Annotated in this window: 70 protein-coding genes and 2 pseudogenes (2 of these 72 only partly in view); 55 read left to right on the forward strand and 17 right to left on the reverse strand. The window is 34.6% G+C overall.

Annotated elements, in window-relative coordinates; all coding sequences use genetic code 11:
• From CHHT_RS00280 to CHHT_RS00305, 6 genes are all read left to right on the forward strand, one after another.
• Window positions 1–323, forward strand: the 3' end of a protein-coding gene (locus CHHT_RS00280) for a DegT/DnrJ/EryC1/StrS family aminotransferase (protein WP_034963021.1). The gene continues 679 nt to the left of window position 1, outside the view; only the last 323 of its 1,002 coding nucleotides appear in the window; its start codon lies beyond the left edge, outside the window; the stop codon is at window positions 321–323.
• Window positions 317–1,273, forward strand: a complete 957-nt coding sequence (locus CHHT_RS00285; RefSeq protein ID WP_034963022.1) for a lipid II:glycine glycyltransferase FemX — start codon at window positions 317–319, stop codon at window positions 1,271–1,273. The genes CHHT_RS00280 and CHHT_RS00285 overlap by 7 nt, the downstream gene beginning before the upstream one ends.
• On the forward strand, window positions 1,270–2,025 hold the full coding sequence (locus CHHT_RS00290; protein WP_034963023.1) for a polysaccharide deacetylase family protein: 756 nt from the start codon (window positions 1,270–1,272) through the stop codon (window positions 2,023–2,025). Before CHHT_RS00285 ends, CHHT_RS00290 begins: the two co-directional genes overlap by 4 nt.
• Entirely contained in the window at window positions 2,018–2,845 is an 828-nt protein-coding gene (locus CHHT_RS00295; RefSeq protein WP_034963025.1) for a glycosyltransferase family 2 protein, read from the forward strand. The genes CHHT_RS00290 and CHHT_RS00295 overlap by 8 nt, the downstream gene beginning before the upstream one ends.
• Window positions 2,846–2,856: 11 nt before the next feature.
• Complete coding sequence (locus tag CHHT_RS00300; RefSeq protein ID WP_051663773.1) at window positions 2,857–3,915, forward strand: glycosyltransferase; 1,059 nt, start codon at window positions 2,857–2,859, stop codon at window positions 3,913–3,915.
• Between the two features lie 440 nt (window positions 3,916–4,355).
• On the forward strand, window positions 4,356–4,655 hold the full coding sequence (locus tag CHHT_RS00305) for a hypothetical protein (RefSeq protein WP_141079412.1): 300 nt from the start codon (window positions 4,356–4,358) through the stop codon (window positions 4,653–4,655).
• A 94-nt stretch (window positions 4,656–4,749) separates the two neighbouring features.
• Here CHHT_RS00305 and CHHT_RS09270 read toward each other — a convergent pair whose 3' ends face one another.
• Window positions 4,750–4,998 carry a hypothetical protein gene (locus CHHT_RS09270; RefSeq protein WP_159428483.1) on the reverse strand — a complete coding sequence of 83 codons (249 nt, stop codon included), beginning with the start codon at window positions 4,996–4,998 and terminating at the stop codon, window positions 4,750–4,752.
• Window positions 4,999–5,215: 217 nt separating this feature from the next.
• Window positions 5,216–6,151: a sugar transferase gene (locus tag CHHT_RS00315; protein ID WP_034963031.1), complete on the reverse strand. Its 936-nt coding sequence runs from the start codon at window positions 6,149–6,151 to the stop codon at window positions 5,216–5,218.
• A 337-nt stretch (window positions 6,152–6,488) separates the two neighbouring features.
• Here CHHT_RS00315 and CHHT_RS00320 point away from each other — a divergent pair, with 337 nt between their 5' ends.
• From CHHT_RS00320 to CHHT_RS00335, 4 genes are all read left to right on the forward strand, one after another.
• A complete protein-coding gene (locus CHHT_RS00320) occupies window positions 6,489–8,558 on the forward strand; it encodes a ribonucleoside triphosphate reductase (RefSeq protein WP_034963033.1) in 2,070 nt (689 codons plus the stop codon).
• A 212-nt stretch (window positions 8,559–8,770) separates the two neighbouring features.
• Window positions 8,771–10,135, forward strand: coding sequence for a nicotinate phosphoribosyltransferase (locus CHHT_RS00325; protein ID WP_034963037.1), 1,365 nt, complete (start codon window positions 8,771–8,773; stop codon window positions 10,133–10,135).
• A gap of 10 nt (window positions 10,136–10,145) precedes the next feature.
• Window positions 10,146–10,307, forward strand: coding sequence for an anaerobic ribonucleoside-triphosphate reductase (gene nrdD / locus CHHT_RS00330; protein ID WP_034963039.1), 162 nt, complete (start codon window positions 10,146–10,148; stop codon window positions 10,305–10,307).
• The gene (locus CHHT_RS00335; protein ID WP_034963041.1) at window positions 10,301–10,972 is read left to right on the forward strand and encodes an anaerobic ribonucleoside-triphosphate reductase activating protein; all 672 of its coding nucleotides are present in this window, start codon (window positions 10,301–10,303) and stop codon (window positions 10,970–10,972) included. Before nrdD ends, CHHT_RS00335 begins: the two co-directional genes overlap by 7 nt.
• A gap of 159 nt (window positions 10,973–11,131) precedes the next feature.
• Here CHHT_RS00335 and CHHT_RS00340 read toward each other — a convergent pair whose 3' ends face one another.
• Window positions 11,132–11,620 carry a type II secretion system protein gene (locus CHHT_RS00340; RefSeq protein WP_034963042.1) on the reverse strand — a complete coding sequence of 163 codons (489 nt, stop codon included), beginning with the start codon at window positions 11,618–11,620 and terminating at the stop codon, window positions 11,132–11,134.
• A 163-nt stretch (window positions 11,621–11,783) separates the two neighbouring features.
• Between CHHT_RS00340 and CHHT_RS00345 the strand changes: the two genes are divergently transcribed.
• Together CHHT_RS00345 and CHHT_RS00350 are read left to right on the forward strand one after the other, a co-directional pair.
• Window positions 11,784–12,806 (forward strand): ribonucleotide-diphosphate reductase subunit beta, encoded by a 1,023-nt coding sequence (locus CHHT_RS00345; protein ID WP_034963045.1) that lies wholly within the window; start codon window positions 11,784–11,786, stop codon window positions 12,804–12,806.
• Window positions 12,796–13,458, forward strand: coding sequence for a carbon-nitrogen hydrolase family protein (locus tag CHHT_RS00350; protein ID WP_034963208.1), 663 nt, complete (start codon window positions 12,796–12,798; stop codon window positions 13,456–13,458). Before CHHT_RS00345 ends, CHHT_RS00350 begins: the two co-directional genes overlap by 11 nt.
• On the opposite strand, the gene hydF is transcribed toward CHHT_RS00350, so the two are convergent.
• Genes hydF through CHHT_RS00380 form a run of 6 tightly spaced genes read right to left on the reverse strand, consistent with a single transcriptional unit; the run spans window position 13,433 to window position 19,509 of the window.
• Entirely contained in the window at window positions 13,433–14,635 is a 1,203-nt protein-coding gene (gene hydF, locus CHHT_RS00355) for a [FeFe] hydrogenase H-cluster maturation GTPase HydF (protein ID WP_034963048.1), read from the reverse strand. The genes CHHT_RS00350 and hydF overlap by 26 nt on opposite strands.
• 9 nt (window positions 14,636–14,644) lie before the next feature.
• The gene (gene hydE, locus CHHT_RS00360; protein WP_034963051.1) at window positions 14,645–15,697 is read right to left on the reverse strand and encodes a [FeFe] hydrogenase H-cluster radical SAM maturase HydE; all 1,053 of its coding nucleotides are present in this window, start codon (window positions 15,695–15,697) and stop codon (window positions 14,645–14,647) included.
• Window positions 15,672–17,144 (reverse strand): [FeFe] hydrogenase H-cluster radical SAM maturase HydG, encoded by a 1,473-nt coding sequence (gene hydG, locus CHHT_RS00365; RefSeq protein WP_034963053.1) that lies wholly within the window; start codon window positions 17,142–17,144, stop codon window positions 15,672–15,674. Before hydG ends, hydE begins: the two co-directional genes overlap by 26 nt.
• Window positions 17,145–17,152: 8 nt before the next feature.
• Entirely contained in the window at window positions 17,153–17,809 is a 657-nt protein-coding gene (locus tag CHHT_RS00370) for a cytochrome b/b6 domain-containing protein (RefSeq protein ID WP_034963056.1), read from the reverse strand.
• The gene (locus tag CHHT_RS00375; protein ID WP_034963057.1) at window positions 17,802–18,143 is read right to left on the reverse strand and encodes an iron hydrogenase small subunit; all 342 of its coding nucleotides are present in this window, start codon (window positions 18,141–18,143) and stop codon (window positions 17,802–17,804) included. The genes CHHT_RS00370 and CHHT_RS00375 overlap by 8 nt, the downstream gene beginning before the upstream one ends.
• A 10-nt stretch (window positions 18,144–18,153) precedes the next feature.
• Window positions 18,154–19,509, reverse strand: coding sequence for a [Fe-Fe] hydrogenase large subunit C-terminal domain-containing protein (locus tag CHHT_RS00380; protein ID WP_034963059.1), 1,356 nt, complete (start codon window positions 19,507–19,509; stop codon window positions 18,154–18,156).
• Window positions 19,510–19,755: 246 nt separating this feature from the next.
• On the opposite strand from CHHT_RS00380, the gene CHHT_RS00385 reads away from it, so the two are divergent.
• From CHHT_RS00385 to tkt, 41 genes and pseudogenes are all read left to right on the forward strand, one after another.
• Window positions 19,756–20,385: a protein-L-isoaspartate(D-aspartate) O-methyltransferase gene (locus CHHT_RS00385; protein WP_034963061.1), complete on the forward strand. Its 630-nt coding sequence runs from the start codon at window positions 19,756–19,758 to the stop codon at window positions 20,383–20,385.
• A gap of 67 nt (window positions 20,386–20,452) precedes the next feature.
• Window positions 20,453–21,103: a superoxide dismutase gene (locus tag CHHT_RS00390; RefSeq protein ID WP_034963063.1), complete on the forward strand. Its 651-nt coding sequence runs from the start codon at window positions 20,453–20,455 to the stop codon at window positions 21,101–21,103.
• Between the two features lie 316 nt (window positions 21,104–21,419).
• Window positions 21,420–21,731 (forward strand): 30S ribosomal protein S10, encoded by a 312-nt coding sequence (rpsJ, locus tag CHHT_RS00395; protein ID WP_002847957.1) that lies wholly within the window; start codon window positions 21,420–21,422, stop codon window positions 21,729–21,731.
• A gap of 18 nt (window positions 21,732–21,749) precedes the next feature.
• Window positions 21,750–22,328, forward strand: coding sequence for a 50S ribosomal protein L3 (rplC, locus tag CHHT_RS00400; protein WP_034963065.1), 579 nt, complete (start codon window positions 21,750–21,752; stop codon window positions 22,326–22,328).
• On the forward strand, window positions 22,325–22,939 hold the full coding sequence (gene rplD / locus CHHT_RS00405) for a 50S ribosomal protein L4 (RefSeq protein ID WP_034963067.1): 615 nt from the start codon (window positions 22,325–22,327) through the stop codon (window positions 22,937–22,939). The genes rplC and rplD overlap by 4 nt, the downstream gene beginning before the upstream one ends.
• Window positions 22,940–22,941: 2 nt before the next feature.
• The gene (locus tag CHHT_RS00410; RefSeq protein ID WP_034963068.1) at window positions 22,942–23,223 is read left to right on the forward strand and encodes a 50S ribosomal protein L23; all 282 of its coding nucleotides are present in this window, start codon (window positions 22,942–22,944) and stop codon (window positions 23,221–23,223) included.
• 1 nt (window position 23,224) lies between these two features.
• Window positions 23,225–24,055 (forward strand): 50S ribosomal protein L2, encoded by an 831-nt coding sequence (gene rplB / locus CHHT_RS00415; RefSeq protein ID WP_034963070.1) that lies wholly within the window; start codon window positions 23,225–23,227, stop codon window positions 24,053–24,055.
• 2 nt (window positions 24,056–24,057) lie between these two features.
• A complete protein-coding gene (gene rpsS, locus CHHT_RS00420) occupies window positions 24,058–24,339 on the forward strand; it encodes a 30S ribosomal protein S19 (protein WP_034963072.1) in 282 nt (93 codons plus the stop codon).
• A gap of 9 nt (window positions 24,340–24,348) precedes the next feature.
• Window positions 24,349–24,672, forward strand: a pseudogene (gene rplV, locus CHHT_RS00425) (50S ribosomal protein L22); the annotation flags it as partial.
• A gap of 10 nt (window positions 24,673–24,682) precedes the next feature.
• Complete coding sequence (gene rpsC, locus CHHT_RS00430) at window positions 24,683–25,381, forward strand: 30S ribosomal protein S3 (protein ID WP_034963076.1); 699 nt, start codon at window positions 24,683–24,685, stop codon at window positions 25,379–25,381.
• A 2-nt stretch (window positions 25,382–25,383) separates the two neighbouring features.
• Window positions 25,384–25,809 carry a 50S ribosomal protein L16 gene (rplP, locus tag CHHT_RS00435; RefSeq protein ID WP_034963079.1) on the forward strand — a complete coding sequence of 142 codons (426 nt, stop codon included), beginning with the start codon at window positions 25,384–25,386 and terminating at the stop codon, window positions 25,807–25,809.
• The gene (gene rpmC / locus CHHT_RS00440; RefSeq protein ID WP_034963081.1) at window positions 25,796–25,981 is read left to right on the forward strand and encodes a 50S ribosomal protein L29; all 186 of its coding nucleotides are present in this window, start codon (window positions 25,796–25,798) and stop codon (window positions 25,979–25,981) included. Before rplP ends, rpmC begins: the two co-directional genes overlap by 14 nt.
• Before the next feature lie 22 nt (window positions 25,982–26,003).
• Window positions 26,004–26,249 carry a 30S ribosomal protein S17 gene (rpsQ, locus tag CHHT_RS00445; RefSeq protein ID WP_370510335.1) on the forward strand — a complete coding sequence of 82 codons (246 nt, stop codon included), beginning with the start codon at window positions 26,004–26,006 and terminating at the stop codon, window positions 26,247–26,249.
• Window positions 26,249–26,617 carry a 50S ribosomal protein L14 gene (gene rplN / locus CHHT_RS00450; RefSeq protein WP_059426544.1) on the forward strand — a complete coding sequence of 123 codons (369 nt, stop codon included), beginning with the start codon at window positions 26,249–26,251 and terminating at the stop codon, window positions 26,615–26,617. The genes rpsQ and rplN overlap by 1 nt, the downstream gene beginning before the upstream one ends.
• On the forward strand, window positions 26,617–26,850 hold the full coding sequence (rplX, locus tag CHHT_RS00455; protein ID WP_034963084.1) for a 50S ribosomal protein L24: 234 nt from the start codon (window positions 26,617–26,619) through the stop codon (window positions 26,848–26,850). Before rplN ends, rplX begins: the two co-directional genes overlap by 1 nt.
• 2 nt (window positions 26,851–26,852) lie before the next feature.
• Window positions 26,853–27,395, forward strand: coding sequence for a 50S ribosomal protein L5 (rplE, locus tag CHHT_RS00460; protein WP_034963086.1), 543 nt, complete (start codon window positions 26,853–26,855; stop codon window positions 27,393–27,395).
• Between the two features lies 1 nt (window position 27,396).
• Window positions 27,397–27,582 carry a type Z 30S ribosomal protein S14 gene (locus CHHT_RS00465; RefSeq protein WP_034963088.1) on the forward strand — a complete coding sequence of 62 codons (186 nt, stop codon included), beginning with the start codon at window positions 27,397–27,399 and terminating at the stop codon, window positions 27,580–27,582.
• 10 nt (window positions 27,583–27,592) lie between these two features.
• The gene (gene rpsH, locus CHHT_RS00470) at window positions 27,593–27,988 is read left to right on the forward strand and encodes a 30S ribosomal protein S8 (RefSeq protein WP_034963090.1); all 396 of its coding nucleotides are present in this window, start codon (window positions 27,593–27,595) and stop codon (window positions 27,986–27,988) included.
• Between the two features lie 111 nt (window positions 27,989–28,099).
• Window positions 28,100–28,636: a 50S ribosomal protein L6 gene (rplF, locus tag CHHT_RS00475; RefSeq protein WP_034963093.1), complete on the forward strand. Its 537-nt coding sequence runs from the start codon at window positions 28,100–28,102 to the stop codon at window positions 28,634–28,636.
• Between the two features lie 9 nt (window positions 28,637–28,645).
• A complete protein-coding gene (gene rplR, locus CHHT_RS00480) occupies window positions 28,646–29,002 on the forward strand; it encodes a 50S ribosomal protein L18 (RefSeq protein WP_034963094.1) in 357 nt (118 codons plus the stop codon).
• A gap of 14 nt (window positions 29,003–29,016) precedes the next feature.
• Window positions 29,017–29,460 carry a 30S ribosomal protein S5 gene (gene rpsE, locus CHHT_RS00485; RefSeq protein WP_034963095.1) on the forward strand — a complete coding sequence of 148 codons (444 nt, stop codon included), beginning with the start codon at window positions 29,017–29,019 and terminating at the stop codon, window positions 29,458–29,460.
• A gap of 9 nt (window positions 29,461–29,469) precedes the next feature.
• Window positions 29,470–29,871 carry a 50S ribosomal protein L15 gene (rplO, locus tag CHHT_RS00490; protein WP_034963097.1) on the forward strand — a complete coding sequence of 134 codons (402 nt, stop codon included), beginning with the start codon at window positions 29,470–29,472 and terminating at the stop codon, window positions 29,869–29,871.
• Window positions 29,871–31,133, forward strand: coding sequence for a preprotein translocase subunit SecY (secY, locus tag CHHT_RS00495; protein WP_034963099.1), 1,263 nt, complete (start codon window positions 29,871–29,873; stop codon window positions 31,131–31,133). The genes rplO and secY overlap by 1 nt, the downstream gene beginning before the upstream one ends.
• 2 nt (window positions 31,134–31,135) lie before the next feature.
• Complete coding sequence (map, locus tag CHHT_RS00500; RefSeq protein ID WP_034963100.1) at window positions 31,136–31,894, forward strand: type I methionyl aminopeptidase; 759 nt, start codon at window positions 31,136–31,138, stop codon at window positions 31,892–31,894.
• A 215-nt stretch (window positions 31,895–32,109) separates the two neighbouring features.
• Complete coding sequence (gene infA / locus CHHT_RS00505) at window positions 32,110–32,328, forward strand: translation initiation factor IF-1 (RefSeq protein ID WP_009649712.1); 219 nt, start codon at window positions 32,110–32,112, stop codon at window positions 32,326–32,328.
• 159 nt (window positions 32,329–32,487) lie between these two features.
• Window positions 32,488–32,601, forward strand: coding sequence for a 50S ribosomal protein L36 (gene rpmJ, locus CHHT_RS00510; RefSeq protein ID WP_002848032.1), 114 nt, complete (start codon window positions 32,488–32,490; stop codon window positions 32,599–32,601).
• A gap of 3 nt (window positions 32,602–32,604) precedes the next feature.
• Window positions 32,605–32,973, forward strand: coding sequence for a 30S ribosomal protein S13 (rpsM, locus tag CHHT_RS00515; RefSeq protein ID WP_034963104.1), 369 nt, complete (start codon window positions 32,605–32,607; stop codon window positions 32,971–32,973).
• Between the two features lie 9 nt (window positions 32,974–32,982).
• Window positions 32,983–33,375: a 30S ribosomal protein S11 gene (rpsK, locus tag CHHT_RS00520; RefSeq protein ID WP_034963106.1), complete on the forward strand. Its 393-nt coding sequence runs from the start codon at window positions 32,983–32,985 to the stop codon at window positions 33,373–33,375.
• Between the two features lie 27 nt (window positions 33,376–33,402).
• A complete protein-coding gene (gene rpsD / locus CHHT_RS00525) occupies window positions 33,403–34,029 on the forward strand; it encodes a 30S ribosomal protein S4 (RefSeq protein ID WP_034963107.1) in 627 nt (208 codons plus the stop codon).
• Window positions 34,030–34,041: 12 nt separating this feature from the next.
• Entirely contained in the window at window positions 34,042–35,040 is a 999-nt protein-coding gene (locus tag CHHT_RS00530; protein WP_034963109.1) for a DNA-directed RNA polymerase subunit alpha, read from the forward strand.
• Window positions 35,041–35,060: 20 nt separating this feature from the next.
• On the forward strand, window positions 35,061–35,417 hold the full coding sequence (gene rplQ, locus CHHT_RS00535; RefSeq protein ID WP_034963111.1) for a 50S ribosomal protein L17: 357 nt from the start codon (window positions 35,061–35,063) through the stop codon (window positions 35,415–35,417).
• Window positions 35,418–35,616: 199 nt separating this feature from the next.
• Entirely contained in the window at window positions 35,617–35,883 is a 267-nt protein-coding gene (locus CHHT_RS00540; RefSeq protein WP_059426550.1) for a NifU family protein, read from the forward strand.
• Complete coding sequence (locus tag CHHT_RS00545; protein WP_034963113.1) at window positions 35,873–36,424, forward strand: hypothetical protein; 552 nt, start codon at window positions 35,873–35,875, stop codon at window positions 36,422–36,424. Before CHHT_RS00540 ends, CHHT_RS00545 begins: the two co-directional genes overlap by 11 nt.
• Window positions 36,408–37,712, forward strand: coding sequence for a UDP-N-acetylmuramoyl-L-alanyl-D-glutamate--2,6-diaminopimelate ligase (locus CHHT_RS00550; RefSeq protein WP_034963115.1), 1,305 nt, complete (start codon window positions 36,408–36,410; stop codon window positions 37,710–37,712). The genes CHHT_RS00545 and CHHT_RS00550 overlap by 17 nt, the downstream gene beginning before the upstream one ends.
• Window positions 37,709–38,053: an aspartate 1-decarboxylase gene (panD, locus tag CHHT_RS00555; protein WP_034963117.1), complete on the forward strand. Its 345-nt coding sequence runs from the start codon at window positions 37,709–37,711 to the stop codon at window positions 38,051–38,053. Before CHHT_RS00550 ends, panD begins: the two co-directional genes overlap by 4 nt.
• Window positions 38,054–38,284: 231 nt before the next feature.
• Window positions 38,285–38,818: pseudogene (locus tag CHHT_RS09355) on the forward strand (MCP four helix bundle domain-containing protein); the annotation flags it as partial.
• A 525-nt stretch (window positions 38,819–39,343) separates the two neighbouring features.
• Window positions 39,344–39,931, forward strand: coding sequence for a methyl-accepting chemotaxis protein (locus tag CHHT_RS09360; protein WP_407712484.1), 588 nt, complete (start codon window positions 39,344–39,346; stop codon window positions 39,929–39,931).
• Window positions 39,932–39,988: 57 nt separating this feature from the next.
• On the forward strand, window positions 39,989–40,300 hold the full coding sequence (locus CHHT_RS00565) for a YbaB/EbfC family nucleoid-associated protein (protein WP_034963120.1): 312 nt from the start codon (window positions 39,989–39,991) through the stop codon (window positions 40,298–40,300).
• On the forward strand, window positions 40,301–41,395 hold the full coding sequence (locus CHHT_RS00570; protein ID WP_034963122.1) for a DUF7488 domain-containing protein: 1,095 nt from the start codon (window positions 40,301–40,303) through the stop codon (window positions 41,393–41,395).
• Complete coding sequence (locus tag CHHT_RS00575; protein WP_034963123.1) at window positions 41,392–42,225, forward strand: polyprenyl synthetase family protein; 834 nt, start codon at window positions 41,392–41,394, stop codon at window positions 42,223–42,225. Before CHHT_RS00570 ends, CHHT_RS00575 begins: the two co-directional genes overlap by 4 nt.
• 1 nt (window position 42,226) lies before the next feature.
• On the forward strand, window positions 42,227–44,128 hold the full coding sequence (gene tkt, locus CHHT_RS00580; RefSeq protein WP_034963125.1) for a transketolase: 1,902 nt from the start codon (window positions 42,227–42,229) through the stop codon (window positions 44,126–44,128).
• Window positions 44,129–44,298: 170 nt separating this feature from the next.
• Here the strand turns inward: tkt and ung are convergent, their stop codons facing one another.
• The 3 genes from ung to rpmI form a co-directional block, all read right to left on the reverse strand.
• Entirely contained in the window at window positions 44,299–44,994 is a 696-nt protein-coding gene (gene ung, locus CHHT_RS00585) for a uracil-DNA glycosylase (RefSeq protein ID WP_034963127.1), read from the reverse strand.
• A 39-nt stretch (window positions 44,995–45,033) separates the two neighbouring features.
• Window positions 45,034–45,387, reverse strand: a complete 354-nt coding sequence (rplT, locus tag CHHT_RS00590) for a 50S ribosomal protein L20 (protein ID WP_034963129.1) — start codon at window positions 45,385–45,387, stop codon at window positions 45,034–45,036.
• Window positions 45,388–45,471: 84 nt separating this feature from the next.
• Window positions 45,472–45,663, reverse strand: coding sequence for a 50S ribosomal protein L35 (gene rpmI / locus CHHT_RS00595; protein WP_023384088.1), 192 nt, complete (start codon window positions 45,661–45,663; stop codon window positions 45,472–45,474).
• 158 nt (window positions 45,664–45,821) lie between these two features.
• Here rpmI and CHHT_RS00600 point away from each other — a divergent pair, with 158 nt between their 5' ends.
• Window positions 45,822–46,829 carry a Fe(3+) ABC transporter substrate-binding protein gene (locus tag CHHT_RS00600; protein ID WP_034963131.1) on the forward strand — a complete coding sequence of 336 codons (1,008 nt, stop codon included), beginning with the start codon at window positions 45,822–45,824 and terminating at the stop codon, window positions 46,827–46,829.
• Window positions 46,830–48,377, forward strand: coding sequence for an ABC transporter permease (locus tag CHHT_RS00605; RefSeq protein ID WP_034963133.1), 1,548 nt, complete (start codon window positions 46,830–46,832; stop codon window positions 48,375–48,377).
• A 52-nt stretch (window positions 48,378–48,429) separates the two neighbouring features.
• On the opposite strand, the gene CHHT_RS00610 is transcribed toward CHHT_RS00605, so the two are convergent.
• From CHHT_RS00610 to ccoG, 5 genes are all read right to left on the reverse strand, one after another.
• On the reverse strand, window positions 48,430–49,842 hold the full coding sequence (locus tag CHHT_RS00610) for an efflux transporter outer membrane subunit (RefSeq protein WP_034963135.1): 1,413 nt from the start codon (window positions 49,840–49,842) through the stop codon (window positions 48,430–48,432).
• Window positions 49,835–52,984 (reverse strand): efflux RND transporter permease subunit, encoded by a 3,150-nt coding sequence (locus CHHT_RS00615; RefSeq protein ID WP_034963137.1) that lies wholly within the window; start codon window positions 52,982–52,984, stop codon window positions 49,835–49,837. The genes CHHT_RS00610 and CHHT_RS00615 overlap by 8 nt, the downstream gene beginning before the upstream one ends.
• Complete coding sequence (locus tag CHHT_RS00620; protein ID WP_034963139.1) at window positions 52,984–54,105, reverse strand: efflux RND transporter periplasmic adaptor subunit; 1,122 nt, start codon at window positions 54,103–54,105, stop codon at window positions 52,984–52,986. Before CHHT_RS00620 ends, CHHT_RS00615 begins: the two co-directional genes overlap by 1 nt.
• Before the next feature lie 99 nt (window positions 54,106–54,204).
• Complete coding sequence (locus CHHT_RS00625; protein WP_034963141.1) at window positions 54,205–54,846, reverse strand: TetR/AcrR family transcriptional regulator; 642 nt, start codon at window positions 54,844–54,846, stop codon at window positions 54,205–54,207.
• Window positions 54,846–55,267, reverse strand: the 3' portion of a protein-coding gene (gene ccoG, locus CHHT_RS00630; RefSeq protein ID WP_232051091.1) for a cytochrome c oxidase accessory protein CcoG. 970 nt of this gene lie beyond the right edge of the window; only the last 422 of its 1,392 coding nucleotides appear in the window; the start codon falls outside the window, past its right edge; the stop codon is at window positions 54,846–54,848. The genes CHHT_RS00625 and ccoG overlap by 1 nt, the downstream gene beginning before the upstream one ends.

Consider the following 55,267-nt stretch of genomic DNA (forward strand, 5'->3'; position numbering starts at 1 on the left):
CAAATCAATCAAATTTAACACCAAAACTAAAAGATATGAATATTGATATTGACATAATTTTTGAGATAAATAGAAGAAGAAATTTGTATTTTAAAGTTTGTAAATATGCTAAATTATTTGAAATAGAGCCAATTTATCAATTAAATGATTTTACTGTGCCTTTTGAATTTGCATTTATTGATAATGGTAGATATAGACAATTTCAAAGGTATTTATATTTAAAAGGCTTGTTTGTTTTGCCTTGGCCAGATTTACCAGATGAAATAACTGATAAATCCCCTAAATTTTATAAAAATGTAAAGGTGGTACCATTTTTATGGTAGAAATTAGAAAAATTTATGAGCCAAATTTGTGGAACGATTTACTTTATAAAACACAAAATGATAGTGTTTTCTCTACTTTTGAATGGGGAGAATATAAAAAAAATACTAATTGGAAAGTTGAACGTTTAGCATTTTTTAAAAGTGGCAATTTTTTAGGCATTGTGCAACTATTTTACAAGATTAAATTTGGAGTTTTTGTTGGCTGGAGTAATTCTGGAATAAATTATACGAATTTTTCAAATTTATCTTTAATTATTGATACGCTAAAAAAATATTTATCAAAATATCATTTTTTTTATAATAGATTTAGCTTTTTTGAGCATTTCGAAGATTTAAAATATTTCGAGTTTAATCAAGTTCTTTTTGAATCAAAAAAATATATAAATAGTAATTTTTCAATTATTCACCATTTAAGTTCTGATTTTTATACTAAATTTAGCTCAAATCATAGATATTATTTTAAACAATCTTGTAAAAATAATCTTACTTTTTCTGAAATTGGTTTACAAAGTTTTATAATATTACACAATGAAATGACGCAAGCAAAACAAATGCCTAAAATTACAATTTCACTAGATAAAATTAATTTATTAAAATCTGCATTTGGCGATAATTTGAAATTTTTCGGAATTTTTCGAAATTCAAATTTAATTTGTGGTTCGGCTATTTTATTTTATAAAAATAAAGCTTATTATTATCTAGCAGCGTCAAATGAAAGTGGTCGTAAAAATTATGCTGCATATTTTATGATATATAATATTTTTGATTTTTTAGTTCTAAAAGATATAAAAGAGTTTGATTTTATGGGTATTACTCCATTTGATAAGAATGCTTTTGGGGTTAATAAGTTTAAATTAGGTTTTGGTGGTGATGTGTGTTATTATTTGGGAGAATGGGAAATTTCAAATTCTAATTTACTGTCTTTTTTGATTAATAGGATATATCTATGAATATAAAACAAAAAATAAAGAGTATTATTGGAGTTGCTTATTACAATGCATATTACCGTTATACAAAGCCAATCGGTAACCGGATTTTGATATATCATGCATTTGGTAGCAAATTAAAGCATGATACTTATGGCATAAGTATTGATCCAAAAATATTTGAAAAACATTTAATATTTTTATATAATAATTATGATGTCTTGCCTTTAAATCACAATACGTTAGATAATGAATTGAGTAAAAATAGTGTTTCTATCACAATAGATGACGGTTATAAAGATAATTTAATTGGAATAGAAATTTTAGAAAAATATAAAATACCATATACAATTTATATAGCAACGGGATTTATTGACAAAAGTATGTATCTGTCAAAACAGGATTTAATAGATATATCAAAGTCCGCTTTGTGTACACTAGGAACGCATTCAATGAATCATGTCCATTTATCGACTCTACCTAAAAATAAACAGTTTAATGAGCTAAATGACTCAAAGAAGAAGTTAGAAGATATAATTCAAAAACAAGTAATTAATTTTTCATATCCATACGGCGATTATAATAACACAACTAGAGAAATCGCAAATAGTTTATATGAAATTATTACAACTAGTAATATAGGTATAAATAAAATAGGTTGTGACAAAAAAAAATTAAAACGAATTGAAATTATTGCAAGCGATACGGAAAATGAGTTAAATAAAAAAGTAAATGGATATTACGACTATTTAAATTTAAGGAGTATTTTTGATTGATGTTTCTGTTATAATGCCTATTTATAATAATATTATGATTATAGAGGAATTAAAGTTAAAAGTATTAAATTTGGCTAAATATTGCAAACAAGTTATTTTAATAGATGATTGTAGCATTGACGCTACGTATGATATACTATATAATTTTATTAAGCAAATAGAAATATCAAATATCGAGCTTTATCATAATGGTAAAAATATGGGACCTTCGTATTCAAGAAATATTGGGATAAAAAAATCCACTGGAGAATATATGGCATTTCTAGATAGTGATGATGATTGGCATCCACAAAAGTTAGAAATACAAATTAAATCTATGAAAAAATATAATGTAAAAATATCTGGCACGATACATCAAGTAATTGATAAAAAAATGCTAAAAGCAAATCAGGATAAAAAAATATTAAATTTAGATAATATACCCATAAAACGCATCAAATGGCCTGGAATTTTGTTTGTATCTCCTTTTGCGACGCCTAGTGTCGTATTACATAATAGCTTAAAAAACTATCTGTTTAATGAAAAAATGAGATATTCTGAAGATTATAATTTATGGCAAAGAATTACTTATGATAATCCTGGCATAAAAATTTTATTACCACTAACCTATACTTTTAAGCATGACTATATATCATCTGATAAAAATTGTTTAAGCATAAATTTAAAAAATATGCAGCGCGGCGTCGAATTTGGTTATAAAAATTTATTAAAATCAAGCAATATTAAAATAACTAGCAAAATAATGCTGATTTTAGCTTACGCGTTTTCTAAGCTAAAATATTTAAGGCGAATTATTTTAAATATGCTTATGAATAAATAAATGCGTTTGATATGAAAAATATTTTATTTATGGTAACAAAATCCGAAAATGGTGGTGCTCAGAAATGGACAAAAGAACAAATTGAGATATGCTCAAAAGACTTTAATGTTTTTTTAGCTACAGATGAAAATGGATGGCTTTCTAAAAACGTAAAAGTTAAAAATAAATTTTTAAATAATCTTATATTAAAAAGACTATCTTTTATATATTTGTTAAAGTTAAATAAATTTATTATAGATAACAACATTAACTTGGTGGTATCAAGCTCTGCTAATGCTGGTATATACTCAAGACTAATTAAATTATTAAATAAAAAAATAAAAGTTATATATGTAAGTCATGGTTGGTCTTCTATTTATAATGGTGGCAAATTAAAACTATTATATGTTTTTATAGAAAAACAACTTTCAAAAATTAGTGATTCAATTCTTTGTATTTCAAAAAAAGATTTTGAAAATGCTCAGTATATAATAGGTGTCGATAAGTCCAAATTGCAATTAATTACTAATAAAATTTATCCTATTAAGCTCATAAATAAGCCAATAAAAATAAATAATATTATAAGGATAGTAACGGTAGCTAGATTAGTTGCTCCTAAAAGAATTGATTTATTGATAGAGGCTACTAAAAATTTAAGCAATATTGAACTCCATATTATTGGAGATGGTGTTTTAAGAAAAGATTTGGAAAAAAATAAGTATAAAAATGTTTTTTTTCATGGAAATATAGATTCATTTGATGATTATGGTTCATATGATATTTTTGCTTTGATTTCAGATAGTGAAGGTATTCCATTAGCGGCCTTGGAAGCTATGTGTTGTTCGATGCCTATCATAGTTAGTAATGTTGGCGGATGTTCAGAACTTATAGACGATAATGGTTTTTTAGTAGAAAATAACGTAAAGAGTATCGCAGATGCAATTGCATTATCTATTAGAAATTTAGGTTTATTGGGAAAAAAATCCAAAGAAATATTTGATAGTAGGTTTAATCTAGAATTGGATAAAAATATTTATTTAGAATATTATAATAATATACTTAAGAAGTATAAAGTCAAGAATAATAGTTAATGAATAAAAAAGTTATTTTTTTGGCTTTGATAAATTTATCTATATTACAATGTAATCATTATTTATTGGAAGAAATATATGTATAGGAATATATGTTGGGCTATCATAAATAATTATAAAAAAATAATATTTTTTATAAAAAATATTAGTAGGGAGCTAAATGATAGTGCAAATCATAAACGTCTTAAATACATACGCTTTACTAAACCACATAATCCAAATCTTGCAAAACCAGATGACAGTCTAGAAGAATGCTACTTATAAATATGAAAGCATATATCTACTAAATACTGTTAAATCAACGATAAAAAAATCTTAAAAAGCGTGGTATTTATAATAATACAAAAATAGTTCTAGTAAGTGACTATGGATGGTTTATAGCTGAAAAACATAACAATTTTCATGATATAGTACCACAATTACCATTTTCAGAAAAAACTATGGATAAGGCTGGTTTGTCAGCTTTGCTTATGGTAAAAGATTTTGATGAAAGTCATAAATTTGAAATTTTGAATAAACTTATGTCAAATGCCGATCTTTCGGCAATAGTATGCTTGTCTTTAGATAGAGGATGCTCTACTAAAGAGATGGATCCAACCAAAACTAATAACGATAGATCCATGGTACTTAAAGCAATTTTTTATGCAAAATTAAGTAGGCTAAATAAGTTTTTTGGAACTGATGCTTATGAGATTAAGGGTAGTATATTTGATCTAGAAAATTATAAAAAAATAGATTAATTTTTTCTATTAATTAATCATAAATAAATTCTCATTAGAATACTATAAATAAGCTTTAAAAGAATCAATAATGAAATACATAATATATTAACCATTAGCAAAATATGGAGGATTCAACCGACACCGATCCACTAAGGCTTGGCTCAACACCAACAAAATCAACTAACCAAAGCATTCTAGCGCTTCTTCTTAATGAAAATAAATTTTTTAAGCAAAATTTGCCTACATTTAGAAACGCTACAAAGTGATCTAGTCCATGGTTCAAACAAACTAATCCATTTGATGATACAAAGGTTTTTACAACACTTCGCAGATATTTAAGTTCGTTTCTATTATACCTCACAATCCGCAACTTCAGCAGTAGATCAAGGCGTAACGATCTAAACGAATGCCTTAGCATAGGACCAAGTACTAGCAGAACGTCTTTTTTAAGGATGAGACTTAGAGGCTGTGAGATGGACGAGAAGTCAAATATCATCTTAGAAAATTTATTTGTCCTATCTGTGCCTATTTTGGATTCAAAATTAGTAAAGTAAGATTAAAAGTCGTTTTTAGACGGCTCAAATTCCCTTTTTTCCTAGCACGACGACAATAGTCTTGTAGATGACTTTAAGTTCTAGCCAAATCGACCAGTGTTTGATGTAGTAGAGATCATACATTAGTTTTTGTTTTGCATCATCAGTATTTGCGCCGTATGGGTACATGACTTGCGCCCAGCCTGTGATGCCAGGACGTACAAGGTGGCGTTCATTATAGTATGGAATGACTTGTTCAAATTTATCTGTCCATACTTTTCTCTCAGGTCTTGGACCAATTAGGTGCATATCTCCTTTAAATACATTTAATATTTGGGGTAATTCATCAATGCGAGTTTGTCTCATAATATTTCCCCATTTAAATATTCTATCATCATTTTTGCTTGCAAATTTAGCTCCATTAGCTTCGGCATCTAGTCTCATTGATCTAAATTTAATACAAAAGAATTCTTTATTATTTAAACCAACTCTAAGTTGTTTAAATATGCTAGCTCCAGGAGATTCATTTTTTATCTTATATCTAGCATATATCATTATTGGCCAAGAAAATGTAAAAAGTATAAAAATTCCAGCATAATCTACTATACGTTTCACATAATATTCAAATTTGTTAAACGGCTTGATTTTGCTTAAAAACGCAAGATCGCTATTATCATCAGGGATGTAGCATTTATAGAGATATTTCTCCATAAAATCTTCGATAGTTATGATCTTTAAAGGCTTTTTTCTTTTTTGAAATTGTAAAGTCGTTAGATATTTTATTATATTGCTACCAACAGTTGCAGTCGTATTTAAAACCAAAGTGTCAAAATACTCTTCTCCTGCTATGCTTTGTAGCTCTTCTAGAACCTCATCTTCTGATCTGTTGCGATACCTTACTATGTTGATAGTTTTAAATTTTTTACCTAGTTTTCTAAGTTCTTCATCCGTAAATTTGTATTTTCTACCAAGTACTATCAAAACTATACCTCAATTTTTGTTTAAATTTAAGTATAACAAAAACAATGTTAAACAAAAATATAATTTAAATTTTATAGCCCTATCGCTATGAGAATGTGAGTAGAAATTATATAAATAATTTAATTATATGATTTAAGTTTTTATTAAATAATATTTATAAATTCATCCTTAGGATTATGATTTTACCATTAAATTTGATAGCATAAATCTTAAAATATAACTACAAATTTATTTTTAATTGATATTAGATATCATTAGTAACATTTTTGTAATTGTATTTCTTAAGCTTTGTAAAACTTCAAAAGAGATATAATTCCAGACCACAAAAGGATTAAATTTGAAGATAATTAAACGTGATGGAAGTTTGCAAGATTACGAGAGCTATAAGATAGAAAGCGCGATAACAAAAGCTTATGAAAGTGTAAATAAAGAGCCGAATTTAGAGCTTATAAAATGTGTAACATCTTGTGTTAAAGATAAAATGAGCGTCGAAGAAATACAAGATATCATAGAAAAAGCACTCTTTGATAGTGGCGATTTTAGCGTGATGCGAAGCTTTATGCTTTATAGACATACTCATACTATGCAGCGTGGCGGAGAGCTTGATGAGCGCACAACTTATATAAACTCGACTCAAACCATAGAAGAGTATATCGGAAAATCTGATTGGCGTATTATGGCAAACTCAAATACGAGCTATTCAAATGCTGGACTTATAAACAACACAGCTGGAAAAGTCATCGCAAACTATTGGCTAGACGCTGTTTATAATGATCATGAGGGCGCAGCTCATAGAAATGGCGATTATCACATACACGACCTTGATTGTTTGACTGGATACTGCGCTGGTTGGAGTCTTAGAGCTTTGCTAAATGAAGGATTTAATGGTGTAAGAGGAAGAGTCGAGAGTAGGGCGCCAAATCATTTTAGAGAAGCTTTATATCAAATGGCGAATTTTCTAGGGATTTTACAAAGCGAATGGGCAGGAGCGCAAGCATTTAGCAGTTTTGACACATATCTTGCACCTTATGTTTTTAAAGATAAACTTAGCGATAAAGAGATCAAAAAAGCTCTTACTAGCTTTATATTTAACTTAAACGTTCCTGCTCGTTGGGGTCAAAGTCCATTTACGAACGTTACCATCGATATTGTTCCTCCAAGTGATTTAAAAGGACAAATTCCTACTAAAAACGACATTCATTTATTTGCAAATTTAAGCGATGAAGAGTTGGAAGCTGAGTGTAAAAAACGTGGTCGTTCAAATCTGAAAGATATGACTTACGGTGATTTTAAACCCGAAATGGATAGGATAAATATCGCTTTTTACGAGATACTCACGCAGGGTGATAAGTGTTCTCAGCCATTTACGTTTCCTATACCGACTGTAAATATCACCGAAGATTTTGACTGGGATAGTAAGGTCGCTACTAAGCTCTTTGAAAATACCGCTAAAATGGGCTCTAGCTATTTTCAAAATTTCATCGGATCTCAATACGTGAAAGATGAGTTTGGCAACCGCATTCCAAATGAAAAAGCCTATAAACCAGGCGCTGTTCGTTCTATGTGCTGTAGGCTGCAGCTTGACTTACGTGAGCTTTTAAAGCGCGGCGGAGGGCTTTTTGGAAGTGCCGAGATGACAGGAAGCATCGGCGTAGTGACGATAAACCTAGCGAGGCTTGGATATCTTTTTAAAAATGACAAAAAAGCTCTTTATGCAAGACTTGATGAGCTTTTAGAACTAGCAAAAAGCACACTTGAAAAGAAGCGCAAATTTATAAATGAGATGTATGAAAGAGGTCTTTATCCATACACCGCACGGTATCTTAAAACGTTCAATAACCATTTTAGCACTATCGGAATAAATGGTGCAAACGAGATGATACGAAATTTTACGAATGATAAGGAAAATATAACTACTAAATTTGGCATAGAGTTTGCAAAAGAGCTTATAGAGTATCTAAGAGCTAAGATGATAGAGTTTCAAGGAGCTACTGGAAATTTATATAACCTTGAGGCAACTCCGGCTGAGGGAACGACTTATCGCTTTGCTAAAGAAGATAAAAAACGCTACCCAGACATTATCCAAGCGGGATTTGATGAAAAAGTCTATTATACGAACTCGACTCAGCTTCCAGCAAATTTCAGCAACGATCCGTTTCATAGTTTAAATTTGCAAGATGAGCTTCAAAGCAGCTACACGGGCGGAACGGTTTTTCACTTGTATATGAATGAAAGACTAAGTAGCGTCTCGGCTTGCAAAAAACTTGTAAAAAATATAGTAGAAAACTATAAGCTTCCATATATCACGATAACCCCTGTATTTAGTGTATGTCCAAAACACGGATATATCGCAGGTGAGCATGAGTATTGTCCAAAATGTGATGAGGAGATTTTGAGTTTAGCTTGACTTATCTTTTTGGTGCTTTTTATAGAGATAAATCATTGCCCTAGCGCTTTAGTGCGTTTGGGTGATCAGGGTTTAGGTGTAAAACTCACCCTAAAATACGTTTTCGAGCTAGATCTGCTTTTAATGCGTTGCAAAAGCGTTTTTAAATTTAAATTATCAAATTTAAGCCCTTTTTTGATAAAATCGCCAGAAAATTTAAAGGTAAAATGTATATGAATTTGATCTTAAATACGGATAGCTACAAAATTTCGCACTATCTTCAGTACCCAAAAGACGTGAATTACGTAAGTTCTTACATAGAATCTCGCGGCGGTAGGTGGAATAGGGTGCTATTTTACGGCTTACAAATGTTTTTGATGGAGTATCTAATCAAAAAAATCACATATGAAGATATAGAAGAAGCAAAGGATTTTATAAAGGCTCACGGACTTTCGTTTAATGAAGATGGTTGGCGATACATCGTAGATGAGCACGGCGGCGCACTTCCGCTCGAGATAGAAGCGGTAAAAGAAGGCAGTATAGTACAAACTGATAATGTGTTATTGCAGATACGAAATACTGATCCAAAACTTCCTTGGCTAGTAGGTTACCTTGAGACGGCTATTTTAAGGGCTATTTGGTATCCAGTTGCCGTGGCTACGAATAGTTATTTCTGCAAGCAAAATATTTTGCAGTTTTTAAATGAGACTGGAACTCCTGAGCTTATCGACTTTTGTTTGCATGATTTTGGTGCGCGCGGCGTGAGTAGCTTTGAGAGTGCTGGAATTGGTGGAAGCGCTCATATGGTAAATTTCAAAGGTTCTGATACAATTACAGGTGCTGTATTTGCAAAAAAATACTATGACGCTGATATGGCGGCATTTAGTATCCCAGCAAGTGAGCATAGTACGATGACTACTTGGGGGAAAGAGCGTGAAAATGAAGCTTATAAAAATATGGTGGATAAATTTAGTAGTGGAATTTTTGCTTGTGTGATAGATAGCTACGATACGTTAAATGCGATAGATCTTTGGGGAAGATTATTTGATGAAGTAAAAGCTAAGGGCGGTCGCGTCGTACTTCGCCCAGACAGTGGAAATCCAGTAACAATGGCTAGCGAGTGTTTAGAAAAGATGATGGATATAGCAGGGTTTAGCGTAAATCAAAAGGGTTATCGCGTACTTCCAAATCACGTTAGGCTGATTTATGGAGATGGTATAAACCCGCAAAGTTTAGTCGATATTTTAAACGAGCTAAAACTTAGAAAGATAAGTGCGGATAATATCGTTTTTGGTATGGGCGGGGCGCTTTTGCAACACCTTAACCGTGATACTCTTAGATTTGCTATGAAAGCAAATGCGGTATCAAAAGACGGTGAGCATTGGATAGATGTGAAAAAAGATCCTATAACAGATCCTTCAAAACGCTCAAAATCCGGACGTCTTGCACTAGTAAGAAAAGGAAATTTGTTTAAAACAGTGCGATTAAATGAGCTAAAAAAAGAAGAAAATAAGCTCAAACCAGTTTTTAAAGATGGCAAGATCCTAAGTAAAGTAAGCTTTGATGATATCAGAGCTAGGGTTAAGGAATTTGATTAAAGGAGAAGATATGAAAAAAGAAGAGCTACTAACAAAATTTAAAGACAAACGTACAAAATGCGTGGTTTATACCAGAGTTATGGGTTATCACAGACCAGTTGAGAGTTTTAATCTTGGCAAACAAGGTGAGCATAAAGAGAGAGTCAAGTTTTTAGAACCTACTAAATGCTAGACAAATTTATCTACGATATCACGCCTTTTAGCGTTATTGATTATCCTGATGAGCTAGCTTGCTTGGTGTGGTTTGCAAAGTGCAATATGCGCTGCGTTTATTGCTACAACAAAGATATAGTTTTGGGCGAGGGCAAGTTCGATATGCATTATCTAAGCGAGTTTTTAAATTCACGCCAAAACCTTTTAAGTGCGGTAGTTTTAAGCGGTGGGGAATGCACTAAAAGTTTGCATTTTAGTGATGTTTTGAAGCTCGCTAAAGATCTTGGATATAAAACCAAAGTCGATACGAATGGAAGCAATCCTGAGATTATAGAAGAAAATTTGAGTTTGATCGATTTTATATCGCTTGATTTTAAAGCTCCAAAGGCTAAATTTGAAACGATCACCGCGTCAAATTTATATGATAAATTTATAAAAACACTTCAAATTTTACTAAAAAACAGAGCTAAATTTGAGTGTAGAACGACTATCCACGCAGATATACTAAACGAAAATGATATCAGCGATATGGCAAAAGTTTTAGAGCAAAACGGATATCGCCAAGCTTACTATCTACAAAACTTTTTTGAAGCTCTAAATTTAGGAAATTTACAAAAACCAAAAGCTAAATTTGATCCAAATTTGATAAACTCAAATTTAAGCATTGTGCTTAGAAATTTTTGATTTTATCTGATTTAAGTTTTAAATTTTTTGAATTTATATTATTTTAGCTGATAATTTTGTCGTAAAATTTAAATTTATAAAGAAATTTAAAAAGTTAAATTTGCAAAATAAATTCATACAAAAAGCAAATTTTTATGGCTAAATTAAAGCCATAAAAATTTATTTCTTATCGTTATTCGTCTCGTTAAAAAGTCTATTTCCGCCAAGTTTTATGCCGTTTGTCATCCACTCTTTTACTGTTGGATGAGCGTGGAGAGTGGTGCAAAGATTAGATGCATCTTGTGATTTTTGAATTTTTAAAGCTTCATTTTCATACGTCATGATAAAACACTGATTAAGCCAAGGATATTGATCGTTTATCTTTTGAAGAGCTTTAATATCTTTTAGCGTAGGATCGCCTACGATTACTGACATTATGGCAACAAAATTATCAGTAGTGCCAGATGTTTTGGCTAATTCTGCTGATAATTCAGGATTTGAGACGTATGAAGCTGCGATTTTATCAAATATATTTTTCATTTCGACCACTATTTTTGCCACGTCAGCGTCTGTTTTTGTAGCGGCTAGTTTTGGCACAGCAAGACTTGCTAAAATACCGAGTATAACGATAACAAAGACAAGCTCTATCATAGTAAAAGCTTTTTTCATAATGAGATCTCCTTGATCTATCTAGCGAAAGTTTAATAAATAAAAATAAATATATTATAAATTTAATTTAAAAAAAGTAGTTTTTTAAATTAAATTTAGTTTCATAGTATTTTAAAACTTATTTAGATAAAATCTAATCTACTTTAAAATTTGAAAGACTATGATGAATAGAAAAAAAATTTATAATCCAAGCTCAAATGAGACTTTAAATGATAGAAAAGTATTTGGTGGAAATCCTCACGGAATTCTAAATTTCACAAAAGCAAAATACACGTGGGCGCTAAAACTTTGGGATCTTATGGAGGCAAATACGTGGTTTCCAAAAGAGGTTGATACCACTGATGATGTGCGTGATTATGCCTTTAATCTCACAACTGCTGAAAAGCGTATGTATGATCTAGTGTGGAGTCAGCTTATTTCTATGGATAGCTTTCAGACAAACAACCTAGCTGATAATATAAATCCTTATATCACAGCACCTGAGATAAATGCGGTTTTAGCTCGTCAAGCTTATGAAGAGGCAAACCACTCAAAAAGCTACGCCGTAATGGTAGAAGCGATCTGTGATAATACAGATCTAATCTATGAAATGGAAAAGCACGATGAGGTTTTAAGGCGTAAAAATGATTATATCTCAAGCGTGTATGAAGAGCTCGCTGGCGAAGTTACCGATGAGAAACTACTTCTTGCTATGGTGGCAAATCAAATTTTAGAGGGCGTCTATTTTTACAGTGGATTTACGGCGATTTACGCACTAGCACGTGCTGGAAAAATGCTAGGAAGCGCTCAGATGATACGCTTTATTCAAAGAGATGAGATAACTCACTTGCTTTTGTTTCAAAATATGATAAACTCAGTTCGCAAAGAGCGTCCAGATCTATTTACAAGCGAAGTAGAAACTAAAATTTATGAGATGTTTCAAAAGGCTGGAGATCTTGAGATAGAGTGGGGAAAATACATCACAGGAAATCAGATAATGGGATTTACTGATGATATTATAGAGGAGTATATCCACTACCTTGTCGATGATAGGCTCACTTCTATCGGGCTTAAAAAGCTTTATAATGCAAAACATCCGATAAAATGGGTCGATGATTTTGCTAAATTTAATGATCAAAAAAGCAACTTTTTTGAAAGCAAAGTTACGAATTATAGTAAAGGAAGCCTTACTTTTGATGATTTCTGATCTAGGATTTTTACATCTTAATTCTGCTGGAACTATAAATAGAGCTAGTGAGCTTTTAAATTTAGTAAAAGATATAAAACCAGGCGAGTTAGCACTAGCAAGTGAGCTTTGCGTGAGCGGATATGAAAATTTAGGCGATGAGTTTGAAAACGAACTTATCGCAAATTTAAAGAACGTTTTACCTACTGGAGCTTTTCTCGGTTTTACTCATTTTAGTGGCAGTTTTAATGAATTTGTACTTTTAAACGGCGATAAAGAAATCCATAAACAGAAAAAAACGATTTTATTTACTCCAAATTTAGAACAAGACAAATTCAAAGCTGGAAAAGTTGAAGATATAAATTTATTTGAAATATGCGGCGTCAAGATAGGCGTTTTAATCTGTTTTGAATTGCGTTTTACAGAGCTTTGGGAAAAGCTAAAAGGCGCGGATATCATTCTTGTGCCATCGCTTTGGGGAAAAGGACGCAAAAGACATTTTGAAGTTTTGTGCGAAGCATTGGCTCTACAAAATCGCTGTTATGTGATCGCTTGTAGCGACAGAGATCTAAAATTCGGAGCAGTTTTTAAGCCAAATGGTGAGATTGCAAAAAGTTTTAAATTTGAACCTGATTTGGCATTTAAATTTAAGAATTCTTTAGGTCTGCACTGAAAATTTCTAAAACTTTATCTAAAACGCCTTGCATTTTTGAAATCGCAACACCGTAATTCGTTATCGGTACGCTATTTTTTAGCGCTTCATTTTGCCTATAAATCATAAATTTACGATTTATCATACAAGCTCCGCAATGTAGAATCAGGCTAAATTCGCTTATATCACCAAAGTCGTTACCGCACACGTAGCTGATAGTGGGTTTAAATCCGAGATATTTTTCTAATAATTTTGGGATTTTTGTTCTAGCGATATCGCCTTCGATATATCTATGCGAACAAGCTTCTGCTATTAGTATTTTATCTCCTAGTTTCAAAGCGTCAAGTGCATTTGCGCCATTTACTAAAATTCTTAAGTCCCCTTTAAGTCTTGCCATCAAGATAGAAAAAGTCGTTATCTTTACGCTCTCTGGACAGTTTTTTATACTTTCTAGTATGCAACTAGAATCAGCTACTATCAGATCTGGTGTTTTGGCTAAACTTTTAAACAGACTCTCATCTATTTTTTGCGTGACTAGTGCGTTTGAGTTTTTGTCAAGTATATTTCTTAAAGCTTGAACTTGTGGCAAGATAAGTCTATCTTTTGGAGCTTCTTTGTCTATGGGAGTGACTAAAACCACTAAGGAGTTTGGCTCTAAAATCTGCTCAAATAACTCTTTTTCTTTAGCGTTTTGTTTGTAAATTTGCTCTAAGCTTATCAAAATCTCGTCTATGGAGTCTTTTTTTAAATTTAAACAAAGCACGAAAGGCGAAATCTTTTTAAGGATATTTTGAAAATTTATATCAAATTTATCATTGTCAAATTTGTTTATTATAAATAAAATAGGCGTTTGCATTTGCAAAAAATGCTCTATAAGCATTTCATCAAATTTGCTTAAAATCTGCTCTTTAAAAAGCATAATCGCCAAATCTGTTTTTTTGATTTCACCCTTAACTTTGTCTATTATCTCATCTTTTATCTGACTGGCGTCGTCGACTCCTGCAGTATCGGTGAAAAGTACGGCGCCGATATTGTGAAGTTCTACGGCTTTTTTAACCGAATTCGTGGTCGTACCTGCAATGTTTGAGACTATGGAAACTTCTTGATCTGTTAGTAAATTTAAAAGCGTGGATTTACCGACGTTCGTACGACCGAAAATCCCGATATGAAGTCTAGATGAATTTGGTGTTTTTTGCATATTTTTCCTTTATCTCAAAGCAAAACGTGCGCTGTCGCCGTTCTCATTTGAGATGGCTGAGTTTATCGTACTAAGTTGCGAAATGATGAGATCTCTTTGCTCGTTTAAATTCATATCAGGCGTAGCTTTGTTTGGATAAATTTTGTATTGTTTGCGATGTTCGTAATCTGCGATTGCCGGCATTATGACGTTTGCACCGCACTGCAAAGCTTGCAAACGACCATTTTTAACCAAAGTTTCCATTGCGGTCGTTGCAGGAATATTAATATTTGGCATAAAAAGACGGATTAATGCCATAGTTTTTAAAGATAGCAAGAAATCTCCATGTTCGTGCTGACTTAAAGGCGTATTTTCACAAGGTAAAAAAGGACCTACGCCTATCATATCAAAATCACTCTTTTTAAAAAAATCGATATCGTTCGCTATAGTTTTGCAAGTTTGCTGAGGTAATCCAACTATCAAACCGCTTCCTGTTTCATAATGCAAAGATTGTAGATATTCAAGGCATTTAAAGCGATTTTCCAGGCTCATTTTGGGGTGAAGTTTAGAGTAAATTTGAGGATCTGTGCATTCTATACGCAATAAATATCTGTTTGCTCCGGCTTTTTTAAATGCAAGGTACTCTTCGTAAGTTTTTTCGCCTAAGCTTAAAGTAATCCTAGCCCCTAGCTCGTTTATAAATTTGATAATCTCGCAAAGCTCATCAACGCAGTAAGCGTTGCTTTGACCAGACTGCATAACTATAGTCTTATAACCCAAATTTATAGCCTCTTTGGCTACTTTCATTATGTTTTCTTTTTTTAATTTATATCTTGAAATTTCTCTATTTTGTGAGCGAAGACCGCAATAAAAACAGGTGCCATTGCAGATGTTTGATATTTCTATTAAAGCTTTTAGATGAATATCTTTACGCGAGTACTTAATGCGAGTAAGATTTGCAAAATGAAAAAGCTCTTCATTTATACTATCATCTTGCAAAATCTCTTCAGACTCATTAGGCTCTATATAGTGCTGTTCGTAAAGCTTACGAAGAAGCTTATAAGTGACAGTCTTTGCCGCCATTATCTATCTCCGTTAGCATTTTTTCAACTTGTTCCGCAACTAGTGGCAAGTTTTCTTTTAAAATATTTAGATATTTTGGTATGATGAGATTTTCTCCAAGCTCTTTAACCTCATCGCTCGCATAATCCCTAATGTACTCTTTAAACGTTAAAATACCGTTTGGGATACATAAATGTTTGATTTTAGCATGTTTGGCTAATGGCATAAAATTACATCCCGTGCGTCCTTCTCTATAACAACTCGTACAAAACGAAGGAAGTTTTCCCTCTTTTACTAAGCTTAAAATAAACTCGTCGATACTTCTAGTGTCGCCTGTTTCAAATTGTTGATTTGTAAGGTCGTTTTGAACTTTTGTATGTGAGTATCCGCCGACTGCGATATTTGTTCCTGCGTCGGTTTGCGAAACACCGCATTTTTTTAATATCTCGTCTCTTAGTTCTGGTTCTTCTCTAGCAGTTAAAATAGTTCCTGTAAATGGACACATCAAACGCACTATCGCAACAAGTCTTATAAAATCCTCATCGCTAAGCGCGTAAGGAAATTCTTGTTTTTCTTTGTTTGAAGTGGCTTTGATGCGCGGAAAACTCATTGTGTGAGGACCTACGCCGAAATTTTCCTCTAAGCTATAAGCGTGGCATAGCATAGCTAGAAGTTCAAATTTATAATCATAAAGCCCAAAAAGTACGCCGACTGCTACATCATCAAGTCCGGCGTTCAGTGCTCTATGTAAAGAAAATACTCTCCAGTCGTACTCGCCTTTTAAAGTTCCTTTTGGATGTACTTTGGAGTAAGTAGGTCTATGGTATGTTTCTTGAAAAACTTGATAAGTGCCTATTCCTTCAGCTTTTATGGTTTTGTATTCATCTTCAAACATCGGAGCGGCGTTGATATTTACTCTGCGAATCTCGCTTTTATCAAATTTAACACTATAAATATTTCTCACGCTTTTTGCTATGTAGTTATAATCGCTTTTTGGATGCTCTCCATATACGGCGATCAGACGTTTTTGTCCGTTTTTAAGCATAGCTAAAACTTCATCTTTAAGCTCGTCCATATCTAGATTTTTTTTGACTAATTTATCATTTGATGATCTAAATCCACAATACGTACAATTATTAACACAAGGGCTTGATATATAAAGTGGCGAAAATAGCACTATTCTATTGCCATAAACCTCTTCTTTGATGAAAGTCGCGGCTTTGAAAATTTCATCATCAAGCTCTTTGTGAGTGCTATTTAATAAAATAGCCGTTTCTTCCAAGCTTAACATTTTACCGGTATATGCGTTTGCTTTAGCAGTCTTTATGACTGCTAAAACTTGATCCTTGCTAGGATTTTGAGTATGTTTTAAAGTTTCTTCTATGGTGTTTTCATCGATAAAGTTTTTCCAAGGATTTGTTTTTTCCCACTTTAAAATTTTATCAAATCTATCTTTTATCCAGTTCATTTTCTTTCCTAATCTACTACTTTAGTTAAGTCATTTTTCACCCATTTTGGAGAATGATGCATAGCATCTTCAAGCGGAATTTCTCCGTTGCTAAACATAGCTTTGAAATCTGCTTTGTTTAAAAATGCCATAGGAACATGAGCTAAAATAACTATCAAAGTAGCAATGATACCGCCCCAAATATGAAAATAAAACATAAAATTTGTAGCGGCTTTGCCTATTAACGGAGCTAAAGCATATAAAGCCCAACCAGTGATGATAAGCCCAAAAATCATAAATATAAAAAATAGATAAGTAAGCTTTTGTCCAGCGTTAAATCTGCCTTGTGGTGCAACTTCATCTGGTCCAAAATTTATACCGAAAATCTTTTTTGGATATCCGCCTAAATTTTTAAACCAAGCAAAAGTATCTCTATCCCAAATAAGTAAATTTCGCATTAAAAGTATAAATCTATCGGTATTTAAAAATATAAAAGCTAAGAAATTTATACTAAAAATAATCGCTACTACAATGTGCATATTCATAAAAAATTTAACTTGAGATTCACTTATGTATTTAAAATAAATCAAACAACCGCTAATAGCTAGTATGAACCATGTAACCAAATTTATCAGATGAAAAGCACGTTCGCTAAATGGGAATTTTAAAACTGTATCGCTATGCATGGTGACTCCTTAAACCAAGATTAGTTCTATCTACATAAACGTTTGTGTGTAAAAGCTGCTCTGCAGTTTCGCCCATAGGTCCTGTTTTTAGGTCTTTATAGACTTGCATACAGCTTGAATTTTGATGAGAACCTGTTAAATTTACTTTTTGTAATCTCGCGTCGTCTCTATAAAGTCCTTGCTGACGAAGCGAGATATAAGATTTGCGTTTTTTAACCAGATCGGTGATAGCGTATCCGCTAATTGCTACAACCGATACGCTTACTCCTAAAACTTTTAGAAAGTCTCTTCTTGATAGAAGTTTTCCTACATTTTTTTCTATGTATTTTGCCATTTTTTATCCTTTAAGATCTAAGCGGTAGAGGTAAAACTGGATGTAGCCATGAAGTTCCCATTGTTCTTACTGGCTGACCGCCACCGTTGATGCATCCTCCTGGACAATTCATCACTTCAACAAAATGATATCTATTTTTATCGCTTATTAACTCTTTTGCTATTTTATCGATATTTTTAGACGCTCCATTTACAACTGCGATTTTTACTTCTATAACCTTACCGCCGTAATCTTTAAGAGGAATGGGAATAATAGCTTCTGTTATATCATTGTCGTATCCGCGTACCAAAGTTAAATTTGGATCCTTTAACTCTTGACCACTTAGTATAAAATAAGCAGTTCTAAGTGCCGCTTCCATAACTCCTCCGCTACTTCCAAAAATAGTTGCCGCACCGGTATAGACGTTTGCAACTTCATTTGCGTAATCATCGCTCATCTCAAGCGGATTTATACCTTTTTTGCGAAATATATTTGCTATATCCCTAACTGTTAAACAAGCATCTACGTCCGGAAAAGACGCAGTGTCAGTTGGTAATTCTCCGCTATCCATTAGATATTTCCATGCTGAGTTAAACTCTGGTCTGCTTGCTTCAAAAATCTTAGCAGTACAAGGAGTAACCGATACCATATAAATTTTTCTTGGATCTACGTTCCATACGAATTTAGAAGCCCAAGCTTTTGCTAGCGATCCGCCCATTTGAATCGGAGACTTTGCACCTGAGATATGCGGTAAAAGTTCGGGATGAAAAATTTCAGCATTTCTAATCCACGCTGGACAGCAGCTAGTAAAATGCGGAAACGGATGTCCTGCCATATGTTCTAAATCATTAGCTCTCTCTTCCAAAAGCCAGTATTTGACTTTTTTTATAAATTCGGTTCCTTCTTCTAGTATAGTTTGATCGGCTGCAAAATTTACATCATACATATGAAATCCGGCTTTAACAAGAGCGTTATACATCTTATTTATCGTTAAAGTTCCGGGCTCTGCACCGAATTCTTCGGCTAAAGCAACACGCGTAGCTGGTGATGGGTGCGCTACTACAAACAGATCTTGATTATCGAGTTTTTCTAAAACTTCATCCACAAAACTCATTTGTTCGATTGCGCCAAACGGACAATTTACGAGGCATTGACCACAGGCTACGCATTTGTTGTTATCGATCGCGTGGGCAACACCTAGTGAGCCGTCGATCGCATCTGTTGGACAAAATGAAGAGCAAGTATCACAGCCAACGCAATTTTTTTGGTTGATTTTGATGATACCTCGAAGTTCGCCTTTTCTATAAGTGCCTTCAAATTCCTCACCGCTTCCCCTAGCATTTGGCGGCGGAGCAAATGTTTTGATGCTTGATACTGAATCACTCATTAAAGTTCTCCTTGATAATATTAATTTAGTAAAATTATTACTATTTTTGAAATTGTATAATTTTATATTTTCAATATCCGTTAAAAATGTATATTAATGTATATTATTAATATTTTATTAATATACATTAGCTTAATATTAAATTATAGTTTATTTGATACTTATCAAAAAATTTAAAAACAAGTAAAAAGATATCATAAGTAAAATTTATGTACAATGACAATTTTAAAGTTTCGAAAGGGAAAAATGGATAGTTTAGAACGAGCAAGATGTCAAAAAATGGCTGATGATATAGCCGATGTTATAGGACTTACACCTATGGTTTATAAGGCGTTTTGTAGTACTCCACGCACCACATTCGTTCCAGTTTCTATAAATGCTTTTAAGCTAGATGCTCATCCAATAGGGGGCAATCAATGGATCAGTTCGCCATTAACAGTAGCTAAAATGACGCTTGCTTTGGAGGCTGAAAATTGCGATAATATACTTGAGATCGGTTGTGGAAGCGGATATCAAGCTGCGATCTTGAGTAAGATAGCTCATAGAATTTTTAGTGTTGAACGTATAGAAAAACTGGCACTTGCGGCAAAAGCTACTATTAAAAAATTAAATTTAAATAATGTAAATATAAGATACGACGACGGTAATGCCGGTTGGAGCTCGTACGCTCCTTATGATAGAATTTTGCTTAGTTGTGCTTGCGATGAGGTGCCAAGTAAACTTTTTAATCAGCTAAAAGACGGCGGAATTTTAGTAGCTCCCGTAAAAAACGGACAAAAACAATCGATAACTAAATTCATCAAAAATGCTTTAAATATAGATAAGATAATACTTGAAGAGTGTGAATTCGTTCCACTTTTAAGTGGTAGAGAATAGATACTTCTTTTTTTTGTTTATATTTTCCTGATATAATCGCAAATATCAAACGTTTAAGGAGATTGTCATGTTTGAGCTTAGAAAATTACCATTTGATCCAAAAAACAACGGTGTTATCAGTGAAGAAACCTGTAACTTTCATTATGGCAAGCATCATCAAGCTTACATAAATAACCTAAACAACCTTATAAAAAATACCAAATTTGAAAATGAGAGCCTATTTGATATTATCACTATGTCTGATGATGGTATTTTCAATAATGCGGCTCAAATTTACAACCACGATTTTTACTGGGATTGTATAGCCGTAAAAAGCGGTATAAGTAGTGAGCTGCAAGCAGACCTGCAAACAAATTTTAGTGATTTTAGATCAGAATTTATCAAAAATGCCACTACTCTTTTTGGTTCTGGTTGGACGTGGTTAGTCTATGATCCAAGCAATGAGAAACTATCTATAAAAAATACTAGCAACGCTTCAAATCCTATAACATACGGCTTAGTTCCACTTTTAGTTGTTGATGTTTGGGAACACGCTTATTATATAGATGTAAAAAATGCAAGAGCAGCTTATCTTGAAAAATTTTATGAAAATATCAATTGGAAGTTTGTAAGCGATGCTTATGAATGGGCAAAAAAAGAAGGACTAAATTCCGTTAGATTTTATATGGATGAGATATATAAAAGAAGTGGATGTTGCGGAGATCACTGTCAGGCTTGATATTTAAATTTAGCTTTATTTAGCTAAATTTATCCACTAAATTTTATATAAATTTAGTGGATTATCCAAATTTATATTTTTTGAATTTAGTCTTAAATTTATTTTTTATTCCTTTTTTTAAGGAAAAAAAATCCGAAAAATCCGAAAAAATCTTCATAAAATTTGATTTCATATATAGTTTTAGATATAATACGCGTCTTTTGATGAAAAGGCAAGTCCTACTTGTAAGCTGATTTTAACCCAAATTAAAGCCTATGCAAGTTTTACTATATCAAAAGGTCACGTGTCGTGACAAGTTATTTTTAAAGGAAAAAACATGGAAAGAATTAGGCTTAAGCTAAAAGCTTATGACCATAGAGTTCTAGACCGTACAGTTGCAGCTATCGTAGAAGCTGTTAAAAGAACTGGAGCTGACGTAAGAGGTCCAGTACCAATGCCTACAAAGATCAAGCGCTACACAGTGTTAAAATCTCCACACGTAAATAAAGATTCTCGTGAGCAATTTGAGATGAGAATTCACGCTCGTATGCTAGATATCGTAGCAGCTACTCCAGATACAGTTGATAGCTTAACAAAACTTGACTTAGCTCCAGAAGTTAATGTCGAAGTTCGTGCTATGGGCAAGTAAGAGTAAAAGGAAGAAATGATGGAATATATCGTAGAAAAAATAGGTATGAGTAGAACTATCTCAAACCCAAGTACTCCTGTTACGCTACTTAAACTACTACCTGCAAAGGTTTGCGAACTTGGTGATAACAACAAAGCTATCGTAGCTTATGCTTATACAAAAGCAGATAACAAAGCTATAAAAGGTCAACAAAAAAAATACGGACTAAGCAGCGAATTTAACTCATTTGCTACTTTAAGCGTTTCAAATAGCGAAGTCGGCGATTTGGACGTAAATCCGCTAAATGAAGCAAAAGTGCTAAAAGTAAGCTTTAATACCAAAGGTAGAGGCTTCCAAGGTGTTATAAAAAGACACGGTTTTGCAGGTGGTCCAGCAAGTCACGGTTCACGTTTTCACAGACGTCCGGGATCTATAGGAAACTGCGAATGGCCAGGTCGTGTTCAACCAGGTAGAAAAATGGCTGGACATTATGGCAATGTTAAAACTACTGTTAAAAACGAAGTGGTTAGTTTTGACGCTGCAAATGGTATCTTGGTTTTAAAAGGTTCTGTACCGGGATTTAACGGTGCTATGGGTAGAGTAAGGATAGTCAAATGAGTAAAATAAGCGTTCTAAACGAAAAATTTGAAAAAACAAGCGAGATGGAGCTTCCAGCAAGTTACGCTGAAGTAAATTCGCATAATCTATATTTATATGTCAAAAGCTACCTTTCTGGTATAAGAGCCAACTCTGCTCACACTAAAGGTCGCTCAGACGTAAGCGGTGGCGGTAAAAAGCCTTGGAGACAAAAAGGTCGCGGCGGCGCTCGTGCTGGTTCAACAAGAACTAACGTATGGGTAGGCGGTGCAGTTGCATTTGGTCCAAAGAACAATAGAAATTATGATCAAAAAATCAATAAAAAACAAAAAAGACTTGCTCTTGAATTTGCTTTAAACGATAAAGTTACAAACGGTAAATTTTTTGCGGTTGATAGCATAGAAATAGCAAGTGGCAAGACAAAAGATGCAGCGTCAGTCATAAATAAACTTGGTGTAAGAGACGCACTTATCATCAAAAACGAACTTGATGCAAAAACACTTTTAGCATTTAGAAACTTAGCAAATTGCTACGTTGTTGATGCTAGTGAAGTAAATGCATATTTAGTTGCAGTTTATAGTGCAGTCATAGCTGAAAAAGCAGCACTACAATCTATCGTAAAAGAGGGCTAAAAATGGCAGATATAACAGATATCAAAACTATACTTTATACAGAAAAAACTTTAGGCCTCGGTGAGCAAGGTGTAGTAGTTATCCAAACTTCACCAAAAATGACAAAAAATAGTCTTAAAGAGGTTCTTAAAGAGTATTTCGGTGTAACGCCACTTAGAGTAAATTCACTTAGAATGGACGGAAAAGTTAAGCGTTTTAAAGGAAGAATTGGCGTAAGAAATGATTTCAAAAAATTCTATGTCAAATTACCAGATGGCGTTAGCCTAGAAAACCAGGAGGCATAAGATGGCTATAAGAAGTTTTAAACCATATACTCCAAGTAGAAGATTTATGACAAGTTTGTCTAGTGAAGACATCACAGCTAAAGCAAGTGTTAGAAGCTTACTTGTAAAAATTCCAGCTACTGCAGGTAGAAATCACAATGGTAGAATCACTAGCCGCCATAAAGAAGCTGGTGCGAAAAAACTTTATCGTATAATTGATTTCAAAAGAAAGAAATTTGATATTCCTGGTAAAGTAGAAGCTATAGAATACGATCCAAATAGAAATTGCCGTATTGCTCTTATATCCTATAGTGACGGCGAGAAAAGATATATTATTCGTCCAAATGGTTTAAATGTCGGCGATGTTATCAGCTCAGCTGAAGCAGGTCTTGATATAAAACCGGGTAATGCTATGAAATTAAAAAGTATACCTGTAGGTACGATAGTTCATAACATAGAGCTTAAACCTGGTAAAGGTGCTCAAATGGCTAGAAGTGCAGGCGGTTACGCTCAACTTATGGGTAAAGAAGAAAAATACGTTATCCTAAGACTTCCAAGCGGTGAGATGAGACAAGTTTTGGCTGAGTGTATGGCTACAGTCGGTGTTGTAGGAAATGAAGACTGGGCAAACGTAACTATCGGCAAAGCAGGTCGCAACCGCTATAGAGGAATTCGTCCTCAAACTAGAGGTAGTGCAATGAACCCAGTAGATCACCCACACGGTGGTGGTGAAGGCAAGAAAAACTCAGGCCGTCATCCAGTTACTCCATGGGGTAAACCAACTAAGGGTGCTAAAACTCGCCGTAAAAAAGCTAGTGATAAACTTATAATATCAAGAAGGAAAGGTAAATAACGATGGCTAGATCACTAAAAAAAGGTCCATTTGTCGATGATCATGTTATGAAAAAAGTTCTAGCTGCAAAAGCCGCTAATGACAACAAACCAATTAAAACTTGGTCAAGAAGAAGCACAATAATACCTGAAATGATAGGTTTGACATTTAATGTGCATAATGGCAAAAGCTTTATTCCTGTATATGTAACAGAAAATCATATAGGTTATAAGCTGGGCGAATTTGCACCAACAAGAACATTTAAGGGTCATAAAGGCTCTGTTCAGAAAAAAATAGGTAAATAAGGGGAAGTTATGAGTAAAGCTATTATTAAATTCATAAGACTATCTCCAACAAAAGCTAGACTTATAGCAGATGAAGTACAAGGAATGAATGCAGAGCTTGCACTTGCAAGTTTGAGTTTTATGCCTAACCGTGGTGCAAAATACATTGCAAATGCTATCAGCTCAGCTGTAGCTAATGGCGGATTTGAGCCTGAAGAGGTAGTTGTAAAAAGTTGTAGAGTAGATGCCGGTCCTGTTCTTAAAAGATTTAGGCCACGTGCAAGAGGAAGCGCTAGTAGAATAAGAAAACCAACTAGCCACATTCTTGTAGAAGTATCTAAACCAGAGAGTAAGGAAGCATAAAATGGGACAAAAAGTTAATCCAATAGGTCTTAGACTAGGTATCAATAGAAACTGGGAGTCTAGATGGTTTCCATCAAAAGCGACTTTACCAGAAAATATAGGTGAAGATTATAAGATAAGAAAATTCCTAAAAACTAAGCTTTATTATGCAGGTGTTAGTCAAATTCTTATCGAAAGAACAGCTAAAAAACTTCGTGTAACAGTAGTTGCGGCTCGTCCAGGCATTATCATCGGTAAAAAAGGTGGCGAGGTTGAAAATTTAAGAGCTGAAGTTGCGAAGTTGGTAAATAAAGACATCACTATAAATATCAAAGAAGAGAGAAAAGCAGGAAGTTCAGCTCAATTAGCAGCAGAAAATGTAGCTATGCAGCTTGAAAGACGCGTTGCTTTCCGTCGTGCTATGAAAAAAGTTATCCAAGGCGCTCAAAAAGCAGGTGCTAAAGGTATCAAAGTTTCAGTAGCAGGTCGTTTAGGTGGCGCTGAGATGGCAAGAACAGAGTGGTATCTTGAAGGTCGTGTTCCTCTTCATACATTAAGAGCTAAGATAGACTACGGTTTTGCAGAAGCTCATACTACTTATGGCAACATAGGTATTAAAGTTTGGATTTTCAAAGGCGAAGTTCTTCAAAAAGGTATCCAAGCTGAGAAAAATGAAGATACAGCACCAAAAAAACCAAGACGTGCTAGAAGGGGTAAATAGTTATGTTATTACCAAAGAGAACTAAATATCGTAAAATGATGAAAGGTCGCAATCGCGGCTATGCAACAAGAGGAGTCGATCTTGCTCTTGGTGAGTTCGGACTAAAAGCTGTTGAAGCAGGACGTGTAAATTCACGCCAGATAGAATCAGCTCGTCAAGCATATACTCGTCATGTTAAAAGACAAGCTAAAACTTGGATAAGAGTTTTCCCTGATAAACCTATCACTAAAAAACCTCTTGAAACTCGTATGGGTAAAGGTAAAGGTGGAGTTGAAGAATGGGTTATGAATATTAAACCAGGTAGAATAATATTTGAAATGTCTGGAATCAGCGAAGAGCTAGCCAGAGAGGCTTTAACTCTTGCAATGCACAAGCTACCATTTAAGACTAAGTTTGTAACTAAAGAGAGCGAAAATGAAGTATACTGAGATAAGTGCAAAGAGCGTAAGCGAACTTACAGCGTTATTAAAAGAGAAAAAGGTGCTTTTATTTACACTTAGACAAAAGCTAAAAACAATGCAGCTAACTAACCCTAACGAGATTCGCGATACTAAAAAAGAGATCGCTAGAATCAATACTGCAATTAGTGCTGCGAAATAAGGGGCGAACAATGGCAGTAGAAATGAAAAGACAAATTCAAGGCGTTGTCGTTGCAAAGGCTGGTGATAAAACAGCAACTATTCTTGTTGAAAGAAGAGTTATGCACCCAAGATATCACAAATTTGTAAAACGCTTTAAAAAATACCTAGTTCATGATGAAAAAAATGAGCTAAAAGCAGGAGATACTATATCTGCTGTTGAATGTAGACCACTAAGTGCTAGAAAAAGCTTCCGCTTACAAGCGGTTTTGAAAACAGGAGTTGAATAATGATACAAAGTTTTACAAGACTAGCAGTAGCTGATAACAGTGGCGCAAAAGAGCTTATGTGTATAAAAGTTTTAGGCGGTAGCAAAAGAAGATACGCAAGTCTAGGCGATATCATCGTTTGTTCAGTAAAAAAAGCTCTACCAAACGGTAAAATAAAAAAAGGTCAAGTAGTTAAAGCAGTAGTAGTTAGAACTAAAAAAGAGGTTCAAAGAGCAAATGGATCACTTATTAGATTTGACGAAAATGCAGCCGTTATACTTGATAGTAAAAAAGAGCCAGTAGGCACTCGTATATTTGGCCCAGTTGGTAGAGAAGTAAGATATGCAAACTTTATGAAGATTGTATCTCTTGCACCGGAGGTTCTATAATGGCGATTAAATATAAAATTAAAAAAGGCGATGAAGTAAAAGTAATCGCAGGCGATGACAAAGGTAAAGTTGCAAAAGTTCTTGCTGTTTTACCAAAAAAAGGTCAAGTAATAGTTGAAGGCGTTAAAGTTGCTAAAAAAGCGGTAAAACCGACTGATAAAAATCCAAACGGTGGATTTGTTAGTAAAGAGATGCCTATCGACATTTCAAATGTTGCAAAAGTTGAGGGTTAAGTATGAGATTAAAAGCAAAATATAATGAGAGTATTAAACCAGCTCTAGTAAAAGAATTTGATATAAAAAATCCTATGCTTATCCCAGCACTTGAGAAAATCGTTATCAGCGTTGGAGCTGGCGAGGGTGCTAAAGATCAAAAGTTGCTTCAAAATATGGCTGATACAATATCTTTAATAGCTGGTCAAAAAGCAGTTGTTACAAACGCTAAAAAATCAGTTGCTGGATTTAAAGTTCGTGAAGGCTTCCCAGTAGGTATAAAAGTTACTCTAAGAAAAGAGCGAATGTATGCTTTCTTAGACAAGCTTATCAGTGTTGCATTGCCAAGAGTTAAGGACTTCCGTGGTCTTCCAAGAGATGGATTTGATGGTCGTGGAAATTATAATTTCGGTTTAAATGAACAATTAATGTTCCCAGAAGTTGTATATGATCAAATTCTAAGAACACACGGTATGAACATAACTGTAGTTACAACAGCTAACGATGACAAGCAAGCATTCAAGTTACTTGAATTGTTTGGTGTTCCATTTGCAAAAGGAAAGTAATATGGCAAAAAAATCAATGATAGCAAAAGCAGCACGTGCTCCTAAATTTAGCTCACGTGGATATACTAGATGTCAAATTTGTGGTCGCCCACACTCTGTTTATAAAGATTTTGGAATTTGCCGTGTGTGCCTAAGAAAAATGGCTAACGAAGGACTAATACCGGGTCTTAAAAAAGCAAGTTGGTAAGGGAAGCAAGATGATAAATGATTTAATTTCAGACGGATTAACACGTATTAGAAACGCTAGTATGAGAAGACTTGATACAACAAAACTTCTTCATTCAAATGTTGTTGAAGCAACTTTGAAGATCCTAGCTGATAAAGGTTATATAGAGAGCTATAACGTTGTTGAAGAAGGAAACAAAAAATTCATCAACGTAGTTTTAAAATATGACGAACGTGGTAGAAGCGTAATAAATGAACTAAAAAGAGTTTCAAAACCTGGTCGTAGAGTTTATCAAGGTAAAGACGAGATAAAAAGATTTAAAAATGGTTATGGAACTATCATAGTAAGTACAAGCAAAGGTGTTTTAAGTAATGATGAAGCTCACAAGATTGGTGTGGGCGGCGAAGTACTTTGCACAGTTTGGTAAGAGTTGAATTAGCCTTTTAAATTTAAGGGGCTAAATCTTTTTTATGGCATTGGATATCCATTCGTTTAAATTTAGCGTAGAAATATCCTAGACAAATAAAAAAGGAAAAAAATGTCAAGAATCGGAAAACAACCGATATCTATTCCAAACGGTTTAGATGTTAGTTTAAATGGTGATGTTTTAGTTTTTAAAAAGGGCAACCTAACAAAAGAACTAGATACAAAAAACAATGTTAATGTTGAAGTAAAAGACGGTCATATAGTTTTTACAAGTAAAGGTGATGACAGACAAAGCAGAGCTTATTGGGGAACTTATAGATCTTTAGCAAATAATATTGTTATTGGTTTAACTGCTGGATTTACAAAACAACTTGAGATAAACGGAGTTGGTTATAAAGCGGCTGCAAAAGGTAAAGTTTTGGAGCTTGCGCTTGGTTTTTCACACCCTATAAATTATGAACTTCCTGAAGGTATCGAAGTAAGCGTTGAGAAAAACGTTGTTACTATCAAAGGAAGCGATAAACAAGTTGTTGGTCAAGTAGCAGCAGAGGTTAGAGGATTTAGACCGCCAGAGCCATATAAAGGCAAAGGTGTCAAATACGTTGAAGAGCGTATAATCCGCAAAGCCGGTAAAACATCTAAGAAATAAGGGTAAGTAATGGTAGCAAATATATTAAAAAGAAAAATATCTCTAAGAATCAAGAGAAAAAGAAGAATAAGAGCTAAAATTAACGGTACCGCGTCTTGCCCGAGAATTTCAATATTTAAATCAAATAGAACTATCTATGTTCAAGCGATTGAAGATATTAATGCAACAACTCTTTGTGCAAGTGACGGAAGAAAATTAGGCATCAAAGCAAATAAAGAAGGTGCTGTAATTTTGGCTAAGGATATCGCAGGTAAGTTAAGTGCAAAAGGTATAAACGAAGCAGTATTTGATAGAAACGGCTATCTATATCATGGCGTTGTTGCAGCTTTTGCTGAAGCTTTAAGAGAAAATGGCATTAAGCTATAACGCAAGGATTGTTGATGGAAAAGTATAACAGAGAAGAATTTGAAGAAGTAATCGTCGACATCGGTCGCGTTACAAAGGTTGTTAAGGGCGGTAGAAGATTTAGATTTACTGCGCTTGTAGTCGTAGGCGATAAAAAAGGTCACGTTGGTTTTGGTTTTGGAAAAGCTAAAGAGGTTCCAGACGCTATGAGAAAAGCAGTTGATGACGCTTTTAAAAACATAGTTGAAGTAAAACTAAAAGGCAGCACTATTCCTCATGATATTGAAGTTAAATTTAATGCAAGTAGAATTCTGCTAAAACCAGCTAGCGAAGGTACCGGAGTTATCGCTGGTGGTGGCGCACGTCCAGTTGTAGAGCTTGCGGGTATCAAAAATATCATTACAAAATCACTTGGCTCAAACAATTCTGCAAACGTTGTTCGTGCTACAATCAAAGCACTTAGTATGCTAAAAGCTTAAGGAGAGAGCATGGGACTAGAAAATTTACAAAAAGCTGCTGGCTCAACTCGCAACACTAAAAGAATAGGTCGCGGTCAAGGTAGCGGTTGGGGTAAAACTGCTACAAAAGGCGGCAAAGGTCAAACTGCTAGAAAAGGTTACAACGAAAAAAGAGGTTTTGAAGGTGGACAACAACCGCTTCAAAGAAGACTTCCAAAAGTTGGATTTGATTCTAAATTTGTAAAACCTTATGCTATCAATGTAGATAAAAATGAGAGCATTAAGACTTTGAGCGAGATCACGCTTGATAGCCTTAAAACTGTTCATAAATTTTCAAATAGCATCCAAAAAGTAAAACTTATAGGTGCTGGAGCTAAAGATTTAGCAAGTAAAATAAAAGATGAGAATATAACAGTTACTGGAATCAACTAATGAATAAAACATTAATCAACAAGATACTAATTACGCTTGGATTTTTGTTTGCTTATAGGGTACTGGCTTACGTGCCGGTCCCTGGCGTTAATATTGACGTTATAAAAGAATTCTTTACTTCAAATAGTAGTAATGCTTTGGGTATGTTTAACATGTTTAGCGGCGGCGCTGCTGAGAGACTTAGCATTATCTCATTAGGTATTATGCCATACATCACTTCTTCGATCATTATGGAGCTTTTAGCTGCTACGTTTCCAAATTTAGGAAAGATGAAAAAAGAGCGTGACGGTATGCAAAAATATATGCAGATCATTCGTTATGTTACTATTATTATTACCGTTGTTCAAGCCATAGGCGTAAGTATCGGTTTACAAAGTTTAACTGGACGTGGTGGCGAGCAAGCTATCATGATAGATATAAATTTATTTATAGCGATCAGTTGCGCCTCTATGCTTACAGGAACTATGCTTCTTATGTGGATAGGTGAGCAGATAACTCAACGCGGTATCGGTAATGGTATAAGTCTTATAATTTTTGCTGGTATAGTAAGTGGAATTCCAAACGCGATAGGTGGAACTATAAATTTAGTAAATACCGGAGAGATGAACTTCTTAGTTGTGATCGGTATAGCTCTTGTTATACTCATAACAGTTGGAATAGTAATCTTTGTAGAAATGGGTGAAAGACGTGTTCCTATCTCGTATTCTAGAAAAACGGTTATGCAAAATCAAAATAAAAGAATAATGAACTATATCCCTATAAAGGTAAATTTAAGTGGCGTTATTCCTCCGATCTTTGCTAGTGCTATTTTGATGTTTCCAAGCACCATTTTGCAAGCAAGTACGAACGAATTTATACTAGCTATAAATGACTTCTTAAATCCAAATAGTTACTTTTTCAACTTTTTAACATTCTTGTTTATTCTATTTTTTGCATATTTTTATGCCTCCATTACATTTAATGCAAAAGACATCAGTGAGAATTTAAAAAGACAAGGCGGATTTATCCCAGGTGTTAGACCAGGCGAGAGTACGGCTACATACTTAAATGAGGTTGCTAGTAGGCTTACTTTTACTGGTTCAATATATCTAGGACTTATCTCTACGCTTCCTTGGATACTGGTCAAATTTATGGGTGTACCATTTTATTTTGGCGGAACTAGTGTCCTTATCGTCGTATCGGTCGCACTTGACACGATGAGAAAGATCGAAGCTCAAATTTATATGAATAAATACCAAACATTAAGCGCGGTCGGACTGTAGTTATGGCTATTTCAATCAAAACTGCAAAAGATATCGAAGGCTTAAGAGCGGCAAATAAGATTGTCGCTCAAGTCTTAGATCATATGCATGAGTTTATAAAACCGGGTCTTAGTTTACTAGAGATCGATAAAGTTTGTGAAGATATGATAAGAAGTGCCGGTGCAAAACCTGCGTTTAAGGGACTTTACGGATTTCCGACTGCTGCTTGTATAAGTGTAAATGAAGTGGTGATCCACGGCATACCAAATGAGTATAAGCTTAAAGAGGGCGATATAGTAAGTATCGATATCGGCTCAAATTTAAAAGGATATTTCGGCGATAGTGCTAGAACATACCCAGTCGGTAAAATCTCAGCTAATGATGAGGCTTTGATATCTTGTAGCAAAGACGCTCTTTATTTTGCGATCGATTATATAAAAGTCGGAATGCATTTTAAAGAAGTTTGCTCTGCTGTCGAAGAGTTTATCATAGATCGTGGCTTTGTTCCGCTTCGTGGATTTTGTGGGCATGGCATAGGTAAGCGTCCGCATGAAGAACCTGAAATTCCAAACTATCTTGAAGGAAACAATCCAAAAAGTGGACCAAAGATAAGAAATGGAATGGTTTTTTGCATAGAGCCTATGATATGCCAAAAAGATGGTACTCCGGTTATCGCAAAAGACAACTGGACCGTTACAAGTAAAGATGGACTTAGAACTAGCCATTATGAACATTGTTTGGCTATGGTAGATGGTAAGGTGGAGATCTTAAGTCAAATTTAGAGTTTTTTAGCTTTATGCTTTGCTATGTTTGGCTTAATTTGATGTATTGCTAGTTTGCAATTATTTTAAATTTAAAATGAACTGTTTTACAAAGCAGTAAATTTGGTATTTATCAAATTTACTTTGAGTAACAAAGCGATAAATTTAGATTTAGTTCTTTAGTACGAATTTATTCGTATAATTTAAAAGAACATAAAAGTATAAAGGAGAAAATATTGGCAAAAGATGATGTCATAGAGATCGACGGCAATGTAGTAGAAGCTCTGCCAAACGCGACTTTTAAAGTTGAACTTGACAATAAGCACGTGATACTTTGTCATATAGCAGGTAAGATGCGTATGCATTATATCAAGATCATGCCGGGTGATCGCGTTAAAGTTGAGCTTACACCTTACAGTTTGGATAAGGGTAGGATCACTTATAGATATAAGTAAGATTAAAGCTAAATTTGGATAAAATCCAACTTTTTGCAACTAACTGTGTGAAGAAGTGTTTTCAAAATGAACCACTATTTTGAAAACAGTTGGTTTGAGATTTCGTCAAAACCTAAGTGCAGTTGAATAAAAGTGGTAAATAATTTTTAGGAGACTCAGATGAAAGTTCGTCCTTCTGTAAAGAAGATGTGTGACAAATGTAAAATTGTCAAACGCAAAGGCATAGTTCATGTTATTTGCGAAAATCCAAAACATAAACAAAGACAAGGATAAGGTATGGCTCGTATAGCAGGTGTTGATTTACCAAAGAAAAAAAGAGTAGAGTATGGCCTTACTTATATCTATGGTATAGGCTTATTTTCTTCAAGAAAAATTCTTGATGCAGTAGGCATTTCTTACGACAAAAGAGTTTATGAGCTAAGCGAAGATGAAGCTGCTGCGATTCGTAAAGAGATCCAAGAGCACTATATGGTGGAAGGTGATCTAAGAAAAAGCGTTGCAATGGATATCAAAGCACTTATGGATTTAGGTAGCTATAGAGGCTTAAGACACAGAAAAGGTCTTCCTGTTCGCGGTCAAAAAACAAAAACAAACGCAAGAACAAGAAAAGGTAGACGTAAAACTGTTGGCGCGGCTACAAAGTAAGGATAGAATATGGCAAAAAGAAAAGTAATTAAGAAAAAAGTAGTTAGAAAAAATATAGCAAAAGGTATCGTTTATATCTCTGCTACATTTAACAATACAATGGTTACAGTAACTGATGAAATGGGAAATGCTATAGCATGGAGCAGTGCTGGTGGTCTTGGTTTTAAAGGTAGCAAAAAATCTACTCCTTACGCAGCTCAACAAGCAGTTGAAGATGCATTAAACAAAGCAAAAGAGCACGGTATCAAAGAAGTTGGTATCAAAGTTCAAGGACCAGGAAGCGGTAGAGAAACAGCAGTAAAAAGTATCGGTGCAGTTGAGGGCATAAAAGTTTTATATCTAAAAGACATAACTCCACTTGCTCACAATGGTTGTAGACCACCAAAACGTCGCCGCGTGTAATGTTAGATAGAATTTAGGAGAATTATAATGGCAAGATATAGAGGACCAGTCGAAAAATTAGAAAGACGCCTAGGCGTATCTCTTGCACTAAAAGGCGAGAGAAGACTTGCTGGTAAAAGTGCATTAGATAAAAGACCATACGCACCTGGTCAACATGGACAAAGAAAAACAAAAATCAGCGAGTATGGCTTACAATTAAGAGAAAAACAAAAAGCTAAATTTATGTACGGCGTTAGCGAAAAACAATTCAGAAGACTTTTTGCTGAAGCTGCAAGAAGAGATGGAAACACAGGAGCACTTCTTGTTTCACTTTTAGAGCAAAGACTTGATAACGTTGTTTATAGAATGGGCTTTGCAACAACTAGAAGATTTGCAAGACAACTTGTGACTCACGGACATATCTTAGTAAATGGTAAAAGAGTTGATATCCCTTCATACAGAGTTGCTGCTGGAGAGAAGATCGAAGTTGCAGAAAAAAGCAAAGCTAACCCACAAATCGTTAGAGCGATCGAGCTTACCAACCAAACAGGTATAGTTGCTTGGGTAGATGTAGAAAAAGATAAAAAATACGGAATTTTTACAAGAATTCCAGAACGTGAAGAAGTAGTTATTCCAGTTGAGGAAAGATATATAGTAGAGCTTTACTCTAAATAGTAGGAGGCGTTTATGAGAAAAATTACAACATCAGCTTATATGCCAACTGAGATTGAAGTTGTTAATGTAAGTGAGAATGTAGCTAAGATTATAGCATATCCGTTCGAAACAGGTTACGCAGTGACTCTAGCTCATCCACTACGCCGATTACTTTATACAAGCACAGTTGGATTTGCTCCAACTGGCGTAAAGATAGAGGGCGTAGCACACGAGTTTGATAGTATGCGTGGTATGCTTGAGGACGTTACGCTTTTTATTATAAATTTAAAAAATTTACGTTTTAAATTAAAAAATAATTCACAACGTGAAGTTATCGAGTATAATTTTAAAGGGCCAAAAGAGATAACCGGAAGTGATCTAAACAACGATATAGTTGAAATAGTAAATCCGGATGCTTACCTTGCTACTATCAATGAAGATGCTGATTTTAAATTTAGCGTCATTATCGAAAAAGGTATAGGTTATGTACCTAGCGAAGAGATAAGAGATTATATCGAACCTGATTACATAGCTCTTGATGCTTTCTTTACTCCGGTAAAAAAAGCGGTTTATGAGATAGAAAACGTTTTAGTTGAAGATAATCCAGACTATGAAAAGATCGTTTTGACTGTAACAACTGATGGTCAAGTGGGTCCTGTCGAGGCATTTAAACACTCGATAGAAGCTATGTACAAACAAATGTCGGTTTTCAACAACGTTTTAAATATCGATGTAAACGTTGCTTTGTCTAGTTCTGTAGGAAGCAATGAACATTCTAAACTTTTTGAAAGCGTTGAAAATCTAAATTTAAGTGCTAGAAGCTTTAATTGTCTTGATAAGGCTGAGATTCGCTACATAGGCGAACTTGCTCTTATGGAAGAGAGTGAGCTAAAAGAGCTTAAAAATTTAGGTAAAAAGTCTCTTGATGAGATAAAAGCCGTAATGGCTGAAATAGGCTATCCTTTTGGTGAAAACACACTTGGTGATAGCAAAGAAATGCTCAGAAAAAAAATAGCTGAGCTAAAATCATAAAATAGGCGAAGGAAAATATAATGAGACATAATCACGGATATAGAAAACTAGGTCGCACTAGCTCTCACCGTGCTGCTTTGCTTAAAAACCTTACGATAGCTATCGTAAAGGCTGGTAAAATCGAAACAACTTTACCAAAAGCAAAAGAGTTAAGAGGCTATGTAGAAAAACTTATCACAAGAGCTAGAAAAGGCGATTTTAATGCTCACAAATTTGTGTTTGCTGCTTTGCAAGACAAAGAAGCTACAAACAAGCTTGTAACCCAAATAGCTCCAAAATATGCCACAAGAAATGGTGGCTATACTCGTATCATCAAAACTCGCGTCAGAAAAGGCGATGCAGCTGAGATGGCTTATATAGAGCTAGTTAGCGAATAATTTATTGCCGATTTTTATCGGCAATCCTTCTTACTCTTCTATCTATTTTCACGATTTAAAACTATAAAAATACCGTATATTCTTACATTTATCTTTCAAAGTTATTTTTAGATAAATTTGGTTAAAATTACTCCTAAAAATTCTAATTTCATTTATGCCTTTGTGATATAATAATATAAAAAGACAAAAAAGGGATTTTATGATACCATTTAGCGATGAAGAATTACTTGAGCCAGTAAAACAGAGCTTAGATACAGTAAGACCTATGCTTGAAAGAGATGGCGGCGGAATGGATCTTTTAGGTATAAAAAATGGCGTAGTGTATGTCAGGCTTACTGGACATTGTCACGGATGCGCAGCTAGTTCTCAGACACTAAAATACGGTGTAGAAAGACAACTAAAATTAGATATCCATCCAGAGCTTAGTGTAGTAAATATTCCTATAGGTGAAAAATTTGAGTTATAAAATATCTTATAAGCAGTTAGGCATTGAACTTTTTAGAAAGTATAAATTTGACGAAGCTAAGTCCTGTTTTTCGCTCGCATATGAAGATGAAAAAAGTGAAGAGCTTTTGTCTTTTATAGAGCTTTGTGAGCTTGCAAAAACCGAACCAGACGATGTTATGAGTCTATTTGAAATTTATATAAATTTAAAACTTCCAGATCAAGAAAAAGAGATAAACAAGATCATAAATATCTTAGAAGAAAATAGTAATCAATTCATTAAAGAGCTTGATTATGAAAATGCTATCACTTATAGCGATTTTAAGAAGCTAGTGTCCGAACAAGGGAATTTCAAAACCATTTTTCAAGATATAATGTTCTCTACAAAAGTTATTATAAGTGATAAAAATGATCTTTTGGAATTTGTAGAAAATCTGATTAAAAATGGATATAAAGAGATGGGTCTGAACTATCTGGAGAATTCATCCGCGATATTTTTGGGCGATCAAAGAGTTGAAAAAATCATAAAAGATTTAGGAAAAAGCAATGAAAATAATGCTTAAAAATGGGAATTTTATCACGGACAATTCCAAAGATTGTACCTTTGGTTGCTACTTTGCACTTTCAAATTCAAATGCTAAATTTGAGAACGTCGCAAAAAGTTTAGGGGCAAAGATTATAACCCCAAAAGAAGCAAAAACTCTTTTAGGTTTAGATGATAGCATCAAACTAGTAGGCATCACAGGAACGAACGGCAAGACGACTACTGCGTCAGCCATTTACGAAACCCTTTTAAATTTGGGTTTTAAAGCAGGTATCAGCGGCACAAGAGGTGCTTTTATAAATGGCAAACAAATCGCAGATAAAGGACTTACTACAAGTCAAATTCTAGAGACTTTAAGCTATCTAAAACTAGCTAAAGAAGCAGGTTGTGAGTATTTTGTGATGGAAGTAAGCTCTCATGCTATCGCACAAGATCGTATAGAAGGGCTTAAATTTGCACTTAAGATTTTTACAAATTTAAGCCAAGATCATCTAGATTTTCATAAAACCATAGAAGAGTATGCTAGAGTAAAGTCGAGCTTTTTTAAAGATATTACGCCAAAACTTATAAATGGCGATGATAAAAATTTATCATACGACAAAACAAATTCTATGACATACGGCTTTACTTCTGACGCTACGTTTTACGCCTTTGATTATAGTCTAAAAGGCGGTATAAATGCGACTATAAAAACAAACGGCGAAGAGATCAAATTTCAAAGTTCTTTGCAGGGTAAATTTAATCTTTATAACCTTTTATGTGCTTTTGGTGCGCTTAAGTTCTTGACAAAGAAGAGCTCTGATGAGATAAGCAAGGCGTTGTCTAAATTTAGCGGAGCACCTGGTAGAGTTGAGATAGTAAGCAGGAATCCGCTTGTCATAGTTGATTTTGCTCATACTCCTGATGGTATTGAAAAAGTACTTGATGCTTTGAAAGATGAAGAGCTTATAGTTGTTTTTGGTGCAGGCGGAGATAGGGATAAAACTAAGCGCCCGGTTATGGGTCAAATCGTACAGAAATACGCTAAAATCGCTATAGTTACTAGTGATAATCCAAGAAGTGAAGAGCCAAGCTCTATCATCGAAGATATAGTTAGCAAAATAGAGCTTGGTGATAATATCATAAAAGAAGTAGATCGTAAAAAAGCTATAAATTTAGCTCTAAATCTAGCAAAAAACGGCGAAGCTGTAGTAATCCTAGGTAAAGGCGACGAGCCTTATCAAGAGATAAAAAGCGTAAAGTATCCATTTAGCGACAAAGACGTCGTAAGAGATATACTAAATTTAAATAACAAAGGCAATATATGAAAATACAAATGCTATCTAGTAAGATCCATAGAGCCACTGTGACTGACGCAAATTTAAACTACGTAGGCTCGATAACGATAGATGAAAAGCTTATGAAAGCAGCAAATTTACTTGAGTATCAAAAAGTTGAAATTTTAGATATAAATAACGGCGAGAGATTTCAAACATACGTTATAAAAGGTAATAAAAAAGGCGAAATTTGCCTAAATGGTGCAGCAGCTAGAAAGGTTTGCGTAGGAGATCTTGTGATAATAGTCGCCTACGCTTCTATGAAAACAAAAAAAGCTAAAGATTTTAGCCCTACTATCGTTCATGTAGATAGCAAAAACGAGATAATTTAACCAAAATCATATAAACCCAAAAAACAAAGCGGTGGAACATATCATAGCAGGAAAGACAAAGATAGATATTTTTCGCTTTTACCAGATGGTTGGAATACTAAAATAAGCGATCTAAAACAATTACATATCAAATGATAATTTTTTGATCATGTATTAACAAAAAATATTAAAAAAATGATATAATATCACCGATTTTTTGGTAAGGACAATAAAATAATAAAAGGAATTTGTATGGGATTTTTTGACAATTTAAAAGTTTCTAGCAAACTTTATCTTAGTTTTGCTGTGATTATAATCCTTATGATTATAGTTAGTGTTATAGGTATAGGCAAAGTCAAATTTATCGATGAATCATTATCTGTAATGAATAATGTGAATTCGCTAAAACAAAGATACGGTATAAATTTCAGAGGCTCGGTTCACGATAGAGCTATAGCTATCAGAGATGTTATTTTGACGACCGAAGATGGCGAGTTAAAAAGATTTTTGAACGATATCGTAAGACTAGAGAAATTTTATGAAGAGTCCGAAGTACCGCTAAATAAATTTATAAAACAAGATGGCTCTGTCACAAAAGAAGAGCTACAAATGATAAAAGATATAGAGTCTATCAAAGTGGCGACTATGTCTGCTTATAAAAAGGCTATAGATCTTAAACTAAAAGGCGAAAATGAAGCAGCTCACGAACTTTTGATGCATAAGATCGCTAGCAATTTTACTGATTGGTTAGCTGCGATCAATAAATTTATAGACTATCAAGAGCAAGCAAATAGTAAACTTACAAATATAGTTAAAAATGAAGCAAACGGTTTTCAAGAGATTATGATAATCTTAACGCTTATAGCCGCTATCATAGCTATCTTGATCGCATTTATGATACAACACGGCATCAAAAAATCTCTCGGCGGCGAACCAAATGAAGTAAATAAAATCATCTCAAAAGTAGCTCACGGAGATCTTACTATCGTAGCTCACACAGATTATCCAAACAGTATATTAGCTCAAGCTATAGAGATGAAAAATACGCTAAAACAGATAGTAAATTCTATAAATAAAGCTAGCGAAGAAGTAGATGATAAAACCAAAAAGCTTGTAGAAACATTTAGTTTAGTAAGTACTTCAGTTGAGGAACAAAACAAGATCACTTCAAATTCCACAAAAATAGTTCAATTGGCTAAACAAAAAACAGAAAATGTCGCAAGTATGGCAAAAGATACCGAGTTAAACTCAAATAAAGCGACAAATCTATGTCAAAATGGCAAAAATTCATCTACAGAAGTTTCTGCTAAGATGAATGAGATCAGTGCAAATGTAACAGAACAAGTAAATCAAATCAAGCTTTTAAGCAGTCACGCAAAAGACATCAGCGGTGCAGCTGAGCTTATCTCAGAGATAACAGACCAAACAAATCTTTTAGCTCTAAATGCAGCCATAGAAGCAGCTCGCGCAGGAGAAGCCGGACGTGGATTTGCCGTTGTTGCTGATGAGATAAGAAAGTTAGCTGAGAAGACAGGAACCGCGACAAATGAGATAACAAACACTATCAAAATCATACAAGAGCAAACAGAACTTGCAGTTAGCATCATAGAGCAAGGCGTCCCAAAAGTCGAGGATGGATACAAGCTTTCAAATGAAGTAGCAGAGCTACTAAATGAAATTTACAATCAAGCCATAGATTCGTCAAATAAAGCCGCAGAAGTAGTAAATGTGGCTGAAAATCAAGTAGATTCTATGAATTCATTAGCGTCAAATATAGAAAATATCGCAAAAGTTTCAAACGACACAAAAGACAATATGGATTCAAACCAAGCTAGATTAAAAGAGTTAGAAACTATCTCTAAGAAGCTAAATGATCTTATGGATTTTTTCAAAATTTAGGTGTAAAGCCAAGTTTAATAGCCGTTTTGTTATAATCAAACAAAGAAAGGTTATGTTATGTTTAAAGATTTTGATTTTTCAAAAATGGGCGAAGTCTTAGCGCAAGCACAACAAAAAGCTAAAGAATTTGAAGATGAGGTTGCGTCCAAAGAGTTTATTTCTAAAAGTGGCGGTGGACTGATAAGCGTAAAATCAAATGGCAAAGGCGAGATCTTAGATATAAGTATAGATGATAGCCTACTAGAAGACAAAGAGAGTTTGCAGATACTTTTGATATCTGCTGTAAATGATGCTATAAAACTATCTGAAAACGAGAAAAAAAGTGCAGCCTCTAAAATGCTTGGAGGCTTTGGCGGATTTGGAATTTAGATGAAAAGGCTGGTTTTACTTTTTTGCTTTATCTTTGGTGCTCTTAGTGTTTTTGCCGAGCCTCGTCCCACTCCAGAAGACTTACAAGCTTGTTATGAAAAAAACAGAGATTCTGTTTTTGAATACAAAGGGCTGATGGCTATATCTTTGAACAAAGATTTGGCTGCTGTTTTATACGATAAAGATAAGAAGCTAGATAGTCGTGATTATATTAAATTTGATCCATATCTAGGGCTTTATCTAGTTAGGGTAGATCGCACTTTAAAAGCTCCTTTTATGATGAATGAGCTAGATACTAAACCTGGCATGTGGGTAAATGTACTAGATCAAAACGTAAGCGAGATAGGGCATATAAAATCTTTTGGGAATACTATAAGCGACTTTGATGAGCTGACTTATGATGCTCAAAAACCAGGTCTTTTGCTGTGCGATTGCTGTTCTATGCTAGGTATCGCTATAGGCGGAAATAAATTTATAGGAAATCGCTACATAAAGCATTTTATGAAAGACGATGATGTTTTTTATGGCGATATAGGGGTTGAATTTGGTGATATAAATGGCACTTTGCGCGTAAAAAGCTCAAATCCATTTTCTGCGGGTAAAGAGCTACTTAGTGGCGATAAGATAGTTATGGTAAATAATAAAATCCCTACTGATCTAAGAGATCTAAACGAGATGATACTATTTGCACCAAAAAATAGTAGTTTTAAATTTGATATCGTAAGAAACGATCAAAATCAGACTATTGTCTTTGATATGAAGTATCCACCAAATCAAATTCAAAACCAGCTTAAAATCGGCTCTGCTGACATAAATTCCACAAAGAAAACCGAAACAAAAAAAGCTAAAAAATATATCTCATTTTTACCAAAATACGGCATACAAGTTTCTAAAAATGCAACCGTTCAGAAGGTAACTCCACGCTCTAAAGCAGCAAAAGCAGGCTTTAGAGTAGGAGATAAGATTTTAGCTGTAGATAAAAGATCTGTCCTCTCAGCAGCAGATATAGAAAAGGCGATGCGAGCTCAGAAAAATAAATTTTATTTTTTAGTTTCAAGAGATGATTTTCAATTTTTCATAAGAGTTTATAAATGAGCTTTGATGAGTATTTAAATTTAAATTTGCCGCGAGTAGAGAGCTTTCATCCGCATTTTAATGACGCTTTGGCTTGGGTTTTGAAAGCTGGCGGCAAACATTTTAGAGCTAAGCTTTTGCTTGGAGTCGTTGAGGCTATAAAACCCGATATGTTACAAAATGCTTATCCGGTGGCTCTTGGAGTTGAGCTTTTTCATACTTATTCTTTGGTGCATGATGATCTTCCTGCTATGGATAATGCACCGCTTCGCAGAGGCGTAGAAACTCTTCACGTAAAATATGACGAAGTCACGGCTATCTTAGTAGGTGACGCTTTAAATACTCACGCGTTTTACGTTATTTCTAATGCCGATTTGGCTCCTGAAATTATAGTAAAATGTACGCAAATTTTATCTAAAAACGGTGGAATTTATGGTATGGCGATAGGGCAGGCTTGTGATTGTTTTTTTGAAAGAAAACGCTTGGCTTTAGATGAGCTAAAGTTTTTGCATATTCATAAAACAGGAGCCTTGATCGCTGCAAGTATGCAGATGGGAGCCGTGATAGCTGGACTTGATAAAGTAAAGTGCGATGAAATTTATAAAATTGGCATAAAACTAGGTCTTGCGTTTCAAATCCATGATGATATCATAGATGCTACGAGCAAGCAAGCAGACGCTGGAAAACCTACAAGTAATGATGTATTTAAAAATTCTTTTACAAATTTACTCGGAATCAGTCAAGCAAAAAAACAAAGAGACGAACTAGAAGAACAGATACTTGATGAGTTAAAAGATTCTCCTATAAAAAATCTTGTTACAAATTTAATAAATAAATACCTAAAGGGATAAAATGCTAGAAAAACAGGCTAATACTATAAGATTTTTATGCGCGGATATGGTTCAAAATGCGAATTCAGGTCATCCTGGTACGCCAATGGGACTTGCTGATTTAATGAGTGTTTTGATGAGGCATATAAAGCATAATCCAAAAAATCCAAAATGGCTAAATAGAGATCGCTTGATCTTTAGCGGTGGGCATGCTAGTAGCCTTGTTTATAGCTATTTATATCTTAGCGGTTATAATGTTAGCTTGGAGGATTTAAAAAACTTTAGAAAGCTTGGCTCAAAAACCCCTGGTCACCCAGAGATCGAAACTAGCGGAGTAGAGATAGCTACTGGACCTTTAGGGCAAGGCGTTGCAAATGCAGTTGGTTTTGCTATGGCGGCAAAAAGTGCGGCAAATTTACTAGGTAGTGAGATCATAAATCATAAAGTTTATTGTCTTTGCGGCGATGGCGATTTAGAAGAAGGTATCAGCTACGAGGCTTGTGCTCTTGCTGGAAAACACTGCTTAAATAACTTGGTCATCATATATGATAGCAACAATATCACTATAGAAGGTGATACCTCCATAGCTTGGTGTGAAGATGTAAAAGTACGTTTTGAGGCTGCAGGTTTTGAAGTGGCAAAGATAGACGGACACAACTTTGATGAGATCGAATTTGCTCTAAGTGAGGCTGCGGATAAAGAAAAACCGTATCTTATCATAGCAAATACTAAAATAGCCAAAGGCGCTGGAAAACTTGAAGGCAGCCACCACGCACACGGAGCTCCTCTTGGCGAAGATATCATAAAAGAGGCAAAGATAAAAGCTGGATTTGATCCGCTTAAGACGTTTTTTGTAGATGATGACGTACTTTTTGCTTTTAGAAGTACAATCGAGCTTGGTGATCTTGAAGAAGCTAAGTGGAATAAGCTAGTAAGCGAACTCGAACCTAGTAAAAAAGAGCTTTTAAACTCTCTTTTAAATCCGGATTTTTCACGTATTGACTTTCCAAATTTAAAGGGTGAAAAACTAGCAACTAGAGATAGCAATGGTAAGATTTTGAATGCTATCGCAGCTGCGCTTCCTGGATTTATCGGAGGTAGTGCGGACTTAGCACCTAGCAACAAAACAGAGTTAAAAGGATTTGGAGATTTTCCAAATGGTAAAAATTTACATTTTGGTATAAGAGAACACGCTATGGCTGCTATTTGCAATGCTTATGCAAGATATGGTATATTTTTACCGTTTTCAGCGACATTTTTCATCTTTAGTGATTATCTAAAAGCAGGAGCTAGGATAGCAGCACTTATGGGCGTTAAACACTTTTTTATATGGACTCATGATAGTATCGGCGTAGGAGAGGACGGTCCTACTCATGAACCTATCGAGCAGCTTTCTACATTTAGAGCTATGCCGAATTTCTATGTTTTCCGTCCTGCTGATGGAAATGAAAATGTAGAATGCTGGAAAACTGCACTAAATTTAAATGCGCCTTCTGCTTTCGTGTGTTCTCGTCAAGCATTAGTTCCGCTTGATGAGCCTAAATTTGGAAACGTAAAAAATGGAGCTTATATAGTCAAAAAATCACAAAATCCAAAGATAACGCTTGTCGCAAGCGGTAGTGAAGTAGGGCTTTGTTTAGAGGCTGCTGATCTTTTGGAAAAACAAAATATAGATACAAACGTAGTTTCTGCGCCTTGTTTTGACCTGCTTTGTGAACAAAATAGGGACTATATAGATACTATCTTTGATCCATCTACAAAGGTTTTAGCAGTAGAAGCAGCGAGTGGCTTAGAGTGGTATAAATTTGCAAATGATGTTGTACGAATGAAAACGTTTGGTGCTTCGGCTCCTGCAAATGAGCTGTTTAGGTATTTTGGATTTACTGCTGAAAATATCGCAAACAAAGCAAAAGATCTACTCTAATATAAAAGGGTTTAAGGCTCTTTTATATTACAAAATTCACTAAACTTGGCAAAAATCTAATATATAAAATCTTTTTTATTGTTTATATATTTGGATAGGTGCTTAAAATTACCAAAATTCATTTTTAAATTTGACAAACATTTGGCTTTAAATTATTTTTGTGTTTTAATTTATAAATTCGAGTTGTTTAAATCCCAGTCTATAGGGGTTTGAGATGTTGCTATGAGATAATCATTACATTTTGAAAAGTGACGTGAACCAAAAAATGCGCCGCGTGCTAAGGGGCTTGGATGAGCCGCACTTAAGATAAGATGACGCGAACCGTCTATTAGCTCCATTTTTGCTTTTGCTGGGTTTCCCCATAGCATAAAAACTACATTTGATTTGTGCCTACTTATAGCCCTTATAACGGCGTCCGTAAATCTTTGCCAACCGAAATGAGCGTGTGAGTTTGGCATACCTGCTGCTACGCTAAGAGTGGCATTTAACAGCAAAACCCCTTGTTTTGCCCAGTATGAGAGATCGCCGCAGTTTGGTTCAGTGATACCTAGATCGTCCTTGATTTCTTTATAGACATTTACTAGGCTTGGAGGAATTCTGATCCCAGCTGGTACTGAAAAACTTAGTCCCATAGCTTGTCTTGCGCCATGGTACGGATCTTGTCCTAGGATGACTACTTTTACTTTATCAAACGGAGTGAGATTAAATGCGTTAAATATAAGGTTATTTGGAGGATATACAGTTTGTGATTTTAGAGCATTTATCAAATTTGCTTTTATATCTAAAAAATACGGGCTTAGAAATTCATCTTTTAAGATTTCTTTCCAGCTCTCTTCGATCTTAACTTTAGCTAAATCAATTGTCATAGTTTAATTTGATCGAGTCCAAAAGAGGACTCGGGTGGATCATAGAGCTTTTTTAGCCTCTGCTACGATACCAGCAAATGCTGCTGCGTCATTCATAGCTAAATTTGCCAAAACTTTTCTGTCTAGGGCGATATTTGCTTTTTTAAGACCATTCATAAATCTTGAATAGCTTATATCATTTAGTCTGCAAGCTGCGTTAATACGGATGATCCATAATCTACGGAAATCACGTTTTTTCGCACGTCTATCACGGAACGCATAGACTAAACTTCTTTCTAATTGTTCTTTTGCTTTTCTAAAATGTTTATGTCTAGCACTGTAAAATCCACGAGCTAGTTTTAGAACTTTTTTATGGCGTCTTCTTCTTACTACGCCTGTTTTAACTCTTGCCATATTTATCCTTTACAAATTGGCGTCCAAATTTGGAACTTGTCCTAAATTCTAAATTTAGGAGGTTAAATGACTTTCGTCAAAAACTTATATGCAAAGCATTTTTTTAACAGCTGAAACGTTAGTACTATCAACATAATGTGATTGTCTAAGGTCTCTCATACGCTTAGATGGTTTTTTAGTCAAGATGTGGCTTCTAAATGCTGAGCCTCTTTTGATCTTGTTTTTTCCAACTTTAAAGCGTTTAGCTGCGCCACGAACAGACTTCATCTTTGGCATACTAATCCTTTAAATTTAAAATGAACGCTGATTTTACCAAAAAAATGATAAATTTAAGCTAAATTAGCTTTTGTGTTGTTTTGTATTCAAAATGATAATTAATATTATATTTAAATTTGATAGATATACTTCCAAAAATCTCAGACAAAAGGGTAAAAATGAAAAAAAGCGTATTGTTTTTAGGGCTTTTAGCAAGCGTTATGTTGGCTAATGAGGTAAATATATATACCGCAAGACATTATGATGCAGATCAAAGAATATACGACGCATTTGAAGCAAAAACCGGCATCAAAGTCAGGGCTACCCAAGCAAAAGCTGGTGAGCTTATCAAAAAGCTTGAGATAGAAGGAGCAAGCTCAAAAGCAGATATTTTTATCACAGCTGATATCGGGAATTTGTACTCGGCAAAAGAAAAAGGACTTTTACAAAGCGTGAGTTCTAAGTATCTAGAAGAAACTATTCCATCAAATTTACGAGATGATGAGAATCAGTGGTTTGCCGTGACAAAAAGAGCTAGAGTGATCGTTTATGCAAAGGATAAATTTGATCCAATAAAAGAAGGTCTAAATGACTATGAAGATCTTGCAAATCCAAATTTAAAAGATAAACTTCTTATAAGAAGTGGCTCTGCAGGATACAATAAAACGCTCATCGCTTCTCAAATAGCACATAATGGTGAGGCAAAAACGCTTGAATTATCAAAAGGTATAGTTGCAAATTTCGCTAGAGATCCAAAAGGCGCGGATAGAGATCAGATAAGAGCTTTGGCTGCTGGTGAGGGCTTGATAGCAGTCGTAAATACCTACTATATCGGTCTTATGTTAAACTCTCCAAAACAAAGCGATATCGAAGCAGCAAAGAGTATCGGTATAATCTTTCCTAACCAAAAAAGCTATGGAACGCATATAAATATCAGCGGCGTGGGACTTACGAAAGCTAGTAAGAATAGAGATAACGCTATCAAATTTATGGAGTTTTTGCTAAGTCCTGAAGCTCAAGAGATCATAGCAAATATAAATTATGAGTATCCGGTAAATAAAAATGTGAAACCTAGCCAAACTACGGCTAGCTTTGGCGAATTTAAAGAAGACGAGATATCTCTAAACAAAATAGGAGAAAATCTCAAAAAAGCCGTCTTCGTTATAGATCAGGCCGGTTGGAAATAATTGAGAGCTATTAAATTCGGGGCGATTTTCGTCGCCCTAATCATTGTTTTTCCTATATTTTTTATCTTTATCGAAATGTTTTTCGGCGATTTTTCTTTGCTGAGCCATTTTACGAGATATCTACTGGTTCCATACACCAAAGACACTTTTACGCTGCTTATTGGTGTACTTTTTCTTAGTAGTGTTATAGCTTGTATAAGTGCTTATTTAGTCGTGAATTTCAAGTTTCCTTTTAGTAAATTTTTTGAATTTGGACTTGTTTTGCCGCTTGCTATTCCTGCTTATATATTTAGTTTTGCTTATGTTGGACTTATGGATTATGATGGCGAATTTATGAAAATATTTGGCTTTAGACTCGATATGATGAATATTTATGGTGCGATTTTCGTCATAAGTATGTCGCTTTATCCATATATTTATATGTTCGCTAAAACTAGCTTTAAAACGCAGTCAAAGACGGTATTTGAGATCGCAAAAGTACATAATATATCTGCTTTTAGTGCGTTTTTTAAGGTATCACTTCCACTGGCTAAACCTGCGATTTTTGGTGGAATTATGCTTGTAGCTATGGAAACTTTGAGCGATTATGGGACGGCGGCTTATTATGGAGTCAATACCTTTAGCGCTGGCATATTTAAGGTTTGGTATGATCTTGATGATTCATATTTGGCTAGTTTTTTAGCTGGAATTTTGATGATCATAGTCTTTGGCATCATGTTTATAGAACATATAAACAAAAAATCATACAGCTTCAATAACAATACGAATTTAGAAATTCAAAAACAAGAGTTATCTTCGGTAAAAAAATCTTTAGCTTTTTTATGGTGTCTTGTAATCTTTATTTTGGCATTTGGACTACCTTTTTACTGGCTCGTTTATTGGTCTATTTTTGGAGATATTAAATTTGATATGAGTTTTGTTTCTATGGCTTCAAATTCGCTTTTTATAGCAGCGATAGCTTCTATTTTGATAGTCGTCATAGGTCTATTTTTGACATTTTCTTCGAGATTTTTCGTATCAAATTTAGCCAGAAGTTTTGTGCTAAAATGTTCATCTTTAGGATATGCTTTGCCAGGAGCTAGCGTTGGAGTTTGCGTGATGATAGTCTTTGGCTACGTGGATAGGAACTTTGGTACGAGTTTGCTTTCTAGCAGCTTTGTCGTACTTATATTTGGCTTTGCGGTTCGTTTTATGACTGCTAGCGTTTATGCTCTTGATAGTGGATATACAAAAATATCTAAATTTATAGACGACGCTGCTAAAGTTATGAAAATCGGTCTTTTTAGTATGTTTTTTAGAGTGCATTTACCGCTTTTAAAACACTTTATTTTACTTGCTTTTACTCTTTCTTTCGTAGATATCGTAAAAGAGCTTCCTTTAAGTTTGATCTTGCGTCCGTTTGATTTTGAAACTCTAAGCATCAGAGCGTTTTTTTATGCGACTGATGAGAGACTTTACGCTGCTGCGTTGCCAAGTTTGCTTATAGTTTTGATATCATTATGTGCGGTGATTTCTGTAGAAGTTTATGCTTATAAAAAGTCTAAATGATGTGATCTATTTTTTAAATTTATGAATCGTATATGACGCTTGCCAAAACCGCTCATTTCTGAGCAGTTTTAGGGCTTGCTAAGCTAGGATCGTCTTCGTAGTTAAATCCTCCGCCAAGTGATTTATACACATCAATTACGCTAGTAGCTACGCTTAGTTTTGATTGAGCAAGGTTTAGTCTTGCTGATAACAAATTTCTTTGTGAATCTAAAAACTCAAGATGAGTGCTGTATCCGTTGTCGTACCTGGCTTTTGAAAGATCGTAAATTTTAGCTTGAGACTCTACTAGATTTTGCATACTTTTTTCTTTTAACACCGAGTTTTTGCGTGTATCAAGAGCAGTTCTTATCTCACCGAACGCAGTTTTTACGGCTTTATCGTATGATAAAAAGCTTGCGTTTTGTTCTAAATTTGCAAGCTCTACTTTGTTTTTTGTTCTTCCAAAATCAAGAAGAGGCATTACGAGGCTTCCACCGACACTCCATGTATTTGCATTGTTTACGAAAAATCTATCAAATTCATCACTGCTAAATCCAAAAATTCCTGTTAAAGAGAGCTTAGGTAGATAGCTAGTTCTTGCTACTCCGACTAAGAAATTTGAAGCTTTAAGTCTTTGTAGTGCGCTTGCTATATCTGCTCTATGTAAAAGCACATCCGAGCTTATGCCGCTTGGGACTTCTGGCGTAGCTGGAAGAGCTAAAGGGGCATCTATGCTTTTGTATAGAATTTCATTTAAGTTTTTACCGACTAAAACGCTTAAAGCTGAGTTTGTTTGTGCGGCCTTGGTTTGCACATCTATAAGTTGAGTTTTAGCACTATGTACTGCTGCTTTGGCTTGATAATACGTAAGCTCGTCTATGGCTCCTGCATCAAGCTCTTTTTGCCTATAAGCAAGTGTTTCTTCGTAAGTATTTAATGTCTCATTTAGTATATTTTCTTGTTCTTTTAGAGATATGAGCGTAAAATACGTGCTTGCAGTAGTACTTGCTATACTTAGTCTTGCGTTCTCGTAGTCGTATTTTGTGGCTTTAAAAGTAGCTTCACTGGCGTTTGCGTTGTCTCTTACTCTACCCCAAAGATCTATTTCGTAGCTAAGAGCAGCACTTAGACTAAATGCGTTGTATTTTTTATTATCTTGACCTGTGTATGTTTCACCGCTTGAGCGATTTTTAGTTGCTTCACCGTTTAAATTTATATTTGGAAATAGCTCAACATTAGCTAAATTTAGGTTTATTTTTGCTTGTTCGATATTATTTAGAGCTATTAGAAGATCACTATTGTTTTTTAATGCTTCTGCGACAAGAGAGTTTAATCTCTCGTCACTGAAATCTTCCCACCATTTTTCATTGATGCTATAACTATCAAATTTATACTCATATGATTGCTCTATATCTATCATATCAGGCTTTAAAGAACATCCTGCTATAAGCAAACCAAATGAGGCGATCAAAATTAAATTACGCATTTTCCTCTCCTTTAGTAGCTATTTTACCACGTTTTTTATCTAGCCACAAATTAAAACTTTCTAGTATATAGAAAAAGAGCGGTACAAAGAAAATAGCTATCGTAGATGCTGCTATCATACCGCCGATAACTCCAGTACCTAGCGCGTGACGTGACGCAGCTCCAGCTCCAGTAGCTAACGCCATAGGTAAAACTCCAAGAGTAAAAGCAAGAGAAGTCATGATGATAGGTCTAAATCTCATCCTAGCAGCATTTATAGCGGCTTCTTTTATAGTTTTTCCTGCTAAGTGCTCTTGCATAGCAAATTCCACTATCAATATGGCGTTTTTAGCCGCTAGTCCGATGAGAAGTAAAAGTCCTATTTGAAAATACACGTCGTTGCTAAGTCCTCTTCCCCATGTAAAAAGAAGTGAACCAAATACGGAAAAAGGAACAGCAGTTACAACCGCTAAAGGCATAAGCCATCTTTCATACTGAGCTGCAAGTATCAAAAATACGAATATCATACCAAATACAAATGCTTGAGCTCCTTTACCAGTTGACGCTACTTCTTGATACGCCGATCCAGACCAGCCTATATCGTACTCAGATCCTAGCTCTTCAGTGATAACTTGTCTTATGGCTTCTATGGCTTCTCCAGAAGTATAACCTGGCTTTGGCTCGCCCATAATCTTTGCTGCTGGGAATCCGTTGAATCTATCTACATTGTCTGGTCCAAGACTTCTTGTGAGTTTTACTAATGAATCAAGCGGAACCATTTTGCCTTCGCTTGATCTCACATATAATGACCTAAAGTCCTCAGGAGAGTCTCTGTACTCTTCATAGGCTCTGATATTTACTTTATATGTTTTACCAAGTATATTAAAGTCATTGACATAATACTGTCCTATAGTCGCGTTTATAGTATCAAATATATCAGAAAACGCGATCCCCATCATCTTAATTTTTTCTTTATTTAGAGTAAGTTTATACTCAGGGAAATTCGTATCAAGAGTGGTTCTTACTTGAGTTAGAGCTGGGTGGGCGTTTGCTTTTGCAACTACTTTTTGCATATCGGCTTCTATCTCGTTGTAATTTTTACCGGTTGTATTTTGTGCGAATAGCTCAAAACCTCCTGTGATAGATAGACCCATTATAGGCGGTGGAGTTGTAGCAAAAGTCATAGACTCTCTATCTGCTGGGTAAAGTTGTCCTGTGAGTTGTCCTGCTATGGTAGCAGCCGCATTTTGTACTCCTAGTCTTTCATTCCACGGTTTTAGCGTGATAAACATAATGCCAGCATTTTCTCTAAGAGTTCCTGCTAGCATATCATATCCTGCAAGTCCGGTAACGTTTTTAACGTTTGGATTTTTTGCTACTATTTCACGTATAAACTCTGTATCTTCTAGAGTTCTAGTAAGAGTGGAAGCCGGTGGTAAATTTGTTATAGCAAGAATAGAGCCCTTATCTTCGGCTGGAACCAAACCGCCTGGAATGACTTTAAATAACTCTATCATCATAAATATTATAATTCCAACACATATAAGACTTATGATAACATGTCTGAGTATCTTTGCTACACCTGCTGTAAATATTCTCGTAGAAAAGTCGAAGAATTCATTAAATTTACGCACAAACCAAAATGGTGGATTCTCTTTTTTACGAAGTATGATAGCACACAAAGCAGGCGTAAGAGTTAATGCAACAAGTCCTGATATACAAACAGATACGACTAGAGTTAGCGCAAACTGCCTTTGTATGACGCCTACAAATCCTTCCATAAATGCAACAGGAATAAAAACCGCTGATAAAACAAGAACGATAGAAATGACGGGAGCTACTATCTCGCTCATAGCTTTTATAGTTGCTTCTTTTACGGTGAGTTCTGGTTCTTCATGCAGTGTCCGCTCTACGTTTTCTATAACGATGATAGCGTCATCGACGACTATTCCTATAGCTAGTATGAGTGCAAATAGCGTAATCAAATTTATCGAAAATCCCATAGCGTAGATTCCGCCAAACGCTCCTAAAATAGATACTGGCACTGCTAACATAGGTATGAAAGTCGCCCTTAAATTTCCTAAGAACATATACATAACGATAATAACAAGCACCATCGCTTCTATAAATGTTTTTATAACTTCTTCTATGGATACTTTAACGAACTCAGTAGTATCATAAGCTACTTGATAAGTCATCTCTCCTGGAAAATTTGGCTTTAGCTCATCTACCTTTTCTTTTATAGCTTTTGCAGTATCTAGTGCGTTTGCACCACTTTGTAAAAATAGTAGTACAGGAACCATATTTCCGCCGTTAAATTTACCTGTAAACGTATAACTTTGAGCTCCAAGCTCGATATTTGCTACATCTTTAAGCCTTAGTATATTACCTTTTGAATTTGCGGTAATGATTATATCTTCAAACTCTTTTATGGTTTTTAGTCTGCCTTCTGGTTTTATAGCATAGACATAAGGATTTCCGGCACTTGTAGGTTGCTCTCCTATTTTACCGGTTGCGTATTGAGAGTTTTGCTCTTGTATTGCTTTTATAACATCTGATGTTGTAAGCTTGTGTTTTTTAAGAAGATCTGGTTTTATCCAAACTCTCATAGAATACTCTTTAGAGCCTATAACTACAGCATCTCCTACGCCTGGGACACGTTTTAAAGCATCTGCTATATTTATGGTTATATAGTTGCTAAGCTCGGTATCGCTCATCTTGCCACTTGGATCATAAAAAGCCAAAACCTCAAGTATAGAACTACTTCTTTCATCTACTTTTACGCCGACTCTTCTAACCTCTTCTGGGAGTTTTGAAAGAACTGGATTTACTCTGTTATTAACATTTACACTGGCTGTTTGCGGGTCTGTACCGATCTCAAAATACACATTTAAGCTCATAGTTCCTGATGAACTAGACGTACTTTGCATATATATCATATCATCTACGCCATTTATAGCTTCTTCTAGTGGCGCTGCTACTGTGTCTGCTATGGTTTGAGCATCGGCACCATTATAGGTGGCTTGAACGACTATTTGAGGCGGAGTGAGTTGCGGATACTCTTCAACCGCTGAACTTTTTAGTCCTATGTAGCCGGCAATTACGATTATAATTGATATAACGCAAGCAAATACTGGGCGGTTGATGAAAAATTTGGAAAACATTATTTACCGCCTTTATCCATTGGAACTGGTTTGACTGGCTGTCCTACTTTTATCTTTTTAAAGTTATCTACTATGAGTTGATCGCCTTGTTTCAAACCGCTTGAGATAATCGCACTTGTGGCATCTTGAGATATGATCTTGATAGGATTTTTAGCGACTTTTCCGTCTTGAACTGTATAAACAAATGGATTTACAAGATCTTGTAATATAGCGACTTGCGGAATTTTAAAGCCGTTTTTTTGGTAAAATCCATAAACATTAACTTTTGTAAACGCCCCTGGTCTTATTGCCGTATTGTTATTGTCAAATTTTGCTTTAGCATTTACGGTTCCGCTTGTTTCATCTATGACATTGTCGATAAAACTAAGAGTTCCGTTGTAAATAGTTCCTTCGTATTTCATAGTGACTAAAGAATTTAGCTGTTCCCACTCTTTATCTTGAAGTTTTTGTGCGATATCTAGTTTATCGACATCTGAAATGGCAAACTGCACAAATATAGGATCTAGCTTTGTTAAGCGAACAAGCTCACCATCACTTGGACTTACGTAAGATCCAACGTCTTTTAGAGTATCACCGAGTACACCAGAAAACGGAGCTGTTACCACTGAGTAATCAAGGTCGATTTTTGCGGTTTGTAAAGTCGCTTTAGATGCTAAAACTGTTGCGTTTGCTGATTCATAAGCTGCTTTAGAAGCGTCATATTCTTTTTGTGAGATAGCATTTTGCTCGTAGAGCTTTTTTGATCTTTCAAAATCAGTGCTAGCATTTTTATAGTTTGCTTCAGATACTTTTAAATTTGCTAAAGCGGTGTCATAGGCGGCTTTGTATTTTGCTTGATCTATAAGATATAACTTATCGCCTTTTTTTACGCTAGCTCCAGCTTTAAAAAACTGCTCTTCTATAGTTCCAGTAACTTTAGCTCTTAGGATCACGTCCATATCGCTCGTTGTCTGTCCGCTAAATTCAAGCGTTATAGGTATAGTACCTTGACTTACTTCGATAACTCCTACTGGAAGAGTAGGCATCTGTGAGGCGTTGCCAGCATTTTTTTCATTCGCATTAGAGCAGCCAGTTACTATAAGCGAGGCGGCTAAAATAGCTAGTTTATAAAGTTTATTCATTTATTTGCCTTTCATTATCTTTTTATTTTAATTTAGTAATGACTATTACAAAATAGTTTGGGATTATACATCAATTTTTTAAAAATGTCAATCAAAACTTTAGCCAAGAGCTCCTTTTAAAAAGAAATCTACGCAATTTTTCACCCATTTTTTTTGTTCATCTTCGGTCATAGAAAAACGTTTTGAAAATACTACTTTATCGATAGAAAATGGTTCTTCTAGTATAAAACAGAATCTAGCAGCTAGGATCTCTAAATTTTGATCTTTAAATCTAGATCTTATAGATGGTTTTGAGAAAAAATTAATTAGAATCTGGTTTATAAATTTAACCCCTCTCTCATAAAATATCTGACAAATTTGGGATTGTTCGTTGAATGACTCACTAAATATAACTTTTTTAAGTAAAAAGGATTCGTCTTTAAAGGCTATACCTATATATTCTTCGGCAAATTTATATAAAAATTCCTCTAAGTCATCGGAATCTTCTAAAGATATTTTTTTACTGATATCTGAGTGAATTTTTTGAACACCACGATCGATTATGGCTTTAAAAAGTCCTTCTTTACTACCAAAAAGTTTGTATATGGTCGAAAGTGATCCACCACTCTTGTTTATGATGTCATTTAAACTGGTGTTTGTAAAACCATTTTTTAAAAATAGTTCCAAACCGGCAGATATGATTAGCTCATATCTGTCTTTTGTCTTTTGTGTTTTTAAATTTTTAGTCCCATTTTCATGCATTAATTACCTTTTTGTAGAGCTTTTTGCAGTTCTATCATTTTTGGAAATACAAATCTCGTATCTCTTGTGACTGCGATCTGCTCATGATCATCAATAGCGTAAGCATTGATCTTGATATCGATCGGAGTATCTTTTTTATCTACTTTTACTAGAGTTTCATTTGTCTTTAGCACAACTATGATCTTACGTTTCCCGCCAGCGCCGATCTTTATCTTATCTTTTGGTTTGCTCACCTTTATTCTCGTATCATTTACGTCAAAATAATACGTATGCTCTTTGTTTTGCGTATTTTGGATCAAAAATGTATATGCATTTTGTACTTCAAATTTACCATCATCTGCAACTATTTTATATAGTTCGGTTGTGCGGTTTATATTTAGTAGCATATACTCTTTTTTTGTGCTCATCAGCGCTAAGGCTA

Source organism: Campylobacter hyointestinalis subsp. hyointestinalis (assembly GCF_013372145.1).
Taxonomy (GTDB): domain Bacteria; phylum Campylobacterota; class Campylobacteria; order Campylobacterales; family Campylobacteraceae; genus Campylobacter; species Campylobacter hyointestinalis.

Bases quoted from the DNA above. Each gene is read 5' to 3' on its own strand.
- tkt (WP_034963125.1), top strand. From the start codon at position 42,227: ATGCTAGAAAAACAGGCTAATACTATAAGATTTTTATGCGCGGATATG.
- CHHT_RS00620 (WP_034963139.1), bottom strand. From the start codon at position 54,105: ATGAATAAACTTTATAAACTAGCTATTTTAGCCGCCTCGCTTATAGTA.
- rpsS (WP_034963072.1), top strand. From the start codon at position 24,058: ATGGCTAGATCACTAAAAAAAGGTCCATTTGTCGATGATCATGTTATG.
- CHHT_RS00385 (WP_034963061.1), top strand. From the start codon at position 19,756: ATGGATAGTTTAGAACGAGCAAGATGTCAAAAAATGGCTGATGATATA.
- CHHT_RS00325 (WP_034963037.1), top strand. From the start codon at position 8,771: ATGAATTTGATCTTAAATACGGATAGCTACAAAATTTCGCACTATCTT.
- CHHT_RS00300 (WP_051663773.1), top strand. From the start codon at position 2,857: ATGAAAAATATTTTATTTATGGTAACAAAATCCGAAAATGGTGGTGCT.
- nrdD (WP_034963039.1), top strand. From the start codon at position 10,146: ATGAAAAAAGAAGAGCTACTAACAAAATTTAAAGACAAACGTACAAAA.
- rplB (WP_034963070.1), top strand. From the start codon at position 23,225: ATGGCTATAAGAAGTTTTAAACCATATACTCCAAGTAGAAGATTTATG.
- CHHT_RS00575 (WP_034963123.1), top strand. From the start codon at position 41,392: ATGAGCTTTGATGAGTATTTAAATTTAAATTTGCCGCGAGTAGAGAGC.
- rpmJ (WP_002848032.1), top strand. From the start codon at position 32,488: ATGAAAGTTCGTCCTTCTGTAAAGAAGATGTGTGACAAATGTAAAATT.
- rpsQ (WP_370510335.1), top strand. From the start codon at position 26,004: ATGAAAAGACAAATTCAAGGCGTTGTCGTTGCAAAGGCTGGTGATAAA.
- rpsH (WP_034963090.1), top strand. From the start codon at position 27,593: ATGATAAATGATTTAATTTCAGACGGATTAACACGTATTAGAAACGCT.
- rpsJ (WP_002847957.1), top strand. From the start codon at position 21,420: ATGGAAAGAATTAGGCTTAAGCTAAAAGCTTATGACCATAGAGTTCTA.
- hydG (WP_034963053.1), bottom strand. From the start codon at position 17,144: ATGAACTGGATAAAAGATAGATTTGATAAAATTTTAAAGTGGGAAAAA.
- rpmC (WP_034963081.1), top strand. From the start codon at position 25,796: ATGAAGTATACTGAGATAAGTGCAAAGAGCGTAAGCGAACTTACAGCG.
- map (WP_034963100.1), top strand. From the start codon at position 31,136: ATGGCTATTTCAATCAAAACTGCAAAAGATATCGAAGGCTTAAGAGCG.
- hydF (WP_034963048.1), bottom strand. From the start codon at position 14,635: ATGCAAAAAACACCAAATTCATCTAGACTTCATATCGGGATTTTCGGT.
- CHHT_RS00285 (WP_034963022.1), top strand. From the start codon at position 317: ATGGTAGAAATTAGAAAAATTTATGAGCCAAATTTGTGGAACGATTTA.
- rpsK (WP_034963106.1), top strand. From the start codon at position 32,983: ATGGCAAAAAGAAAAGTAATTAAGAAAAAAGTAGTTAGAAAAAATATA.
- rpsM (WP_034963104.1), top strand. From the start codon at position 32,605: ATGGCTCGTATAGCAGGTGTTGATTTACCAAAGAAAAAAAGAGTAGAG.
- CHHT_RS00615 (WP_034963137.1), bottom strand. From the start codon at position 52,984: ATGTTTTCCAAATTTTTCATCAACCGCCCAGTATTTGCTTGCGTTATA.
- secY (WP_034963099.1), top strand. From the start codon at position 29,871: ATGAATAAAACATTAATCAACAAGATACTAATTACGCTTGGATTTTTG.
- rplF (WP_034963093.1), top strand. From the start codon at position 28,100: ATGTCAAGAATCGGAAAACAACCGATATCTATTCCAAACGGTTTAGAT.
- hydE (WP_034963051.1), bottom strand. From the start codon at position 15,697: ATGGCGGCAAAGACTGTCACTTATAAGCTTCTTCGTAAGCTTTACGAA.
- rpsD (WP_034963107.1), top strand. From the start codon at position 33,403: ATGGCAAGATATAGAGGACCAGTCGAAAAATTAGAAAGACGCCTAGGC.
- CHHT_RS00465 (WP_034963088.1), top strand. From the start codon at position 27,397: ATGGCAAAAAAATCAATGATAGCAAAAGCAGCACGTGCTCCTAAATTT.
- CHHT_RS00375 (WP_034963057.1), bottom strand. From the start codon at position 18,143: ATGGCAAAATACATAGAAAAAAATGTAGGAAAACTTCTATCAAGAAGA.
- rplE (WP_034963086.1), top strand. From the start codon at position 26,853: ATGAGATTAAAAGCAAAATATAATGAGAGTATTAAACCAGCTCTAGTA.
- CHHT_RS00625 (WP_034963141.1), bottom strand. From the start codon at position 54,846: ATGCATGAAAATGGGACTAAAAATTTAAAAACACAAAAGACAAAAGAC.
- rplT (WP_034963129.1), bottom strand. From the start codon at position 45,387: ATGGCAAGAGTTAAAACAGGCGTAGTAAGAAGAAGACGCCATAAAAAA.
- CHHT_RS00550 (WP_034963115.1), top strand. From the start codon at position 36,408: ATGAAAATAATGCTTAAAAATGGGAATTTTATCACGGACAATTCCAAA.
- rpsE (WP_034963095.1), top strand. From the start codon at position 29,017: ATGGAAAAGTATAACAGAGAAGAATTTGAAGAAGTAATCGTCGACATC.
- CHHT_RS00530 (WP_034963109.1), top strand. From the start codon at position 34,042: ATGAGAAAAATTACAACATCAGCTTATATGCCAACTGAGATTGAAGTT.
- CHHT_RS00290 (WP_034963023.1), top strand. From the start codon at position 1,270: ATGAATATAAAACAAAAAATAAAGAGTATTATTGGAGTTGCTTATTAC.
- CHHT_RS00305 (WP_141079412.1), top strand. From the start codon at position 4,356: ATGGATAAGGCTGGTTTGTCAGCTTTGCTTATGGTAAAAGATTTTGAT.
- CHHT_RS00570 (WP_034963122.1), top strand. From the start codon at position 40,301: ATGAAAAGGCTGGTTTTACTTTTTTGCTTTATCTTTGGTGCTCTTAGT.
- rplX (WP_034963084.1), top strand. From the start codon at position 26,617: ATGGCGATTAAATATAAAATTAAAAAAGGCGATGAAGTAAAAGTAATC.
- rplQ (WP_034963111.1), top strand. From the start codon at position 35,061: ATGAGACATAATCACGGATATAGAAAACTAGGTCGCACTAGCTCTCAC.
- CHHT_RS09360 (WP_407712484.1), top strand. From the start codon at position 39,344: ATGAATGAGATCAGTGCAAATGTAACAGAACAAGTAAATCAAATCAAG.
- CHHT_RS00610 (WP_034963135.1), bottom strand. From the start codon at position 49,842: ATGCGTAATTTAATTTTGATCGCCTCATTTGGTTTGCTTATAGCAGGA.
- CHHT_RS00600 (WP_034963131.1), top strand. From the start codon at position 45,822: ATGAAAAAAAGCGTATTGTTTTTAGGGCTTTTAGCAAGCGTTATGTTG.
- CHHT_RS00340 (WP_034963042.1), bottom strand. From the start codon at position 11,620: ATGAAAAAAGCTTTTACTATGATAGAGCTTGTCTTTGTTATCGTTATA.
- panD (WP_034963117.1), top strand. From the start codon at position 37,709: ATGAAAATACAAATGCTATCTAGTAAGATCCATAGAGCCACTGTGACT.
- rplP (WP_034963079.1), top strand. From the start codon at position 25,384: ATGTTATTACCAAAGAGAACTAAATATCGTAAAATGATGAAAGGTCGC.
- rplC (WP_034963065.1), top strand. From the start codon at position 21,750: ATGGAATATATCGTAGAAAAAATAGGTATGAGTAGAACTATCTCAAAC.
- CHHT_RS00380 (WP_034963059.1), bottom strand. From the start codon at position 19,509: ATGAGTGATTCAGTATCAAGCATCAAAACATTTGCTCCGCCGCCAAAT.
- CHHT_RS00565 (WP_034963120.1), top strand. From the start codon at position 39,989: ATGTTTAAAGATTTTGATTTTTCAAAAATGGGCGAAGTCTTAGCGCAA.
- rplR (WP_034963094.1), top strand. From the start codon at position 28,646: ATGGTAGCAAATATATTAAAAAGAAAAATATCTCTAAGAATCAAGAGA.
- rplO (WP_034963097.1), top strand. From the start codon at position 29,470: ATGGGACTAGAAAATTTACAAAAAGCTGCTGGCTCAACTCGCAACACT.
- rplN (WP_059426544.1), top strand. From the start codon at position 26,249: ATGATACAAAGTTTTACAAGACTAGCAGTAGCTGATAACAGTGGCGCA.
- CHHT_RS00540 (WP_059426550.1), top strand. From the start codon at position 35,617: ATGATACCATTTAGCGATGAAGAATTACTTGAGCCAGTAAAACAGAGC.
- CHHT_RS00345 (WP_034963045.1), top strand. From the start codon at position 11,784: ATGAATAGAAAAAAAATTTATAATCCAAGCTCAAATGAGACTTTAAAT.
- CHHT_RS00350 (WP_034963208.1), top strand. From the start codon at position 12,796: ATGATTTCTGATCTAGGATTTTTACATCTTAATTCTGCTGGAACTATA.
- rpmI (WP_023384088.1), bottom strand. From the start codon at position 45,663: ATGCCAAAGATGAAGTCTGTTCGTGGCGCAGCTAAACGCTTTAAAGTT.
- ung (WP_034963127.1), bottom strand. From the start codon at position 44,994: ATGACAATTGATTTAGCTAAAGTTAAGATCGAAGAGAGCTGGAAAGAA.
- CHHT_RS00370 (WP_034963056.1), bottom strand. From the start codon at position 17,809: ATGCATAGCGATACAGTTTTAAAATTCCCATTTAGCGAACGTGCTTTT.
- CHHT_RS00390 (WP_034963063.1), top strand. From the start codon at position 20,453: ATGTTTGAGCTTAGAAAATTACCATTTGATCCAAAAAACAACGGTGTT.
- rplD (WP_034963067.1), top strand. From the start codon at position 22,325: ATGAGTAAAATAAGCGTTCTAAACGAAAAATTTGAAAAAACAAGCGAG.
- rpsC (WP_034963076.1), top strand. From the start codon at position 24,683: ATGGGACAAAAAGTTAATCCAATAGGTCTTAGACTAGGTATCAATAGA.
- CHHT_RS00335 (WP_034963041.1), top strand. From the start codon at position 10,301: ATGCTAGACAAATTTATCTACGATATCACGCCTTTTAGCGTTATTGAT.
- CHHT_RS00410 (WP_034963068.1), top strand. From the start codon at position 22,942: ATGGCAGATATAACAGATATCAAAACTATACTTTATACAGAAAAAACT.